Below are 55,175 nucleotides of genomic sequence, written 5' to 3' on the forward strand. Positions count from 1 at the left end.
AGACGCTGCGGCGCCTCGTCCACAACATCCTCACCCACCACGCGGGACGCCTGGACGACGACGCCACCGTCCTGCTCCTCGAATGGCACGGATGGCCCGGGATGCGGGACATCAGGCAGGCCGTGCGGTGAACGCGAGCGCCGGACGCCCCGCCGCGGGCGTCCGGCGCTCGTCCGGGCGTGTTCAGGTGCCCGGCATCGCCTGGGGCCCGGGCCCCTGGACGTAGCGGACGGCCCACCGCACCAGCCGGCGTGCGAAACCGAAAAGGATCAGCGCCACACCGGCCAGCGGCAGGACGAGCAGGACGATCTGGAGCCCGGAGGTGACCAGTTCGAGCGGGCCGCCCCCCTGGGAGGCGGTGAAGGCGAGCCGGCGCACCATCCACCAGTCCTTCGCGACCAGGTTCGGGATCTGCGACACGATGAGTCCGATCTGGAACACCAGCAGGGGGACCACGGTCAGCACCCAGAGCGTGACGAGGATCTGCGGCCGGCGCTTGAGGTCCCGGAGCCGTGCGTCGGCGGGGCGCCGCAGCAGCGTCCGGCGCAGGATGGGGCCGATGTACTTGAACAGGTCGGGCACGCCGATCAGGTCCGACATGATGTAGTACCCGTCGAACCGCAGCGTCGGCAGCAGTTGCTGGACCATCTCGACGTTGACGTACAGCACGGCGACGAGCAGCGGCTCGAACCCCGTCGCCAGGTACAGCAGCGTGAGCCCGACGATGAAGATGCCGTTGAAGTAGACGCCCGCGAGGTCGGTGCGGAGCCGGCCCGCCCGGCCGAGCCGGTACGACTCGGTGACATCGGTGTAGAAGGCGGGCCACACGAGATAGATGCCGCATCCCATCACTCCCGGCCGGGCACCGCCGTAGCGGCAGGCGGCGGCGTGACCGATCTCGTGGAAGGCGCACGACAGCACCCCCAGCCCCATGATCATCAGGATGCTGACCGGGACGAGGAAGGTCTGCTGGAGCGCGTCGGCGATCGACCGGGCGGTCAGCAGCCACACCTCGCTCACGATGACGGCGGTGACCGCGGCGGCGACGACGATCGGCCGGAACAGCCAGCCGAACAACCCGGCGAGGAACCAGGTGACCGGCTCGGGGATCACGGCGACCTTGAACTTCAGCCCGAGGAACGGATCGGCCTTGACCCGGGCCGGCGGCGTGCCGTCGCTGTAGGTGGTGACGCCGAGTGGCGCGAGCTTGCGGTCGACCAGGTAGACGAGCTGCTCTGCGCTCAGCCGTGCCCCCGCCTTCTGGCTGACCGACGCCGCCACCGTGTCGAGCGCCGCGGGCACGTCCCGCGTCTCCGCCAGGTCGCGGTGTTCGTGCAGCGCCTCGGCGACGAGGAACAGCAGCGGCGGCAGCCGGACGATCCGGCGGCCGGGCAGGTACACCAGTTGGGGTGGTTCGCGGTAGCCGGAGTTCTTGAACTCGCCGACGAGTTCGGCGCCCTCGGCGAGGGCGGGAAGGGTGAGCGGCGCCGGAGCGCCGGCGTCTCCGGTGGCCTGGTTCGCCGGGGCGTTCATGAGCCGGGGCGGACCACGACGGGGAAGCACGTGGCCGTCGTTTGCTCGGGCTCCGCGAGCAGGCCGGTGCCGAGCAGCCCGGTCGTCCCGGCGGAGTGGGTGTACTGGCACGCGTACACCGCATCGATGGAGCCTCCGTGACCGGGGGCCGACAGCAGCAGCCGCCCGGGCAGCACCTCGCCCGACAGCCGGTCGAGGTCCGCGTAGGTGAGCGTGTGAGAGTTCGTCTGGCCCATCTGTTCGCTTTCGCGTCGTTCGGAAAGAAGGGGGAAGGGCTGGCGGCAGAGCGCCAGCCCTTCCGGTGCGGGCATGAGCCCGCGGTCGTGCGCGCCTGGATCAGCCGCCGGCGGCCACCGTGGCGCCGCTGCAGGCGACGGTCGTGGTGTTCGGCCCGGCGAGCAGCAGCTGGCCGAGGCTGCCGCTCTGGTTGACCACGTTGGTCGCGCAGTTCGGCACGACGATCGCGCCGCCGCCGTCGCCGCCGCCGGCGAGAAGGGTGGACAGGACGGCCCGCTCCGGCAGGACCTCGCCGGCCAGCTGGTCCAGCTCGGTGTAGCTGTAGGACTTCATGTGTTTCCTTCTCTTCCTTGTCACACCCGGATCCCAAGGCGGAGACCGGGTGTTGCCTTCCGCACCCCAGAATCGGAGTGCGGTAGCTCTACGTATAGCAGACGTCACAGACTGTGGCCAACTCTGGCGTGGTCGGCCGTGTCGTCGCGTCATCTCGCGTGTTCTCACGTGCCGAAGCCGCGCCGGGGGGCGCTGACCGTGTCTTGACGATTCGGCACCACCGGACGGGTGTGCGAGCCGGCATGGAATATGGCGACCTGCCCGACCATGCGCTACCGCCCGGCCGTGGTGGTGCAGGGGGCCGCGGCGCAGACCGTCCGGTGCGGGGTTCACCCACCTCTCCTTCTGTCAATCCGGTCCTGATCGCCAGAAGGACTTCCGCGCCTGGGTCGGATCCGACCTTCTCCCGGTCCTCCGCGAACGCTTCGGCTGGCCCGGACCTCTATCGGACACTCGAAACGCCATTTTGTGAATGCCCGGGTAAGGGGGAATGCATGATCTTTCGGATCGGCCATTGACTGTCCGGCGGACTTTGCTTATTTTCTCTGTAGAACGCGTTCTACTTGGAGTGCTGGAACCTGTGGGCGACGAAGCACGACGGTTCCCCGCTCCCGGTCCTCGATTCACGGCGCCCGCGCCGCCCGGCCGGCATGGCGGAGCGGCCCATGGATCACGGACCTCCACCCCCATCCCTTCGGGTGCAGGCGCGACGCCCACCGTTCGAAATGAGGACTCCCTTGTCCCGCACCACGAAGCTGGCCACGATCGCCTCGGCCTCCGCCGCGGCCGCCCTCGCCCTCGCCGTGACGGCCACCCCCGCCCTGGCCTGGACGGCCGGCAACTTCACGGCGACCCTGAACGGGACCATGACCATCGACGCCGGAGTCTCCGCCTCCTGCACCAGCTCCACACTGAAGGGCGCCATCGCCTCCGACGGCACGCTGTCCATCACCTCCGCCACCGTCGACGGCTGCGGGGTCACGGTCACGCCCAAGGCCCTGCCCTGGAGCGGCAAGCTCGACAACGGCGTCGCCACCATCAACGGCTTCGCGATGGACGCCATCGGCTGCACCTACGGCGGAAACCTGACCGGTGGCTTCACCGGCACGGACCTCCCGGTCACCGCCACCTTCGCGAACCAGACCGTCAACAGGACCAGCGGCTTGTTCTGCCCCGCATCCGCCACCATCACCGCCAAGTACGACTTCGCCGCCTCCTGACCCCGGGGACCGGCCGGCCCGACGTCAGCCGAACCGGTCCCCACGCCGTGACCCCGGCACCCCCACCGGGGTCACGGCGTCCCAGGTGGGAAAGGCCGCCGAGCCCGCCGCTCGGCGGCCTCTTCCGGTCGCTGACCGTCTGATACCGATCGACTACATGCGGAGCGGGCTGGGAAGGGTTCTTCGCGTCCTTCTTCCAGGTGCGCGGAGGCGATGCCGCCATGAGTGAGATCTCGACGCTGCCGGCCACGGTCGTCCGGGCCGGGGACAAGCGGTATCCGGCGCTCAGCCGGGGGTTCAACCAGCGGTGGATCGCCGAGCCGGAGTACGTGCGGCTGGTGCGGACGCCCGAGGAGGTCCGGGCGGCGCTCGGCGAGGCGGTGCGCGAGGTGCCGGAGGACCCGGCGCGGACGCGGATCACGGTGCGGGCCGGCGGGCACTGCTACGAGGACTTCGTGTGCGGCGAGGACGTGCGGGTGATCCTGGACGTGAGCCCGATGTGCGGGGTGTCCTACGACGGCTCGATGAAGGCGTACTGCGTCGAGGCCGGGGCGACCAACCGGCATGTCTACGGCCACCTGTATCCCGTCAGCGGGAAGGCGCTGCCGGGCGGGTCGTGCTACTCGGTGGGGCTGGGCGGCCATGTTCCGGCGGGCGGGTTCGGGCTGTTGTCGCGGCAGTACGGGCTGACCGTCGATTACCTCTACGCGGTGGAAGCGGCGGTGGTGGACGAGGACAAGAACGTCAGGCTGGTGGTGGCCAGGCGTGATGACGAGGACCCGAGGCTGCGTGAGTTGTGGTGGGCGCACACCGGGGGCGGCGGGGGGAACTTCGGGGTCGTCACCCGATTCTGGTTCCGGGGGCTTCCGCAGCCGCCCGAACAGGTTCTGCTGACGGCCCTGGCCTGGGACTGGAAGGAATTCACCAAGGACGAGTTCGCCACGCTGGTGACGGCGTTCGGCGAGTACTTCCGCGACCACCAGGATCCGTCGGCGGCGGCCGGGAAACTGTTCGCGATGCTCAAGCTCACCCATGTCAGCAACGGCCAGATCGGGCTTCTGGCGCAGGTGGACGTGGACGACCCGGACGGCCACCGGGCGATGGCCGGCTTCATCGCCGCCCTCGACGGGCGGATCGGGCCGTCCGCCACGAAGATCCGGTCGGTGATGGGGGAGCACTTCGTCCACATGGACGTTCCACGCGTGATGCCGTGGCTGACGGCCACGCAGGTGCTGAACTCCAGGGGCGAGAACCGCTGCGGCAAGCACAAGTCGGCCTATCTGCGCAAACCCTTCACCGAGCGGCAGATCACCGCGATGTGGACCTATCTCGGCAAGGAGAGGTACACCGAGTATGCGAACAAGCAGGCGCTCATCCAGGTCGACTCGTACGGCGGCGCCGTCAACAGGCCGCCGTACCGGACGGCGGCACGGCAGCGCGACTCCATCCTGAAAGTCCAGTACCAGGTCTACTGGCCGAAGCACGACCCCCGCGAGGACACGCACATCGCCTGGATACGCGACATCTACCGGGCGACGTTCGAGGCGACCGGCGGCGTGCCCGTCGCGGACGGCGAGATCACGGACGGCTGCTACATCGGGTATCCCGACGTCGATCTGAACGATCCGCGCTGGAACACGTCGGGCCAGTCGTGGGAGACGCTCTACTACAAGGACGGCTACGCGAAACTTCAGGAGGTCAAACGGTACTGGGATCCGTGCAACGTGTTCCGGCACGCCCAGTCGATACGTCCGGGCACTGGGCGGTGACCGGTGCGGTGACCGGGGTCACAGAGGGGATTCCGCCGCTCCGGCCCCGCGCACTGTCTCACCTTTATTGCATTTTTTGCCAATACTTGCGGGTGTGACGCCGGGGACAGTAGTTTCTCCGGACGAGCAGAGCGTCGGGCCGGGGGCGGCTGGGGAGTTCATGAAGAAGCGTACCGACCGGAAGATCGCCATCGCGGGCACCGCGGCGGCGGCCGTGCTGCTGCCCGCCGTCATGGTCGGCCTCGCGCAGGCGGGTATCGGCGTGCCGAGGAGCGAGTCGGAGGCGTCGGGCAATTCCCAGCCGATCCCGTCGTTCGGCCCCGCGACGCAGCCGTCCGCGCCCAAGGCGGCCGCGTCCCCCGGCAAGCCGGCCAAGACGCCGAAGCTGCCGAGCATGCCGCTGAACAGCAACCCGTTCGGGACGGGCGGCGACTCGCCCGCCCCCACCGACCCCGACACCAACCGCGGCAGCCACGGCGAGAAGCCGCACATGCCGCCCGGTGCCGCGTCCGGCAAGTACGCCAAGGCCCCCGACGGCGCCGCGATCACCGCCGTGCAGAAGATCAACTCGCGGCAGTTCGACGTCACGATCGCCTCGCCGGCGCTCGGCGCGGCCGTGAAGACCCGGGTGATGGTCCCCAGCGGCTGGAAGTCCAAGACCACCAGGACGTGGCCGGTCGTGTACGCCTACCACGGCGGCAACAACAACTACACGTCCTGGACGAAGGACTCCAACATCGAGCAGATCATCGGCCCGTACAACGCGATGGTCGTGATGCCCGAGGGCGGCTGGAACGGCTCGTACACCAACTGGTGGAACGGCGGCAGGGGCGGCATCCCCAAGTGGGAGACCTTCCACATCGAGGAGGTCATCCCGCTGATGGAGCGCAACTTCCACGCCGGGGCGGTGCGCGCCGCGATCGGCCTGTCGTCCGGCGGGCAGGGCGCCATCACCTACGCCGAGCGCCACCGCGGCCTGTTCAGGTACGCCGCGGCCTACAGCGGCGCGCTCAACATCACCGCGCCCGGCATGCCGATCATCCTGACGTCCATGAACCGGGAGGCGGGCACCGCCATCTGGGGCGACCCGATCACCGAGCGGGCGAACTGGCAGGCGCACGACGCGACCGTCAACGTGGCCAAGCTGAAGGGCATCGGCGTCTACGTCTCATCCGGCAACGGCCGGCCCGGTCCCTACGACAAGCCCGACACCTCGCCGCTGAACGGGGGACGCATCGGTGAGCAGCTCGCCGGCACGATGAACGAGAACTTCGTCGCGGCGGCGAAGAAGGCGGGCGTCCCGGTGACGTCCAACCTGTACGGGCCCGGCATGCACAACTGGAAGTACTGGAAGCGCGAGCTGGCCAAGAGCTGGCCGGCCATCGCCGCCGCCATCGGCGCCCGCAAGTCCTGACCCACCGGAATCACCGAAACACGAGCGGTGACGGCCGGCCCCTGTGACGATAGGGGCATGAGGGGAAGTGACGGAGCGGCCCTCGCCGGCGATCTCCCCGTCTCGTCGCCGGCGGACGGATCGGCGTGGCTCGCCGAGGCACGCGCCAAGCTGACGTATCCCGTGGTGCGCTGGTGCGGCACGACGTACGGGGTGATGGAACGGGTTCCCGGCGGCTGGATGATGTCCGGGATGGAACGGACGTCCCCGCAGGACGCCCGCGACTCCCTCGGCTGGTGGTTCCGCGGCATGGCCCGCGACCACGCCGCCCTCCGCGCGGAGTATCTGCGCGGCGCCGCCCGGCTGGACCGTGCACGGCCGGACGAGCTGACGGTCGCCGGGCGCGTGTTCCGGGTCGTGCGCGCCGACCGGTTCTGCCGGCTCGGCCGGGACGGTCCGGAACCGCCCCGTCCCGGCGATCCGGACGCGCTCCCCGAACCCCGCACGCGGCGCGACGCCCGCCGGTTCGACCACGGCCTGCTACCCGCCGCGCGGGTACCGGGGTCCACGGCGCTGCTGGGGGAGCGGTGGGAGCACATCCCGGCGGGGCCGGAGATCGCGCCCGAGGTGACCCGCGACGCCTGCCGCGCCCTCACCACCCATCCCGGGATCGCGCGGCTGCGGACCCGGTTCGCCGTCGCCGAGCGGGCCGGCGGGGCATGGCCGGCGCAGGGCCCTTTCCTGCACAGCCCCGCCGCCGTCCGCGACCATCTGGCCGCGTACTTCGACCTGGTCGTACCGCTGATGCCGGGATCGTCGCCCGCCGCGCTCACCGCCTACCGGAGGGCCGCCAACCTGCTGCGCAACGGGATTCCCTGCGCCGAGATCAGCGTCCTCGGACGCCTCTTCCGGGTGATCCGCGTCGAGTACGTCGTGCGCTGCGGCCCGGACGGGCCCGAACCGCCCAGACCGTCCGAGCAGGACGTCGAGGAACCCGTCACCGGGGAGATCGACGACGACCGCTGAGCGGCACGCCGCGCGCTTCGCCCGTTTCGTCCGGGTGCTCCGGACGGTCGGGAATGCGGTCGGCCGCTTTGCGCGCTCTTTGGCGATATCCCACAGCGCAGATTGCGAGCGCCTCCCTAGCGTGGTGGCATGCGAGCTGTCAGGGGCAGGCCATGCCCGAGGTGACGTCCTTCGCTCCGGGCTTCCCCGCCTGGGTGGAACTGGCCAGCCCGGACCCGGAGCGGTCGAAGGAGTTCTACCGCGATCTGTTCGGCTGGTACTCCTACACCCTGACCGTCGGCATAGCCGAGTACGAGATCTTCACCCTCGGGGGCATCCAGGGACCGGCGGTCGGGGGGATGCAGGCGCTCGCGGACGACTCCCAGCCCTCCTCATGGACGTGCTACTTCCGCACCGACGACATCCCCGCCACGCTCGACACCGTCCGCGCCGAGGGCGGCATGGTGCTGGCCGAGCAGACCGACGTCGTCGGCCTCGGGCAGATGGCCCTGTGCTGCGACCTGGAGGGCGCCGACTTCGCCCTCTGGCGCCCCTACCGCCCGCAGGGCGCGGGCGTCGTGGACGAGCCGGCCGCAATGTGCTGGGTCGAGCTGGCCTGCCGCGACATCCGCGGCGCCCGCCGCTTCTACGGCGGCGTCTTCGGCTGGAAGGCGGTGGAGCGCCACTACTACCACGCCCGCTACACGGAATGGAAGATCGGCGACAGGCCGGTGGCGGGCATGGTGCCGATAGACGAGCACTGGCCGCCCGGCTACCCTCCCCACTGGATTCCGTACTTCTGGGTGGCCGACTGCGACGAGTCCGCCGCGAAGGCCGTCGAGCTGGGCGGACGCGTCCAGATCCCGCCGAGCGACGTCAAGCCGGGCCGGTTCTGCGTCCTCACCGACCCGGACGGTGCCCGCGTGGCCCTGGTGACCCCCGCCGTCCCCGACCGCATCGCCCTCCGGATCCACCCCTGACCGCCGCCCACCGGTGCGCACGGCGCCGTCCGGCCGGCTCCGCCGTCCCGCGTGATGGCCACCGAGCCGGCTGCCGCTGGACGGCGTCAGCTCCAGAGCGTCACGTAGACCGGCGGATGGAAACGGGACGGCGGGACGCCCGCGCCGGGAGAGCGCATGATGTGCAGGGCCTCGGCCGTGGCGAGGAAGCGGCGGAACGCGCCCGCCAGCGGCGGGCGCCGGTCGGGCGCGATGGTGGTGGCGTGCCAGCGGATCTCCGCCGGTGTCGCCGGTGTGGCGATGACGCGCAGTTCACCGCGCTGCACGCGCGGCGCCACCAGGTGCGCGATCGCGATCGCGAGACCGTCGCCGTCGGCGGCGGCCGCCCACGCGGCCGTCTGGTTCGGGTAGACGCGGACCCGGTCCTCGGGGACCTTCAGCCGCCGCAGCAGCCGGGACGTCTCGCTGGACGGGTCCGTCCCGGACGGGTCCACAAGCCACCGCGGGCGCGGGGCGGGTCCGGTACCGACGGCGATGAGCCGGGCCCGGAAGACGGGCTCGCTGACCAGGCCCTGATCGTCGGCGAGGTGCGGGCCGAGTGCGAGGTCGGCCAGGCGGTTGTGCAGCAGGACCGCCATCTCCGGTCCGGCCACGACGCCCGCGCCGGCCTCGACCTCGCGCGGGGACCGGGTGGTGAACGCGTCCAGCAGCGGGGTCGCGACGAACTCGGCGACGGCCGGGGCGGCGGCGACCCGCAGCGCCTCGGGCGCGCCCCGGGCCGCCCGCACCGCGCCCTCGGCCTCCGCGCCCAGCACCACCATCTGCGACGCGATCGGCAGCAGCCGCGCACCGCCCTCGGTCAGCGTCATCCCGCCGGGCCCGCGGACGAGCAGCGGATCGCCGAGATGCCGGCGCAGCGCGGTCAGCGCCTGCGACACCGCGGGCTCGCTCACGTTCAGCGCCCGCGCGGCCTCCTTCACCGACCCGAGCCGGGCGGTGAGGACGAACGCGCCGAGCTGCGTCAGCGTCATGCCACCAGTGTGGACCCCCGCGCGGCACTCGTTAACCCTTCGCTTATTCCGGCGTTGTTCCTGCGCACGGGCGTGGTGAGACTTGAGTCACAGCCGACTCCGAGGGGGCGCCGTGCAGGTTCCCGCGAATTTCGAGTACGCGAAGGCGACGACCGTCGAGGAGGCGCTCGCGCTGCTGGCGCGGCACGGCGACGAGGCGAGGGTGGTGGCCGGCGGGCACAGCCTCATCCCGATGATGAAGCTGCGGCTGGCCCAGCCCGAGGCGCTGATCGACATCAACGACGTGACGGAGCTGTCCCACATCCGGATCGACGGCGGCGAGCTGTGCGTGGGCGCGCTCGTCCGGCACGCCGAACTGCTGGACTCCGCCGTCGTAGGCGAGCACTTCCCGATCCTGCACGACGCCGAACGGGTGATCGCCGACCCGGTCGTGCGCAACCGGGGGACGGTCGGCGGCTCGCTCTGCCAGGCCGACCCGTCCGAGGACCTGTCGGCGGCGTTCGGCGCGCTGCGGGCGTCCGCGGTGATCCGCGGGCCGTACGGGGAGCGGACGGTCCCGCTCCGCGAGTTCCACACCGGCCCCTACGAGACGGTCGTCGAGCCCGGCGAGCTGCTGACCGAGCTGCGCATCCCGATCCGGCCGGGCGGGTCGAGCGCCTACGTGAAGGTCGAGCGGCGCGTCGGGGACTGGCCGCTCGCCGCCGCCGGGGCCGCGCTCCGGCTGGCCGGCGGCCGCATCGCCGAGGCCGGGATCGGGCTCACGGCGGTGCGCGCCGAGCACTTCGTCGCCGCCGAGGCGGAGGAGGTGCTGCGCGGCGCCGTCCCGTCCGAGGAGGTGTTCGCCGAGGCCGGGCGGGTCGCCGCGCGGCACTGCGATCCCGGCTCCGACCAGCGGGGACCCGCCGACTACAAGCGCCACCTCGCCGGTGAGCTGACCACCCGCGCGCTGCGCCGCGCCTACGAGAGGTGCCCGACGTGAACATCACCGTGACGGTCAACGGGCAGACCTATACCCGCGACATCGAGCCGCGCCTGCTGCTCGTCCACTTCCTGCGGGACGAACTGGACCTCACCGGGACGCACTGGGGCTGCGACACGTCCAACTGCGGCGCCTGCGTCGTCTGGCTGGACGAAGTGCCGGTGAAGTCGTGCACGGTCCTGGCGGTGATGGCCGCCGGCAAGGAGGTCCGCACCGTGGAGGGCCTGGAACGGGACGGGGAACTCGACCCCGTGCAGCGGGGCTTCACCGAATGCCACGGCCTGCAGTGCGGGTTCTGCACGCCGGGGATGCTGATGACGTCGCGGTGGCTGCTCGACCACAACCCCGACCCGTCCGAGGCGGAGATCCGCGAGGCGGTATCGGGGCAGATCTGCCGGTGCACCGGCTACGAGAACATCGTCCGGTCCGTCCGGTGGGCGGCCGAGCACTCCGCGCGGGACACCGAGGAAGTGGCGCGATGAGCGAGAACGGGCATCGCGGGTTCGGCCGGGTGCAGCGCAAGGAGGACGCCCGGTTCATCCGCGGCAAGGGCAACTACGTCGACGACATCAAGCTGCCGGGGATGCTGTACGGGGCGGTGCTGCGCAGCCCGCACGCGCACGCCCGGCTCGTGTCCGTCGACACCACCGCGGCCGAGGCGCACCCGCAGGTACGGGCCGTGATCACGGGCGAGACGCTCGCGGGGCTGAACCTCGCGTGGATGCCGACGCTCTCCGGCGACGTCCAGGCGGTCCTGGCGACCGACAAGGTGCGCTTCCAGGGGCAGGAGGTCGCGTTCGTCGTCGCCGAATCGCACTACGCGGCGCGGGACGCGCTCGAACTCATCGACGTCGACTACGAGGCGCTGCCGCCGGTGATCGACGCCCGCCGCGCGCTGGACGACGACGCGCCGGTCATCCGCGACGACCTGGAGGGACGCACCGACAACCACATCTTCGACTGGGAGGCCGGCGACGCGTCCGCCACCGACCGGCTCTTCGACGACGCCGAGGTGGTGCTCGCCCAGGACATGCTGTACCCGCGGGTCCACCCGGCGCCGCTGGAGACGTGCGGGATGGTCGCCGACATGGACAAGGTGACCGGGAAGCTCACCGTGTACACCACCACCCAGGCCCCGCACGCGCACCGCACCCTGTACGCGCTGGTCGCCGGGCTGCCCGAGCACAAGATCCGGGTCGTGTCGCCGGACATCGGCGGCGGCTTCGGCAACAAGGTCGGCATCTACCCCGGTTATGTCTGCGCGATCGTCGGGTCGATCGTGACGGGACGTCCGGTCAAGTGGGTGGAGGACCGGTCGGAGAACCTGATGACGACCTCGTTCGCCCGCGACTACCACATGCGCGGCGAGATCGCCGCGACCCGGGACGGCCGCGTCCGCGGGCTGCGGGTGAAGGTGCTCGCCGACCACGGCGCGTTCAACGGCACCGCGCAGCCGACGAAGTTCCCCGCCGGGTTCTTCCACGTGTTCACCGGCTCGTACGACATCGAGGCGGCGCACTGCGAGGTCACCGGCGTCTACACCAACAAGGCGCCCGGCGGGGTCGCCTACGCCTGCTCTTTCCGCATCACCGAGGCCGTCTACCTGGTCGAACGCATGATGGACATCCTCGCGGACGAACTCGGCATCGACCCCGCCGAACTGCGGCTCCGTAACCTGCTGCGCGCCGAGCAGTTCCCCTACTCGACCGCCACCGGCTGGGAGTACGACTCCGGCGACTACCCGCGCACCCTCCGCAAGGCCATGGAGATCGCCGGATACGACGAACTGCGCGCCGAGCAGGCCGAGCGGCGTGCGCGCGGCGACGGCTCGCTCATGGGCATCGGGGTCAGCTTCTTCACCGAGGCCGTCGGCGCCGGGCCGCGCAAGCACATGGACATCCTCGGGCTCGGCATGGCGGACGGCGCCGAACTCCGCGTCCACCCGACCGGGAAGGCCGTGCTGCGCATCTCCGTCCAGACGCAGGGGCAGGGCCACGAGACGACGTTCGCGCAGATCGTCGCGCACGAGCTCGGGATACCGGTGGACGACGTGGAGGTCGTCCACGGCGACACCGACCAGACACCGTTCGGGCTCGGCACCTACGGGTCGCGGTCCACGCCGGTGTCGGGCGCGGCGACCGCGGTCGTGGCGCGCAAGGTGCGCGAGCGGGCCCGGATCGTCGCGGGCGCGATGCTGGAGGCGGCGCCGGAGGACCTGGAGTGGACGCCGGGACGCTGGGCCGTGCGCGGTGATCCGTCGTCCGGCGCGACCATGCAGGAGATCGCGATGGCCGCGCACGGCACCCTCGAACTGCCCGCGGGCGTGGAGGGCCAGCTCGACGCGACGACCGTCTACAACCCGCCCAACCTGACCTACCCGTTCGGTGCCTACATCGCGGTCGTGGACGTCGATCCGGGGACGGGCAAGGTCGCCGTCCGGCGGTTCGTCGCGGTCGACGACTGCGGTGTACGGATCAACCCGATGATCGTCGAGGGGCAGGTGCACGGCGGGCTCGCCGACGGGGTCGGGATGGCGCTCATGCAGGTCATGGCGTTCGACGAGGACGGCAACCATCTCGGCGCCTCGTTCATGGACTACCTGCTGCCGACCGCGATGGAATGCCCGTCGTGGGAACTGGGGGAGACCGTCACCCCGTCCCCGCACCATCCGCTCGGCGCGAAGGGCGTCGGCGAGTCCGCGACGGTCGGCTCGCCCGCCGCGATCGTCAACGCGGTCGTGGACGCGCTCTCGCCGTACGGCGTCCGGCACGCCGACATGCCGCTCACCCCGGCCAACGTCTGGCGCGTCATCCAGGGCCGGCCGTTCCGCACGGATCTGGCGATCCCATGATGGACCGGGCGGAGCGGCTGCGCGGCGAGCGGACGCCGTACGTGCTGGCGACGGTCGTGCGGGTGGAGCGTCCGACCAGCGCGAAGACGGGCGACCGGGCACTCGTCCTGCCGGACGGGACGATGGAGGGGTTCGTCGGCGGCCACTGCGCCGAGGCGACGGTGCGCGACCAGGCGCTCCGGCTGCTCGACTCGGGCGAGTCGACGCTGCTGCGGATCACACCGGGTGCGGAAAGCCCGCCCGCCGGCCGCGCGGGCGGCCGTCCCCCAGCGACGAGCACGGAGGGGCTGGTCACGGTGCACAACCCGTGCCTGTCGGGCGGGACGCTGGAGGTGTTCCTCGAAACGGTGATCCCGCCCGCGCTGCTCCACGTGTACGGGGACGGGCCGGTCGCGCGGTCGCTCGCCGACGTCGGCCGCGCGGCCGGCTTCGACGTCCGGCCCACCGGCGCGGCGGACCCGCCCGGCCCGGACGCGGCGGCGGTCGTCGTCGCCACCCACGGCTGGGACGAGGAGCCGATCCTCAAGGCCGCGCTGGACGCCGGCGTCCCCTACATCGGGCTGATCGCCAGCCGGAAGCGGGGCGCGGCGGTGGCCGCGGCGCTCGACCGCGGTGACCGTGTTCACACCCCGGCGGGCCTGGACATCGGCGCCCGTACCGCCCCCGAGATCGCCGTCTCGGTGCTGGCGGAGATCCTGTCGCTGCGTCCCGCGCGGCCGGTCCACCCGCCGGCCGGGGCCGAGCCCGAAGCGCACCATCACTGCTGCGAATGAGAAGGGCGGCCGTACCGCCGGACGCGGAGCCGCCGCCCGCACTAGTCTGCGGGGGTCGGGACATCCGGTCCCGGCCCGTCCGTGAGGGAGTGTCCGCCGGTGTTCGAGTCCGTGCTCGTGGCGAACCGCGGGGAGATCGCCGGCCGGATCCTGCGCACCGCCCGCGCGATGGGCCTCAAGGTCATCGCCGTGTACTCCGAGGCCGACGCCGACCTTCCGTTCGTCGCGGAGGCGGACGAGGCCGTCCTGATCGGCCCCGCCGACCCGGCCCGCAGCTACCTCAACGCCGCCGCGATCCTGGAGGCCGCGCACCGCACCAACGCGCGTGCCGTCCACCCCGGCTCCGGGTTCCTCGCCGAGAGCGCCGTGTTCGCCCGGCAGGTCGCGGACCGCGGCCTGGTCTGGGTCGGCCCGCCGCCGCTCACCATCGCGCGGATGGGTGACAAGATCAACGCCCGGAACCTGATGAAGGAGGCGGGCGTCCCCGTCGCGCCCGGCGTGTGGGAGCCCGTCCCCGACACCGGCACGGCGATCGAGGAGGCCGAGCGCATCGGCTACCCCGTCATGGTGAAGCCCGCCGCGGGCGCCGGCGGCATCGGCATGGCCGCCGCGCACCACGAGCCGTCCCTCCGCGAGGCGTACGCGACGGCCCGCACCCACGCCGAACGCGTCTTCGGCCAGGGCGATGTCCTCCTGGAGCGGTACGTGGAGGGCGCCCGGCACGTCGGGGTGCAGATCCTCGGCCTCGCCGACGGCACGGTCGTCGCGCTCGGCGACCGGGACTGCTCCGTCCAGCGCCGCCACCAGGAGGTCGCCGTGGAGACGCCGTCCCCCGGCGTCCCGCCGGCGCTGCGCGAGCGGATGCTGGCCGCCGCCGTCCACGCGGGCGAGGCCGTCGGCTACCGGGGCGCCGGCACCGTCGAGTACCTCGTCGACCCCGCCGCGCAGGACTTCTTCTTCCTGGAGATGACCACCCGCCTGCAGGCCGAGCACCCCGTCACCGAGATGGCCGGCGGCATCGACCTCGTCGAGCAGCAGTTCCGCATCGCCGCCGGTGAGCCCGTCTCGTTCACCGGCGTGGCCCCCCGCGGCCACGCCGTCGAGTTCCGCGTCCTCGCCGAGGACCCGCGGCACTTCCTCCCCGGCACCGGCGAGATCAAGGTGTGGGAGGAGCCCGTCGGCGACGGAATCCGCATCGACGCCGGCTACGCCGAGGGCACCACCGTCACGACCCACTACGGCCCGCTGCTCGCCAAGCTGTGCGTCCACGGCGATGACCGTGACCACGCGCTGGCCAGGGCCAGAGCCGCCGTGGACGCGTTCCGCATCGAGGGGCCGCCGACGAACCTGCCCTTCCTGCGCGAACTGCTCGACCGTCCCGAGTTCGCGGCCGGTGCCTACGACACCGGGCTCGTCGGCCGCATGCGCGCCCGCCGCTGAACGCCGGCCGTCGTAGAGTGTGGCCGTGTACTGCGACCGCTGCGGCGAGCCCGCCGCCGAGGGCGACCACGCCGCCTGCCGCGCCGCCCGCGAGATGGAACCGCCCCGCTACTGCGCGCGCTGCCGCCGCCGCATGGTCGTCCAGGTGACGCCGTTCGGCTGGACGGCCCGCTGCTCCGAGCACGGCGCCCCGCAGAGCACGTCCTAGAGCGGAAGGGCGTAGGTCAGCAGATCCACCCCCGGGACGGGAGCCCAGTCCCGCTCGGGGGTGCGGACGAACCCCATCCGCTCGTACATCCGCTGCGCGGCGTCCATGTTGCGCTGCGTCGAAAGCCGCAACCCGCTGAGCCCGGCGGCCCGCGCCCGCTCGGCACACGCCCGCACCATGGCCCGCCCCGCCCCCATCCCGCGGGCCTTCTCCCGGACGGCGAGCATCCGGATCTCGGCCTCGTCCGGCCCGGCCAGCTCCGCGTAGGGGCTGCCAGGCGGACAGTACGCGACCGCCCCGGCGACCTCACCCCGCACCTCCGCGACGAGAAGCTCGGCCTTGGCGGCCCGGTCGCCCGCATCCCGCAACGTCTTCACATACGGCGACTCCGGCGACACGAGACCACCGTGTACATAGACCTCAACGGTCAACTCCCCGACGAGTTCGCACTCGTCGGCCCGAGCCTCCCGGACGAACACGGGCTCAGACATCGGCGGCCACGTCACAGCCGTGCAGCGTACGCATCGAGCAACTCTCCAGATCACCATGATCGGCGGACCGTGCCGAACCAGGCTATAGACGCCCACCGGCAGAACCGGCCGTGCCGCCGTGTGTCAGGCCAGGTCCCGGCAGGACGATTCGCCGGGCAGAAGGGGGCGAAGCCTGACGAAGTAGTTTCTGCCCTTGCTGCGCCAGGTGACGCCGGGGCCCGTGGCGGGGATCTTCCGGGACGGGGCCGGCGTGCAGATGCTCCCGGCCACCGGCACTCCGTCCCCGAGCGGCGCCAGCGGCCACGTCTTGGCGGGGCCGCCGCCGGGCGCCTGGTTCGCGAGGACGGCCGTCCTCTCCGGCGCGTACGGCTCGGGCTTCGCCGACTGGTCGGATGCGGGCCAACCCGCCGGGTTCAACCTCTTTCTGAGGAACCCGGTCTCCGGGCCGGGCGGCGACCCGGGTTCGAAGATGCGGGTCGCGGTGTCGCCCATGGTGACCACGGTGATGATCGCGTCGGTGAACTGCGCGGAGCCGACCGTGTGCGAGCGGTCGAGACCGGCCGCGCGGGCCTCGCCCAGGAGCCGCTGCAACGCGTCCGGTTTCAGGTGGTACTCGGTCAGCCCGCCACCCTGCGACACGGCCACCGCGCGTCCGCTGGAGTAGAGGGAGAAGTCGGGGACGCCGCCGGGGCCGCCGAGACCGGCGATGCCTCCGGTCCTGCGCCAGCGCAGGACGAGGTTCTCGCCGGCGGGGGTTTCCCCGGCGGGGGACGAGGTCGCAGGCGTGGAGGGTGCGGGGGCGGACGTGGAGGGTGCGGGGGACGAGGGCGAGGATCCGGTGGTGCCGGAGCCGTCGCCGCACGCGGTCAGCGCCGCGCAGGCCGTCAAGGCCGCGCAGGCGAGCGCCGGCACCCGGTGGGAGCGTGTGTACGGACCGGGCATGGACCTTGGACGCGCCGCCGCGCCGCCGGGTTCCGCCCGCTACAAAAACGCCCCTCGAATGCTGTGGGGTCCGGCGGGCGCCCGCGTCACAGGCCCGCGCTAGTGTGCCGCTTTGTGAGTGTGCTCGTGATTACCGGGACCTGTACGGGCGTGGGCAAGACGGTCGTCACCGCGGCGCTGGCCGCGGTCGCCGCCGCCCGCGGCGCGTCGGTCGCCGTCGTCAAGCCCGGCCAGACCGGGGTCGGCGACGGGCAGCCCGGTGACCTCGACGAGGTGCGCCGGCTCGCCGGCCTGGACGACGTGCACGAGTTCGCGCGCTTCCCCGACCCGCTGTCCCCGGCTGCCGCCGCCCGCCACGCCGGGCTCCCGCCCGTCCGGCTGCCGGAGGTCGCCGAGCGCGTCCAGGAACTGGCGGGCAGCCGCCGGCTGGTGCTGGTCGAGGGCGCGGGCGGGCTCCTCGTCCGCTACGACGAGGAGGGCGGCACGATCGCCGACCTGGCGCGCTGGCTCGGCGCCGCCGTCGTCGTCGTGGCCCGGCCCGACCTCGGCACGCTCAACCACACCGCGCTGACGCTGGAGGCGATGGCGCACCGCGGCGTGCAGCTCGCCGGCGTCGTGATCGGCGAGTGGCCGGACGATCCGGACCTCGCGATGCGCAGCAACATCCGCGACCTGGAGACCATCGCGGCCCGCCCGCTGGCGGGCGCGCTGCCCGCGGGAGCGGGCGCGCTGGACCCGGCGGAGTTCCTGCCGGCCGCGCACCGCGGCCTGGCCCCCTCGCTCGGCGGCGGTTTCGATGCCGCCGCCTTCCGTGACAGCTACGGCCTGGACAAGGAGAGCACGTGACGGACATCCTCGACATCGCCCGCCGGCAGGTACTGGACGAGGGCAGGGGCCTGTCAGAGCAGCAGGTGCTGGAGGTCCTGAACCTGCCGGACGACCGGCTGGAGGACCTGCTCGCGCTGGCCCACGAGGTCCGGATGCGCTGGTGCGGGCCGGAGGTCGAGGTCGAGGGGATCGTGTCGCTGAAGACCGGCGGCTGCCCCGAGGACTGCCACTTCTGCTCGCAGTCCGGCAAGTTCGAGTCGCCCGTCCGGTCGGTGTGGCTGAACATCCCGGAGCTGGTCGAGGCGGCGAAGGAGACCGCGCGGACCGGCGCGACCGAGTTCTGCATCGTCGCCGCCGTCCGCGGCCCGGACGAGCGGCTGATGTCGCAGGTCCGCGAGGGCGTCAAGGCCATCAACGACGCCGTCGAGATCAACATCGCGTGCTCGCTCGGCATGCTCACCCAGGAGCAGGTGGACGAGCTGGCCGCGATGGGCGTCCACCGCTACAACCACAACCTGGAGACGGCCCGCTCCCACTTTCCGAACGTGGTCACCACCCACACGTGGGAGGAACGCCGGGACACCCTCCGCATGGTGAAGGCCGCCGGCATGGAGGTGTGCTGCGGCGGCATCGTCGGCATGGGCGAGACCATCGAGCAGCGCGCCGAGTTCGCCGCGCAGCTCGCCGAACTGGAACCCGACGAGGTCCCGCTGAACTTCATCGCGCCCCGCCCCGGCACCCCGTTCGCCGATCTGCCGCTGGTCGAGGGCACCGACGCGCTCCGCACCATCGCCGCGTTCCGCCTCGCCCTGCCCCGCACCATCCTCCGCTACGCGGGCGGCCGCGAACTCACCCTCGGCGACCTCGGCACCCGCGAAGGCATGCTCGGCGGCATCAACGCCATCATCGTCGGCAACTACCTGACCACCCTCGGGCGCCCCGCCGAAAAGGACCTGGAACTCCTCACCGACCTGAAAATGCCCATCAAGGCCCTCAGCCAGACCCTGTGACCGCGAGGCGAGCGCGCGGCTCGCCGGCCGCGCGCTCACACGCTTCTGATCATCCGCTCTCGAATGATCTGCCGGATGTGGTCGAGTACGACCTTGCCATCGACGTCCTCGGCCCATGAGATGCCGACTTCGGTGAGAGTCCCCTCGTCCTGGTGATCGAGGACTTTGATCGATGCTTCTTCCGGCAGGAGAAGATGTCTCCGGATCTCCTCGCCGGTCATGTCCCGGGGATCTTCGGGGTAGGTCACGCCGTGGATCACGATCCCGGTCCGCTGATCGACGGTCGTCGCCATTGGGGGAATCGTGGCCGCGGGTTCGTTCCCTACTTCCATGGCCGCCAGCGGCTGGTCTCGATCTCGACGTTGAACGGCTCCGGCAACTGGATCGTCTCCCCGAACTCCCACGACTCCCCGTGCAGGTAGGCGCCCGTGGACCGGTCGGGAATGGAGTAGAGGGTCGTCTTGGCCTCCTTCGGCGATCGATCGACGAGGAGGTAGTAGGGAATCTCGACCTCGGCGTAGCCGGACCACTTGTTCGGGTTCGCCAGCCGCCTCCCACCCGTTGGCGGTCGGTCCTGCTCGGAGTTGCTCCGAGAAGTGACCTCTACCACCATCTCGATCTCGTCCGGCAGCAATCCGAAGGTGTCGGCTTCGCCGGCCGCGTCGAGTACATCCCTCTCCAGGACGAGGAGATCGGGAATGCAAGAGGGAGGCGCTGACCTCCGGTAGAGGTTGACGACCTGTGTGGACGTCCACGGGAAGTCGGGGTCCGTCATCGAGGCCGCCGTCAGCGCCTGACTGATGGCGCTGAGTATGCAGGCATGCGCCACGGTGGGTGCCGGTGACACGACGATATGACCCCCGATGATCTCGACCCGTAGTCCCTCGTACGGAAGATCGAGAAGGTCCTCCACCTCACCGCGCGTCCACATGTCGTACAGCGTGTCCTCGGACACGTCATCGAGACTGGAAACTGCGGTTTTTGTCACGTTCTGCGACCTTTCCCTCACGATCTGCTCCAGTCATCGTAGAGAAGGGGTGCACCCAGCGTAGCCAAAACCTTCGAACTTGTGGTCGAAGGTCGAGAAGTCGCCGGTCAGAGCCCGATCGGACGGGGAAGGTCAGCGGCTGAGGCGGGTGATGAACTTGTAGCGGTCGCCTCGGTAGAGGGACTGGGCCCACTCCACCGGCTGGCCCGTCGCGTCGAAGGCGTGGCGGGACAGCAGGAGCATCGGGAGGCCCACGTCCACGCCGAGGACCTGGGCGTCATGCGGGGTGGCGAGGACGGTCTCGATCGTTTCCTCGGCCTCGGTCAGGTGGACGTCGTAGGCGGTGGCGAGCGTCTCGTAGAGGGAGTGGTGGCGGGAGAGCTCGCGGCGCAGGCCGGGGAAGCGGCGGGCCGGGAGGTGGGAGGTGTCGATGGACATGGGCTCGCCGTCGGCGAGGCGGAGCCGGTGGACGCGCAGGACACGCCCGCCGGGCCGGATGCAGAGCAGGGCCGCGAGGCTCTCGTCGGCGCTGACGTAGCCGGCCTCCAGGATGCGGGTCTCGGGGCGCAGCCCGTGGTGCCGCATGTCCTCGGTGTAGCTGACGAGCTGGAGTTCCTGCGCGACCTTCGGCTTGGCGACGAAGGTGCCCTTGCCCTGGATGCGCTGGAGGCGGCCCTCGACGACGAGTTCGGCGAGTGCCTGCCGGACGGTGGTCCGGGACGTCTCGTACTTCTCGGCGAGGGTCCGTTCGGGCGGCAGCGGGCTGCCGGCGGGCAGCGACTGGATCAGCTCGACCAGCAGCTCTTTCAGCTTGTAGTACTTCGGGATCCGGGGCGCCTGGTTCGGGTGGCGCTTACCGATGCCGCCCAGCGAGACCCGGTCGAATCCGTGCTCGAACCCTCCCCCGTGCCGGGGCCCGCCCCTGACCTCCGTCACGGCATCTCCTCACGTTCATCATCGGTTTTCCCCGATGTTATGCGGGAGACTACGGCCGGTAGAACACCCTACCTCCGCCAGGGCCGCCCGCAGTCGGGTGAGGTCGCGCTCCTCCAGCGTGGCGCGGGCGGTGAGGCGCAGGCACGCGCGCCCCTTCGGAACCGACGGCGGGCGGAAGCAGCCGACACGGAGCCCATGCTCAGCGCAGATCTCGGCGGCCCGGAGCGCGGTGTGCGGCTCGCCGAGGAAGACGGGGACGACGGCGGCGGCGGGGTCGGCGGTCTCCAGGCCGGAACCGGCCGTGAGGTTTGCGATCAGCCTGGCCCGCCCACGCGCGCGCGTGGGCAGGCCCGGGTCGGATTCCAGGACGTCGAGGGCGGCGAGCGCGGCGCCGGCGGCGGGCGGGTTCAGGCCGGTGTCGAAGATGAACGACCGCCCGGTGTCGATCAGCGTCTCGATCACCTCGGGGGCGCCGAGCACCGCGCCGCCCTGGGACCCGAGCGATTTCGACAGCGTGAGCGTGAGGATCACGTCGGGTTCGCCGGCGAGGCCCGCGGCATGTGCGGCGCCCCGGCCCCCGTCGCCGACGACGCCGAGCGCGTGCGCCTCGTCGATCACCAGCAGTGCGCCGTGGGCCCGGACGGCCGCGTGCAGCGCGCTCAGCGGCGCGAGGTCGCCGTCCACCGAGAACACGGCGTCGGTGACCACGAGGGCGTTGTCCTCCTCGCGCTCGGCGAGGGCCCGCTCGACGGTGGCGGTGTCCCGGTGCGGGACGATCACGACCCGGGACCGCGACAGCCGGCACGCGTCCACGATCGAGGCATGGTTGACCTGGTCGGACAGCACGAGCGTGCCGGGCCCGGCGAGGGCGGTGATCACGCCGAGATTGGCGAGGAAGCCGGAGGAGAACACCAGGCCGGCGGCGCTGCCGGTGAACGCGGCGAGCCGCCGGTCCAGTTCGGCGTGCAGCTCGGTCGTCCCGGTGACCAGGCGCGACCCCGTCGAGCCGGTGCCCCACGCGCGGGCGGCGGCGATGGCGCCCGCGGCGAGCCGGGGGTCGCCGGCGAGCCCGAGGTAGTCGTTGGACGCCAGGTCGGTGAGCCCGTCGGGACGGGGCCGCAGCGTCCGGTGCAGCCCGTCCGCGGCGCGCCGCGCGGCCGCGTCCCGGAGCCTGGCCAGGGGATCTCGTCCTGCGGTCATGCCGGGAATCCTGCCAGGTCGCCCGCGGCCGGGGGACCGGCGCGGGTACCAAGGCCGATCGGCGATGATGGTCGTGTGCCTACCTTGACCGATCTGGTCCGTGATCACACCGATCTCACCGAGGCCGACCTGGAATGGCTGCACGCGCTGGTGTCCGACTGGCAACTGCTGGCCGACCTGTCGTTCGCGGACCTGCTGCTCTGGGTGCCGCTGCGGTCGGCGGACGCGCTGCCCGCCGAGCCGTCGTCCCGCGGCGGGCGCGTCCAGCGGGGCATGCTGGACACCGGCGCCACCGTCCCCGGCTGGGTGGCGATCGCGCAGATACGCCCGACCACCGGCCCCACCGCCTACCCCGAGGACCTCGTCGGCAAGGTCGTCCGGACGGGACGGCGCAAGCTGATCGACGTGGCGTGGCGGGAGCGCCGGATCGTCCGCGAGGGCGACCCGGAGTGGGGCAGCGGCATCCCCGTCCGGGAGGAGTCGATCCCGGTCCGGCGCGGCGCCAAGATCCTCGGCGTGATCCAGCGGAGCACGAACCTCAGCTCGGCGCGCACCCCGTCCCGGCTGGAGCTGACCTACCTGCAGAGCGCCAGCGACCTCGCCACGATGATCTCCGAGGGCCGGTTCCCGGTGCCGGGCGAGGAGCCGAACATGGTCCGCTCGCCGCGCGTCGGCGACGGGCTGATGCGGCTGGACCGTTCCGGCAAGGTCACCTACGCGAGCCCGAACGCGCAGTCGGCGTACCGGCGGCTCGGCTACCCGGCGGACCTGGTCGGCGAGGTGCTCGGCCGGATCACCGCGGACCTGTGCGACACCGGCGAGCCGATGGAGGAGGCGCTCAGCGTCGTGCTGTCCGGGCGGGCGCCGCGCGAGGTGGAGGTCGAGTCACGCGGGTCGATCCTGCAACTGCGGACGATCCCGCTGGTCGTCGGCGGGACGCGGATCGGCGCGGTCGTCCTGTGCCGGGACGTCACCGAGCTGCGGTGGCGGGACCGGGAGCTGATGACCAAGGACGCCACCATCCGGGAGATCCACCACCGGGTGAAGAACAACCTGCAGACGGTCGCGGCGCTGCTGCGGCTGCAGGCCCGGCGGCTGCAGATCCCGGAGGGACGGGCCGCGCTGGACGAGGCGGTCCGCCGCGTCGGATCCATAGCGATCGTGCACGAGACGCTGTCGCACACGCCGGACGAGCTGATCGACTTCGACGACATCGCGGACCGCGTGATCACGATGGCGGGGGAGGTGTCGACACCGGAGACCAAGGTCGCGCCCAAGCGGACCGGCAGCTTCGGCGTCCTGCCCGCGGAGATCGCGACGCCGCTGGCGATGGCGCTCACCGAGCTGCTGCAGAACGCGCTGGAGCACGGTCTCGCCGGCCGGTTCGGGACGCTGGAGGTCATCACGCACCGCTACGGGGAGGGGGAGGAGCCCCGCAAGCCGGGCGGCGTGCCGGTGTGGGGCGAATGGCCGGCGGCGGGCGCGCACGCGCCCCGTGCCCCGCACGAGGAGGCGGCGTCGCAGGAGCCGGGGGCGCAGGAGGCCCCGTCCGGCCGCCGGCTGGTGACGATCGTCGCGGACGACGGTGCCGGCCTTCCCGCGGACTTCGACGTGGAGAGCAGCGACAGCCTCGGCCTGCAGATCGTCCGCACCCTCATCATGGGCGAGCTGGGCGGCCGGCTGGACTTTCGGCCCCGGCCCGGCGGCGGCACCGAAGTGGTGGTCGACATCCCGCTGGACCACACCCACCGGCGGTACTGACGCGACGGCGCCACGCGCTCTCCTGCCGGGGGCTGGGAGGCGGTGGCGCCGTGAGGGCGGAGGGTCAGAGGCCGGCGTTCGCGCGGGCCCGGGCGCGGGAGGCGCGGCGCTTGAGCGCGCGGCGCTCGTCCTCGCCCATGCCGCCCCAGACGCCCGAGTCCTGGCCGGACTCCAGCGCCCAGCGCAGGCAGGCGTCGCTGACGTCGCAGCGCCGGCACACCTGCTTGGCCTCCTCGATCTGCAGGATCGCGGGCCCGGTGTTGCCGATCGGGAAGAACAGCTCGGGGTCCACGTCACGGCAGGCTGCGCGGTGGCGCCAGTCCATGCGGTCCACTCCTTCGTCAGGTGGTGGAGAAACTCCACTTTCGTGAACAATTTCACATGTTGCGAACGCCCAGGGTGGCGGGGGCCAGGTCCGGGGGTGAATGTTCGGCGGCGCCGCGGGGGGACCGGCGGCGTTGGGGTCCCTGGTCGGCGCACTTTGAGCGTGTCAGGGGCGTACGGGGGACGCAAGACCTTTGAGAAAGGATTCTCAAAGTATGGGTGTCGCATGTGTCACACCCGTGGGTCGGGCGTGTTACTTGGCTCTCACCTGGCTACCCGGGCGCGCTCAAATAACGATGCGTATCGCCTTCGGAACGGACCGGAACGTCACGCTGCGTTGTTCGCCGAGGTAGTCGCCGTCCAGTTGAAAGGCCATGGGACGCTCCGACCGCAGGGTGACCTCCGCCGCGTCGTGCACGTTCACGATGTGCCGTCCCTGCAGGGGACGCGTGCGCGCCGTCAGCATCTGGACCACCGCGCCGACCGTCGGGCCGATCTCCAGCGAACGCATCCCGAACACGTCCAGGCCGCGTCCGAAGTTCGCCTTCGGGCTCGGGTTCACCGGCAGCCGGCCCATGAAAGTCCACGGCGAGGTATTGGAGATGACCGCGAGGAACAGCCCCGATTTCGGCGGGCGTCCCGGCTGTTCCAAAGTGAGCGCGGGATGCCGCCGGTCGGTGCCGGAGAAGAAATGCCGGACGGCCGTCCGCACATACAGCGACGGGTCCGCGCGGGACCCCGCGTGGCGCCGCCGCTCCACCTCCCGGACGACCTCGGCGTCCAGCCCGACACCCGCGCAGAACGTGAAATACCGCTCCGTGCCGCCCGGATGGCAGGCCGTGCCGAGCCCGACCGTCCGGTACCGTCCCGCACGCAGCGCCTCCAGCACCACCGTCGTCGCGCCGATCGGGTCGCCGGGCAGACCGAGCGCGCGGGCGAAGACGTTCGCGCTCCCGGACGGCAGCACCGCCAGCGCCGGCAGGTCGGCGGACGGCCCGTCCGCGAGCAGCCCGTTGACCGCCTCGTTCACCGTGCCGTCCCCGCCGAGCGCGATCACCACGTCGTAGCCGTCCACGGCCGCCTGCCGGGCCAGTTCGGTCGCATGTCCGCGGTGGCCGGTCTCGGCGAGGACGAGGTCGAGGTCGCCGGTGAAGGCCCGCATGAGGATGTCGCGGGCTCGCCGGGAGGTGGAGGTCGCCTTGGGGTTGGCGATGAGCATGGCGCGCACGGCGCCCAGGGTATGGGACGCGCACGTGAACGGGACGAGTAGGGTTCGGGGTGTGAGCAAGCGCCCCATCACCGTGCAGGCCGCCGCCGCCCTGGAGGCCGTGGAGGGCCTCGTCGCCGTCGGGTTCGGCGGCTACACCGGCGTGGAGACGGCCCTCGGCGCCGCCGTCGACCCCGCCAGCGCGATCGGGGTCACCGTGCTCTCCCTCGCCGGCGGTCTCGGCATGCTCGGCTGCGCGCGCGGGCTGCTGCGCGCCGACCAGTGGAGCCGCGCCCCCACGGTGCTCACCCAGTTGTTCGCGCTGCCGATCGCCTGGTCGCTGTGGCAGAGCGAACGTCCCGCCATCGCGATCCCGATGGGCGTGATCGCCGTCCTCGCGCTGATCGCCGTCCTCAGCCCGCCGACCACCGCGTGGCTGATGGAGGAGCACGACGAGGACGAGCGGGACGAGGAGAGGCCGCGGGAGGCCGCCGAACCCGTGAAGGCGGCGGCCACGGAACCGCGCTCGCTGGGGCGGCGCCTCAGGGACCGCCTCGGGGAACAGCCCGCGAAGGACTGAACGAACGCCGAAGGGCCCCGGGATCCGATCCCGGGGCCCCTGTGAACGGCCTCATTCGTCCGCCGTCAGGCCCTCGCGGAGCTGTGCCAGCGTGCGGGCGAGCAGCCGGGACACGTGCATCTGGGAGATGCCGAGCTCGGCGGCGATCTGCGACTGCGTCATGTTCCCGAAGAACCGCAGCAGCAGGATCTTCTTCTCGCGTGCGGGGAGCTTCTCCAGCAGCGGCTTGAGGGACTCCCGGTACTCGACGCCCTCCAGCGACTCGTCCACCATGCCGAGCGAGTCGGCCACGGCGGGAGCGTCCTCGTCACCGGAGTCGGGGGCGTCCAGGGACACGGTGGAGTAGGCGTTGGCGGACTCCAGGCCCTCCAGCACCTCCTCCTCGCTCATCTGCAGGTGCGCGGCCAGTTCGCTGACCGTCGGCGCCCGGCCTTCCCGCTGCGCGAGATCGCTGATCGCCTTGGTCAGCGACAGCTTCAGCTCCTGCAGCCGGCGCGGGACGCGCACCGCCCAGCCCTTGTCGCGGAAGTGCCGCTTGATCTCGCCGACGATCGTGGGCGTGGCGTACGTGGAGAACTCCACGCCGCGCTCCAGATCGAACCGGTCGATCGACTTGATCAGGCCGATGGTGGCGACCTGGATCAGGTCGTCCAGCCACTCGCCGCGGTTGCGGAAGCGGCGGGCGAGATACTCCACCAGCGGCAGGTGCAGCTCCACGAGCTGATCGCGGATGCGCTGGCGCTCCGGGTCGCCCTCGGGAAGCTCGGCGAGGCGCTCGAACAGTGCGCGGGCCCGCGCCCGGTCGGGCACCGCGGACTCCGATCGCTCGCTGCTCACACCGGCGATCGTCGTCTCCTCCGTCGTCGTCTTCTCCGTCACGGGGCCCCCGCCGCACCGCGCCGCTTCTGCAGCGTCACGGTGACCCGGTCGTCGGAGCCCACCGCGGCGTCCACCTCGCCCGCCAGGGACGACAGGACCGTCCAGGCGAAGGTGTCGCGGCTGGGCTCCTCACCGTCCACGGTCAGCACCGACACGGAGATCCGCATGGCGTCCCCGGTCAGCTCGAACTCACAGGTCAGGTCGGTCCCGGGCAGGGCCTGGGCGAGCAGCATCGCGCACGCCTCGTCCACGGCGATGCGCAGGTCCTCTATTTCGTCCAGCGTGAAGTCCAGCCTGGCCGCAAGGCCCGCGGTCGCTGTCCGCAGCACGGACAGGTAGGCGCTCGCGGCGGGCAGCTTCACCGTCACCACGTCGCGGACGGACAACTTCGTACTGGCCGGCATTGCAGCGGTTTCCTCGGTCACGTCACTCCCTCGCAGGATGGTCCCGCTGCTTTGAAACTACCGCCTGCGACGCGTGCCGCGAGACTTCGGCGCGCGTGGTTTTCTCACCAATGTCCGCGACGAGCGGAAAGAAGGTGCTCCGAATCACCCCGGGGGGAGGGCGCCGGGGGCGATGACCCGCGCCGCTCGAATAGCCTTCGCCTGTGATTCGGTATGCGACCCCGGACGACGTCCCGGACATCCTGCGGCTGATCCGCGAACTGGCGGAGTACGAGCGCGCCCCGCACGAGGTGAAGGCCACTGAGGACCAGGTGCGCGAGAGCCTCTTCGGCACCGACCCGAAGGTCTTCGCGCACGTTGCCGAGCACGACGGCCGCGTCGTCGGGTTCGCCGTGTGGTTCATCACCTACTCCACGTGGAACGGCACCCACGGCATCTACCTGGAAGACCTGTTCGTCGAACCGGAGTACCGCGGCCACGGCCACGGCAAGGCCCTCCTCACCGAGCTGACCCGCGTAGCGGACGACCGCGGCTACGAACGCGTCGAATGGTCCGTCCTGACCTGGAACCGCCCGGCGATCGGGTTCTACGAGGCCCTGGGCGCCCACCCCAAGGACGGGTGGACGGTCTACCGCATGACCGGCGACGCCCTCACCAGGACCGCCCGCTCCTGACGCGCCGCGGGGGCCGTCCGCGCACCGGACGGCCCCCGCGATCGCAGAGCAGGTCAGCCCTGCTTGGTCTCCCAGAAGATCTTGTCGATCTCGCTGATCTTGCCCAGCAGGTCCTCGGCGGCCTTGACGTCCATGGTGCCCTTGGTGCCGGCGGCGCCGGCGAGCTTGGTCGCCTCGTTGAACAGCTGGTGGAGCTGCGGGTACTTCTCGAAGTGCGGCGGCTTGAAGTAGTCGGTCCAGAGCACCCACAGGTGCTCCTTGACCAGCTGGGAGCGCTGCTCCTTGATCAGGATCGCCCGAGCGCGGAACTCCGGGTCCTCGTTGGCCGCGTACTTCTCGCAGATCGCCTTGACCGACTCGGCCTCGATCCGGGCCTGCGCCGGGTCGTAGACGCCACACGGCAGGTCGCAGTGCGCGGAGACCATGGTCTTCGGGCGCAGAAGCTTGAGCAACACCTGCGGTTCCCTTCCCTCGTTGCGGATCATGCTCAGGTCACCGACATTACCCTTGTGGCCCAGGGCCCGTCCGGCCAGGGCACTCGGTATTTCGGCCTAAGACCCGGGCCGCGAGCGGCCCGGAACCCTTCCAGCAGTGTTGTGACCGGCGTCCGCCGATGTATGCGGACGGACGATGTACAGGTGGACGGACAGGGAGAGTCATGCGCGTTCGCAGAGCGGCGCTTTGGGGGGCGGCCGGTGCCGCGGTGCTCGCGCTGGCCGGCGTGCGGCGGCTGCGGACGGTCGAGGTCTCCGGCGAGTCGATGCTGCCCGCGCTGCGGCCCGGGGACTGGCTGATCGTGCGGGACGGGACACCGCCGGCCCCCGGCGCGCTCGTCGTCGCCGAGCACCCCGAGCGGCCGGGGCTCCTCATCGTCAAACGCGCGGGTCATCGCACACGGGGCGGCTGGTGGCTGGAGAGCGACAACCAGCGCGCCCCGGGCCGCCGGGACAGCTGGGATTTCGGTGCCGTCCCGGACGCCCTCGTCGTCGGCAGGGTCGTCGGCCGCTACCGGCCCCTCTCCCGGGCGGGCCTCCTGCACGCCGCGAGACGTGGATGAGCGCCGGAGGCACACCGGGCAGGCGTGCCTCCGGGCGCCGGCGGGTCAGATGCGGTTGACGCCCTCGCGGCGGGCCTGGTCGGCGACCGCGGCGGTGACGGCCGGGGCGACCCGGTCGTCGAACGGGTTCGGGATGATGTAGTCGGCGCTCAGGTCGTCGCCGACGATGCCGGCCAGGGCGTTCGCCGCCGCCAGCTTCATGCCCTCGGTGATCGAGTGCGCCCGGACGTCCAGCGCGCCGCGGAAGATGCCCGGGAACGCCAGCACGTTGTTGATCTGGTTCGGGAAGTCGCTGCGGCCGGTCGCGACGACCTTGGCGTGCCGCCGCGCCACCTCCGGATGCACCTCGGGGGTCGGGTTGGACAGCGCGAACACGATCGCGTTGTCCGACATGGTGGCGACGCACGACTCGTGGACGGTGCTGCCGGACAGGCCGATGAACACGTCCGCGCCGCGCAGCGCCTCCTCGGTGGAGCCCTTCAGGTGCGACCGGTTGGTGAGCGCGGCGATGCGCTCCTTGACCGGGTTCAGGCCGTCTCGGCCCTCGTGGATGAGGCCCTTGCTGTCGGACAGCGCGATGTCGCCGATGCCGCCCTCGATCAGCATCCGCGAGACCGCGATACCGGACGCGCCCGCGCCGGCGACGACCGCGCGAAGCTCCGACAGCGGCTTGCCGACGTGGCGGGCCGCGTTCTTCAGCGCGGCGAGCGCGACGATCGCGGTGCCGTGCTGGTCGTCGTGGAAGACGGGGATGTCGAGCGCGGCACGGAGCCGGTCCTCGATCTCGAAGCAGCGGGGGGCGCTGATGTCCTCCAGGTTGATGCCGCCGAAGCTCGGCGCCATCCGGATCACGGTGTCGACGATCTCGTCCACGCCCGTGCAGTTCAGCGCGATCGGCACCGAGTCGACGTCCGCGAACTCCTTGAACAGCAGCGACTTGCCCTCCATGACCGGCATGGAGGCGGCGGGGCCGATGTCGCCGAGGCCGAGCACGGCGGTGCCGTCGGTCACGACGGCGACGACCCTGGACGTCCACGTGTAGTCGTAGGCGAGTTCGGGGTTGTCGGCGATCGCGGTGCACACGCGGGCGACGCCCGGCGTGTAGGCCAGCGAAAGATCGTCCTTGTTGCGGACCGGGATGGTCGACCGCATCTCCAGCTTGCCGCCGCGGTGCAGCGGGAAGGCCGGATCGTCGTCCAGTGAGAGCGGTTCGGTGGTAATGGGCTCAGCAGCCACAGCGACCCCTGTCAGTGAAAGTTGGCTTTCTTGCGATGCCGCCGCGGTGGTGGTGGCGTGGTGGCCTGGCACCTGGTGGTCATCTCGCGACGTACGGGGGTCACCCGTTGTCCGATTGTGCCACACGCGATGACGCGCCTCCGCTGGCCGGGGTGGGTGTTGACCATCACGTGACGGTGGCCACACGTATCCGGTCCGTAGCGGAAAACGGAGGTCGGTGGAACGTTCCGGAGCTTCCTCGTTGCGTGATTGTTTTGGAGACTTTATCCAGATCAGGGATGTTATACGTCAAACTGTGCATCTGACCTTCGGATCTTTGGATCCGACGAAACGATCTGGAGGGGGACCTGTGACCACCGGTTCTCTGCGCCGTCGCGTTGCCGCGGCGGGCGCGCTCGTGCTGACAGGTGCCCTCGCCCTGTCCGCGTGCGGCGACAGCAACGACTCTGGCGACTCCGGCGGCACCGCCGCCTCGAACACGAGCGTGGACAGCAAGCTCGCGGCCATGGTCCCGGACGCGATCAAGAGCGATGGCAAGATCTCGGTCGGCTCGGACGCGTCGTATCCGCCCAACGAATCCGTCGACCCGGCGACCCAGAAGATCGTCGGATGGGACGTCGACCTGTTCAACGCCGTCGCGGCCAAGCTCGGCCTGAAGACCGAGTACCACAACGCGGGCTTCGACACGATCATCCCGGGCGTCCAGTCCGGCAAGTACGAGATCGGCGTCTCCTCCTTCACCGACAACAAGGAGCGGGAGAAGGTCGTCGACTTCGTCAGCTACTACAGCGCGGGGATCGCCTGGGGCGTGCTCAAGGGCAACCCCAAGGGCGTCAACCCCGACGACGCCTGCGGCAAGAGCATCGGCGTCCAGCAGGGCACCGTGGAGGTCGAGGACCTCACGGCGCGCAGCAAGAAGTGCACCGACGCGGGCAAGCCGCCGATCAAGCAGGTCGTCCGCAAGCAGCAGACCGAGGTCAACAACGACCTGGTCGCCGGCAAGGTCGACGCGATGGCGGCCGACTCGCCGATCGTCGGCGGCGCGGCCAAGAAGACCGGCAAGCTGGAGATCATCGGCCAGGTCTACGACACCGCCCCCTACGGCTACGCGATCGGCAAGGACTCCGGCCAGTTCAAGGAAGCCGTGCTCGGTGCGCTGAAGGCACTGATAGCGGACGGCACCTACAAGAAGATCCTGGTAGAGAACGGGGTGGAGAGCGGCGCGATCACCGACCCGGCGATCAACGCGGCGCAGAGCTGATCCATGGCCGTCGACAACGACGTCGAAAGGGGACGGCCGGAAGCGATCAAGGCCGTCCCCGTCCGGCACCCGGGACGCTGGCTCGGCGGAGCCGTCGTCCTCGTGCTGGTCGCAATGTTCCTGCACTTCCTGCTGACCAGCAAGGCGCTCGACTGGTCCGAGCAGTGGAAGTACCTGTTCTCCAATGCGGTGCTCAAGGGCGTCCTCAACACCGTGTGGCTCACGCTGGCCGCGATGGTCGGCGGTGTGGTGCTCGGCATCATCCTCGCGCTGATGCGGCTGTCGGCCAACCCCCTGCTGAGCGGTGCTGCGTGGGTCTACCTGTGGTTCTTCCGCGGGACCCCGCTCTACACCCAGCTGCTCATCTGGGGCGCGATCGGCACGCTGTTCCCCACGGTCGGGATCGGCATCCCGTTCGGGCCCGAGTTCGAGACGTGGAAGACGCAGGAGCTGGTCAACGCCGCGCTGGCCGCGGCGCTGGGGCTGATCCTCAACGAGGCCGCCTACATGGCCGAGATCGTCCGGGCCGGCATCCTGTCGGTGGACGAGGGGCAGCAGGAGGCCGCGAGCGCGCTCGGCATGTCCCGGATGCAGACCATGCGCCGGATCGTGCTGCCGCAGGCGATGCGCGTGATCGTCCCGCCGACCGGCAACGAGGCGATCTCGATGCTGAAGAACACCTCGCTGGTCGCGGCCATCCCGTACTCGGAGCTGACGTTCACGGCGCAGACCATCTACGCCAACACCTACAAGATCATCCCGATGCTGGTGATGGCCTGCCTGTGGTACCTGCTGATCTCCTCGGTCATGATGGTCGGGCAGCACTATCTGGAACGGCACTACAGCAAGGGCACCAGCAGGGGAGGCGCGGCCAGACAGCGGCTCCGCTTCCGCGGCGGGGGCGGCGGCCAGTGAACGAGGTGAGGACATGACGAGCGATCTCCTCCCCAAGGGGCCCGCGCCCGAGAGCGGCGGCCTGATGGTCAAGGCCGAGGCGGTGCACAAGTCGTTCGGGCGGCTGGAGGTGCTGAAAGGCATCGACCTGGAGGTGAAGCCCGGCGAGGTGATGTGCGTCGTCGGGCCGTCCGGGTCCGGCAAGTCGACGTTCCTGCGCTGCATCAACCACCTGGAGAAGATCAACGCGGGACGGCTGTGGGTGAACGGCCACCTGGTCGGCTACCGCGAGCACGGCGGCAAGCTCTACGAGCTGCGCGACAGGGAGGTCGCCGCGCAGCGCCGCGAGATCGGCATGGTGTTCCAGCGGTTCAACCTGTTCCCGCACATGACGGCGCTGGAGAACGTCATGGAGGCGCCCTGCCGGGTCAAGAAGCAGCCGAAGGCGCAGGTCAGGGAGCGCGCCATCGCGCTGCTGACCCGCGTCGGGCTGGGCGACAAGGTGGAGAACTACCCGGCGCAGCTGTCCGGCGGGCAGCAGCAGCGGGTGGCCATCGCGCGGGCGCTCGCCATGGAGCCGGCGCTGATGCTGTTCGACGAGCCGACGTCCGCGCTCGACCCGGAACTGGTCGGCGAGGTCCTGGAGACCATGAAGCAGCTCGCCCTCGACGGCATGACCATGGTCGTGGTCACCCACGAGATGGGCTTCGCCCGCGAGGTCGGCGACTCCCTGGTCTTCATGGACGGGGGCGTCGTGGTCGAAGAGGGAACCCCCCGCGACGTCCTGACCAACCCCCAGCACCGGCGCACCCAGGACTTCCTCTCCAAGGTCCTGTGACGCTCGCCCGGCAGCCGGCCCGTCCTCTCGCCCGGGGGGCGGGCCGTTCGCCGTGCCGGCCGGACGGTTAGTGTCGGTTCATGTTCGCTGTCACGGCCACGCAGATCGACGCAGACAATCCGCTGAACGGGCTGACGCTGGGGGAGCGGCCCGAACCCGAGGCACCGGACGGGTGGACGACCGTCACGGTGCGGGCCGCCGCGCTCAACCACCACGACCTGTGGTCGCTGAAGGGGGTGGGGCTGCCCGCCGAGAGGCTCCCGATGATCCTCGGCTGTGACGCGGCCGGGGTGGACGAGGACGGCAACGAGGTCATCGTCCACTCGGTCATCGGCGACCCCGACCGGGGCGGCGGCGATGAGACCCTCGACCCGAAGCGGTCGCTGCTGTCGGAGGTCCACCAGGGGACGCTGGCGGAGAAGGTCGCGGTGCCGCGGCGCAACCTCGTCCCCAAGCCCGCCGAGCTGTCGTTCGAGGAGGCCGCCTGCCTGCCGACGGCGTGGCTCACCGCCTACCGGATGCTGTTCGACAAGGCGGGGTTGCAGCCCGGGGCGTCCGTGCTCGTGCAGGGGGCGGGGGGCGGGGTCGCGACGGCCGCCATCGCGCTGGCCTCGGCCGCGGGGCACCGCGTCTACGCGACCAGCCGGAGCGAGGCCAAGCGCAAGCGCGCCGGGGAGCTCGGGGCGGACGCCGCGTTCGAGCCGGGGGCGCGGCTGCCGGAGCGGGTCGACGCCGTCATCGAGACCGTCGGGCAGGCGACCTGGTCGCACTCGCTGAAGTCGCTGCGGCCCGGCGGGCGGATCGTGGTGGCCGGCGCCACCAGCGGCCAGGCGCCGCCCGCGGAGCTGAACCGGGTGTTCTTCCTGCAGCTGTCGGTGGTCGGGTCCACCATGGGGACGCGGGCGCAGCTGGAGCGGCTCGCGCGGTTCCTGGCCAAGACGGGCACCAGGCCGCTGATCGACCGGACGCTGCCGCTGAGCCGGGCCCGCGAGGGGTTCGCCGCCATGGCGGAGGGTGACCTCTTCGGGAAGATCGTCTTCACACCGTGAGACCGGGGGCCGTGGCCCTGCCGGTCACGGCCCTTCTTTGCGGAAGATCTCGTTCTTCAGGCGCTCTCGGGCCTCGTCCAGGATCGCCTGTGCGGCGGTGAGGGCGTCGTCGTCGAGGCGGGCCTTCTTCGCCGACTTGCGGACGTCCTCGACGAACTTGCGGAGCAGGCGCTCCAGCTTGAGACGGGCGACGTCCTCGGGGGTGCCGGTCGCCGTCTTCCAGGCGTCGTCCCAGTTCTGCCGCCACTCCTCCTTCCACGCCTGCTTCTGCTCGCGCCAGTACTCCTTCTGCCGCCGCCACTCCTCCTTCTGCCGCTCGGTGGTCTCCTTCCACGCGTCCTTGGACGTGGTCTTGCCCTGTCCGCGCATCGTCCGCGCGGCCTCGGTCAGTTCCTCGCGCAGCGTCCGGACGGTCTGCCGGACGTCCTCCTGCACGCCGCGTGCGAACTCCTGCGCCGAGGCGGCGATCTCCTCCTCCAGTTCGGCCAGCTCGTCCATCCGGCGTTCCAGCTCCTCGCGGCCCTTGTCGGTCAGCGAGTACACCTTCTTGCCCTTGATCACCTCGTGCGTGACGAGGCCCTCGGACTCCAGCCGGGCCAGCCGCGGGTAGATCGTGCCGGGGGAGGGCGAGTAGACCCCGAGGAACCGGTCCTGCAGCAGCCGGATCACCTCGTAGCCGTGCCGCGGGCTCTCCTCCAGCAGCTTCAGCAGGTACAGCCGCAGGCGACCGTGGCCGAAGACGGGGCTCACGTCGTCACTTCTCCATTCGGGGGGTGGTGATCTCGGGGGTGTCGTCGTCGCGGCCGAGGAGGGTGATCGAGCCGGACACCGTGTTGACGGTCAGCCGTGCGGTGCCGTCCCCGATCTTGCCGGTGACGCTCTGCGCGATGGTCCGGTCCCGCCGGCCGAGCTCGGGGAAGGACGTCTCGATCCGCCCGGCGGCCGAGTTCAGCGTGACCTGCGCGCCGGCCGCCTCGGGGACGCGCAGCGCCACCTCGCCGGACACCGTGTTGGCCTCCACCCTGGCGTCGCCGGACAGGGCGATGTCGGCGGCGATGCGCCCGCTGACCGTGCGGGCGGCGAGAGTGCCGATGGACGCGCCGGCCAGCGACAGGTCGCCGGCGACGGACGTGAACGAGACCGTCCCGTCCAGGCCCTGCGCCTCGATCGCGCCGGACACGGTGCCCGCGTCGATGGTGCCCGCCACCCCGTCCAGCGTCACGTCGCCGGACGCGCTCTTGATGGACGTGCGGGTCGTCATGCCGGTCACCACCGCGTCCGCCGACACGAGGTTCAGCGAGACCGGGCAGTCGTGCGGGACGGTCACCGTGATCGTGGCCCGGCACTTGTGGGTGCGCAGCCAGCTCAGCACGCCCTCCCACAGCTTCTCGTGGGTGACGGTCAGCATGCCGGCCTCGTGCGTGACCATCAGCGGCGGGCCCTCGACATCGCCGATCATGATGGACGGGCGCTCGTCGGAGGCCAGTACCGAGACGCTGCCCGCGATCAGCGTGACGCGCAGCGCGACCACGCCGTCGAAGTCCAGGGTGGTGGGTTCCTCGATCGTCCAGCGCGACATCGCGACGCCCTTCGTCCGGCTCCTTGATCCAGTGAACACGATATGTCGCGTTCCCGGAAAGTCAAGACATGTCGTGTTTATGATCGAGTCAGTCGTCCTCGTCGTCGTCCAGCCGGGCAAGCCAGGTGGCCAGGCGGTCGACGGGTGTCTCGAACTCGGGGTTCAGATCGACGAACTCGCGCAGCCGCTCCGCCAGCCACGTCAGGCTGACCTCCTCCGCGCCGCGCCGCTCCGTCAGTTCCTCGATGCCCCGATCGGTGAAGTACATGAGCCGATGTCTTCTTTCTGCGATCCTGCCCTCGGGACACCGAGGGCCCCGGCGCGACGCACCGGAGCCCTCGGGTCTGGGTGATTCCTTGTCGTGTCCGGCTACTTCTGCTCGAACAGTCTCGCCAGCAGAGCCTCCTGCTCCGCCTGGTGCAGCTTCGCCGACCCCACCGCGGGCGACGAGGACGCCGGGCGCGACACCCGCGACATCTTCAGGCCCTCGATGTGATGCGGCAGCTTCAGCGCCATGAACGGCCAGGCGCCCATGTTGGCGGGCTCGTCCTGCACCCACACGACCTCGGCGTCCGCCGGGTACTTGGCCAGCTCCGCCTTGATCTCATCCACCGGCGGCGGGTACAGCCGCTCGACCCGGACGACCGCGGTGTCGTAAGCGCCGGCCTCCTGCCGGGCCTTCACCACCTCGTAGTAGATCTTGCCGGTGGTGAGCAGCACCCGCCTCACACCCGCCGGGTCGACCGCCGGGTCGCTCTCCGGGATGACCGGCTGGAACGCACCGCCGGTGACCTGCCCGACCGGGGACGTGGCCGCCTTCAGCCGCAGCAGCGACTTCGGCGTGAACACGACCAGCGGCTTCTTCCGGCCCGACAGCACCTGCCAGCGCAGCAGGTGGAAGTAGTTCGCCGGCGTGGTCGGGTAGACGACCGTCATGTTGTCCTGCGCGCACAGTTGCAGGTACCGCTCGATCCGCGCGGACGAGTGGTCGGGGCCCTGCCCCTCGTAGCCGTGCGGCAGCAGCAGCACGACGCTGGAGTGCTGGCCCCACTTCTGCTCACCGGACGAGATGTACTCGTCCATCACCGACTGGGCGCCGTTGGCGAAGTCGCCGAACTGGGCCTCCCAGCAGACCAGCGCGTCCGGGCGGGTCATCGAGTAGCCGTACTCGAAGCCCATCGCCGCGTACTCGCTGAGCAGCGAGTCGTGCGCGTAGAACTTCGACACGCCCTGCCCGAACTGCTTCAGCGGCGTGTACTCCTCGCCCGTCCTGCGGTCGACGAGCACCGCGTGCCGCTGGCCGAACGTGCCGCGCCGGGTGTCCTGCCCGACGAGCCGCACCGGGTGGCCGTCGATCAGCAGCGAGCCCATCGCCAGCAGTTCGCCGGTCGCCCAGTCGATCGCGTCGTCCTCGATCATCTGGGCGCGGCGCTGCAGGATCGGCTGGAGCCGCGGGTGCGGGGTGAAGCCCTCCGGCAGCGCGACCTGGGTTTCGATGATCCGCTTGACGGTCTCCGGCGGGATCGCCGTCCCGGTCTTGCCGTGGTCGATCGGGATGCTCTCCTCGACGTCCGGCTTTACGACCGAACCCGGTTCGAGCGGCTTCTTCACCGCCTCGCGGGTCTCGGTGAAGGCCCGCTCCAACTGCTCCTGGTAGTCGCGGAGCGCCTGCTCGGCCTCCTCCACCGTGATGTCGCCGCGGCCGATCAGCGCCTCGGTGTACAGCTTGCGCACCGAACGCTTCGCGTCGATCAGGTCGTACATCAGCGGCTGGGTGAACGACGGGTTCTCACCCTCGTTGTGGCCCCGGCGCCGGTAGCAGACCATGTCGATGACGACGTCCTTCTTGAACGTCTGCCGGTACTCGAACGCCAGCCGCGCCACCCGCGCGCACGCCTCCGGGTCGTCGCCGTTCACGTGGAAGATCGGCGCCTGGATCATCCGGGCCACGTCCGTCGCGTAGACGGTGGACCGCGAGTACTCGGGGGCGGTGGTGAAGCCCACCTGGTTGTTGATGATGACGTGGACGGTGCCGCCGGTGCGGTAGCCGCGCAGCTGCGACAGGTTCAGCGTCTCGGCCACCACGCCCTGCCCGGCGAACGCGGCGTCGCCGTGGAGCAGGATCGGCAGCACGGTGAACCCGGCCTCGCCGACGTCCAGCACGTCCTGCTTGGCGCGGACGACGCCCTCCAGCACCGGGTCGACCGTCTCCAGGTGGGACGGGTTCGCGACCAGCTCGCAGTGGATCTTGGAGCCGTCGCTCGCGACGAAGTCGCCGGACGCGCCGAGGTGGTACTTCACGTCACCGGAGCCCTGCGCGCTGCGCGGGTCCAGGTTGCCCTCGAACTCGCCGAAGATCTGCCCGTAGGACTTGCCGACGATGTTCGCGAGGACGTTCAGCCGGCCGCGGTGCGCCATCCCGATGACGACCTCGTCCAGGCTCGCCTTCGCCGCCGCCGAGATCACCGAGTCCAGCAGCGGGATGACCGACTCGCCGCCCTCCAGCGAGAACCGCTTCTGCCCGACGAACTTCGTCTGCAGGAACGTCTCGAACGCCTCGGCGCTGTTCAGCCGGCGCAGCACGTGCAGCTGCTCCTCGCGCGACGGCTTGTCGTGCGGGACCTCCACGCGCTCCTGGATCCAGGCGCGCTCCTCCGGGTCCTGGATGTGCATGTACTCGATGCCGACCGTCCGGCAGTACGCCATCCGCAGCACGCCGAGGATTTCGCGCAGCTTCATCGTCGGCTTGCCGCCGAACCCGCCGGTCGCGAACTCGCGCTCCAGGTCCCACAGGGTGAGGCCGTGCTTGAGGATGTCGAGGTCGGGGTGGCGGCGCTGCTTGTACTCCAGCGGGTCGGTGTCGGCCATCAGGTGGCCGCGGACCCGGTAGGCGTGGATCAGCTCGTGGACACGGGCGACCTTCGCGACATCGTCCTCATGCGAGGCCGAGATGTCCTTGACCCAGCGCACCGGCTCGTACGGGATGCGCAGCGCCTCGAAGATCTCGTCGTAGAAGCCGTCCTCACCGAGGAGCAGCTCGTGGATGCGGCGCAGGAAGTCGCCCGACTGCGCGCCCTGGATGATCCGGTGGTCGTAGGTGGAGGTCAGCGTCATGACCTTGCTGATCCCCATGCGGGACAGGGTGTCGCTGGACGCGCCCGCGAACTCGGCCGGGTACTCCATGGCGCCCACGCCGATGATCGTCCCCTGGCCGGGCATCAGCCGCGGCACCGAGTGGACGGTCCCGATCGTGCCCGGGTTCGTCAGGCTGATCGTGGTGCCCTGGAAGTCGTCAAGGGTGAGCTTGCCGCCCCGCGCCTTGCGGACGATCTCCTCGTAGGCGGCCCAGAACTGGCGGAAGTCCAGTGTCTCGGCGGCCTTGATGCTCGGCACCACGAGCTGCCGCGAGCCGTCGCTCTTCTGCAGGTCGATCGCCAGCCCGAAGTTGACGTGCTCCGGCCGGACCAGCACCGGCTTGCCGTCCACCTCGGTGAACGCGGCGTTCATCTCCGGCATCGCCGTGAGCGCCTTGACGATCGCGTACCCGATCAGGTGCGTGAACGAGACCTTGCCGCCGCGCCCGCGCTTGAGGTGGTTGTTGATGACGATGCGGTTGTCGATCAGCAGCTTCGCCGAGACGGCCCGCACGCTCGTCGCCGTCGGCACGCCGAGGCTGGCCTCCATGTTGGTGACCGTCCGGGCGGCGACACCGCGCAGCCGGACCTCCTCGGCGCCCGCCGGCACCGGCGGCGGAGCCGGCTTCGGCTCCGCCTTCGGCGCGGGCGCCTTCGACGGTGTCACCGGGCGCTGCGCTGTCGGCGGAGCGGCCGCGGTGCCGTTCGCGGCCACCGTGGCCGCGCTCTCGGTGGACGCCTGGGGGGACGCCGGGGTCACCGGCGACGGCCGGCTGTCCGGCCGGTAGTCCGCGAAGAAGTTCCACCAGGCTTCGTCAACGGAGTTCGGGTCTTCGAGGTACTTCTGGTACAACTCGTCGACCAGCCACTCGTTGGCGCCGAAATCTGGGATCTGTGGGTCGGCACTTGTTTGCGACGACTCTGTCGACACGGCGGAGATCGCCCTCTTCCGCTGCTCGCAGGTGAGTTCTGAGACGCGTCCCAGGCTACCGTGTTTATTGCTTCGCTCTCGGCGTCATGCGCTAGCGCGCACTCCTTCCACGAGCGAAGCGGCGATCGCTGGCATCGCTCCGGCTCGCCTTGCGGCTCGCTGCGCGATCAGGTTCTCGCAGGCTCGAACCTGCCTTCGGACGCGATCGCAACGCGGCGGGTTGTTGCGGGGCCGGGGTTAGAGACAGCGTGCCTTTCGGTCGTCGCGTGGCTTGGGGGCGGCGGCTGGGGTGGTCAGTGGGTGTGGGGGGCTACGGTGGGGCCTTCGCTGGCCTGGACTAGGACGAAGCCCTGGCCCTGGTAGGCGAGCTGCATGGCCTCGCCGCTGCCGCGGCCGATGAGGGCGGAGGCCTTGAAGGTGCGGTTGACGCCGACCTGGAGGCTGGTGCTCCATGCGACGGCGGACTGGCCGTCCGCGAAGGTGGGGGCGCGGCCGCAGTCGAGCATGACGGGCGTGCCGTGCGTGGTGAGGGCGACCCAGCCGGTGCCCTGCAGGGTGGTGTTGAACAGGCCGCCCGCGGCGATGCCCGCGCCCTGGACGCGCTGGATGTCGGACTGCAGGTGCGAGTCGTAGGCGAGGATGTTCCTGCCGTTGACCGTGATGCCCTCGTTCTCCAGGTAGAACAGGTGGATGTCGTCGGCGTCGTTGGCGACGAACAGCAGGCCCTGGCCCTTGACGCGCATGAGCGGGACGCCCTCGCCGGTCAGCGCCTTCTTCATGAACTTGCCGAGACCGCCCGCGCCCTCGTAGTCGAACTCCATCTGGCCCTGGAAGGCGACCATGGAGCCCTGCCGGGCCAGCACGTCTCCGTTCAGGTGGATACGGAGCATCTTGGAGTTCTGGAGGGCGAAGTGGCCGGGGAGTTGCTGGCCCTGGTCGAGGTTGCCGAAGAACTGGCTGCGCATGGGTCGGGTCATGCCTTTCGTGCGGATTACTGGGAGATCCGCCAGCATAACGAGCCGGGCGGGGTCAGCGGTCTCGATCGTGTGGAGCGGTCCAGTCCAGGAGCGGGCCCTTGGGGACGACGCCGGACGGGTTGATGTTGCGCTGCGTCACGTAGTAGTGGCGCTTGATGTGGTCGAAGTTCGTCGTCTCGCCGAACGCCGGGATCGAGTACAGGTCGCGTGCGTAGGCCCAGAGGTTCGGGTAGTCGGTGAGGCGCCGCAGGTTGCACTTGAAGTGCGAGTAGTAGACGGCGTCGAAGCGGGCCAGCGTGGGGTAGAGGCGGACGTCGGCCTCGGTGAGGTCGTCGCCGAACAGGTAGCGGCCGGTGGAGAGGCGCTCTTCGAGCCGGTCGAAGGTGGCGAAGAGAGCGTCGAACGCCTCCTCGTAGGCGTCCTGGGCGGTGGCGAACCCGGCCTTGTAGACCCCGTTGTTGACGGTCGTGTAGACGAGGTCGTTCAGCTCGTCGATCTCGGGGCGGAGCGCCTCCGGGTACAGGTCGGGCGCGTCCTCGCGATGGTGGGCGGTGAACTCCGTCTCGAACATCGTGGTGATGTTCGGGAAGTCGTTGGTGACCAGGCGCTCGGTCTCGGTGTCCCAGATGCACGGGACGGTGTAGCGGCCCCGGAACGAGGGGTCGGTGGACAGGTACAGCTCGGACAGGAAGACCGCGCCGGTGACAGGGTCGCGGTCGGGGAACCGCCAGCCCCGCTCGTCCCGGATGGGATCGACGACGCCGACGCCGATCGCGTCCTCCAGGCCGAGGAGCCGCCGGACGATCAGGGTCCGGTGCGCCCACGGGCAGGCGTAGGAGACGAACAGCCGGTACCGGCCGGGCTCGGCGGGGTACCCGGAGGAGCCGTCCGCCGTGATCCGCGCGGTGAACCGGTTCGCCTGCCGGACGAACCGGCCCTCCTCGACCTCCTGAACGCTCATGGGTGCCTCCTTCGGGGGATCTTCCGGGAACCTCGCGGCTACGATGACCGTCTGTAGCTAGTGTCGGCGGCCGATGTCGAACGGCTGCGACGCGGTCCCCGTCGGGGGTGGGACGCTCCCCGCCACCCGGCGAAATCCGAGACGGCAACGAGATGGCAGGTCCATGCTCGAACAATTCAGCGCCCTGGTCAACGGGCTGCCACCCGCGATGATCTACCTCGTCATCGCGGCGCTGGTGTTCGCCGAGGCCGCGCTGTTCGTCGGATTCGTGTTCCCCGGCGAGACCGCGATCGTCGTCGGCGGCGTCCTCGCCAGCCAGCATGTGCTGTCACTGCCGCTGCTGCTGGTCATCGCGGTGGTCGCGGCGGTCGTCGGCGACTCCGTCGGCTACGAGATCGGCCGCAAGTACGGGCCGCGGCTGCTGGACGTCAAGGTGATGCGAAAACACCGGGCCAAGGTCGCCGGCGCGCAGGACCTCATCCGCCGGCGGGGCGCGTTCGCGGTGTTCATCGGCCGGTTCACCGCGCTGCTGCGGGCGCTCATGCCGGCGCTGGCGGGCAGTTCGCGGCTGCCGTACCCGAAGTTCCTGCTGTTCAACTTCATCGGCGGCGTGACGTGGGTGGTGACGTTCACACTCGGCGGCTACTTCGCGGGTGCCGCGTTCGAGCACGCGGCGAAGCTGGCCGGCCGGGGCCTGGCGATCGGGCTCGCGGCGGCGGCCGTCGTCGCGCTGGCGGTGTGGAGCATCCGCAGGCACCGCAGGGAGGCCCGCGAGGAGACGGAGGCCGAGGCGCGGGCCGAGGCGCGGGCCGAGGAGGACGACGGGGAACCCGCTCCCGCGCGGCCCCTCCGATAGCGGTCAGACCTGCATGCGGCCGCTGATCACCGGCAGGTCCAGGTACGTCCGGATGCCGGGGTCGGCGGCGCACACGGCGGGGACGGAGTTCAGCGCGTGCGCCGCCGCCGCGGAGATCGCGTCGCAGATCAGCTCCTCGCCCGCCGTCATCGTGAGCGGGGGGCGGCCGTCGACGCGAAGCGAGTACCCGGGGCGCCCCCACTCGTCCGACATCCGCGCGGCGTTGGCCTTGTGCACGATCTCGACCGTGATCACGGGACGCCCGGCGGCCAGCCCGCTGAACGTCCAGCGGGCCGCCGCGACCGTGCCCCGCGGGATCGGCCCGGCGGCGGTGGTGAGGTCGGCGCCGGCGAGCCGGTAGTCGACGTCCACGTCGATCTCGTCCAGGTCGACGCCGAGGCCGGCCGCGACCAGGTGCAGGCTCTCGGCGAACATCGCCCGCATCGCGGCGCGGTTGGGCCGCAGCGCGCGCTGGTACGCCTCCTCGGTCTTGCCGAAGCCGAGCATCTCGTGGACCATCCGCCAGGACGGGTGCCTGGCGAAGTCGGAGCACTCCCGGGCGTACACGTGGGTGATCCGCCGGGACAGCCGGGTCAGGACGAGCGGCATGACGTCCGCCATGAAACCGCCGCTGACCCCGGTGCCGTGCACGGACGTCCCGCCCCGCTTGCAGGCCTGTTCGAGTTCGCCGGCGAACTGCGGGCCCTGCGCCCGCGGGTAGACGAGCCCGCTGAGGGAGATCAGGTTCTTGCCGGACGCCAGCAGTGCGCAGATCGTGCCGAGTTCGGCGAACCGGTCGTGGACGGGGCTCGGGGCGTAGATCACGCAGTCGGCGTCCAGGGCGAGGATCTCGCCGATGTCGCGGGTCGCGTGGACACCGATCGGGGCCCGTCCGGCGAGGGCCCCGGCGTCGGCGCCCTCCTTGGCGGGGGTGTGCACCCAGACGCCGGCGAGCTCCATGTCATCGCGGTCGAGGACGCCCCTGATCACGCTGCGTCCGATCGCGCCCGTCGCCCACTGCACGACGCGGTGGCGGCGGCCGGTGGCCGGCGCGTCGGCGCGGATCATCGGACGGGACCTCCGTTGCTCCTCACGGCTTCGAAGGAGACTACGCGGCAGCTCCGGTGGAACGCGGCATTTGCCGCTACTTCCTCGTCATCCATGGTACGCGGGGGACCCCGGTGCGCCGCGGCCGAGCGTGATTCGGTTTAGTGGTACCACTTGGCGACCCCGGATGATTACCTGGGGGCAGGCCCCACGATGTGAGGAGAAGCGAATGTCGGAACTGCGCTACGACGGCCGGGTCGCGGTCGTGACGGGGGCCGGCCACGGCCTCGGCCGGCAGCACGCCCTGGAGCTCGCCGCGCGCGGTGCGAAGGTCGTCGTCAACGACCTCGGCGGAGACCGGTCCGGTGCCGGCGCCTCCGCCGGTCCCGCCGAGGAGGTCGTGGCCGAGATCAAGAAGAACGGCGGCGAGGCCGTCGCGAACCCCGACAACGTCGCGACCCCCGAGGGCGCGCAGGCCGTCATCAAGACCGCACTGGACGCGTTCGGCAAGATCGACATCATCATCAACAACGCGGGCATCCTGCGCGACAGGTCGTTCAAGAACATGACCGTGGAGGAGTTCGACGCGGTCATCGCCGTCCACCTGCGCGGCTCGTTCCTGGTGAGCAGTGCCGCGTGGGCGCACCTGCGCGAGCAGGGCTACGGCCGGATCGTGAACACCTCGTCCCCGGCGGGCCTGTTCGGCAACTTCGGCCAGGCCAACTACTCCACGGCGAAGATGGGCCTCGTCGGGTTCACCAAGACCCTCGCCCAGGAGGGCGCGAAGTACAACATCAAGGCCAACGCGATCGCGCCGGTCGCCTGGACCCGGATGACCGAGGACCTGCTGCCCGCCGACTTCGCCGCCAAGCTCGGCGTCGACCAGGTCACGCCGCTGGTCGCCTGGCTCGTCCACGAGTCCAACGAGGACTCCGGCGAGGTCTACACCGTCGGCGGCGGCCGGATCGCGAAGATCTTCGTGGCGGAGGGCCCCGGCTACGGGCAGCGGGAGACGCTCTCGGTCGAGGACGTCCGGGACAACTGGGCGGCCATCAGCGCGAACGAGCCGCTGACGGTGTTCGGGAGCGTGGGCGAGCAGATGGGCCCGCTGATCCAGCAGCTCACCTCCTGAGCCGTTGGCCGGGATCAAGCTCGACCGGCGGGACGGGGTGCTCACCATCACCCTGTCCCGGCCGGAGCGCCTGAACGCCGTCGACGGCGCCCTGACCGAGGAGATGCTCGACGTCCTGGGCGAACTGGCGCGCGACCCGTCCACCCAGGTGGTCGTGCTCACCGGCGAGGGCCGCGGGTTCTGCTCCGGGATGGACATCCAGGGCGGCGATCCGGGCGGGGAGAGCACCGAGGGCCGCGTCCAGCGGCTCTACCGGAGCATCGCCCGCGGCGGCGAGGTCACCGCGCGGCTGCGGGAGATCCCGCAGCCGGTGATCGCGGCGCTGCACGGCCCGGTCGCGGGCATGGGCGTGTCCTGGGCGCTGGCCTGCGACCTGCGGGTCGCCGACCCGACCACCCGCTTCGTCGTGCCGTTCCCCGATCTCGGCCTGTCGGCCGGCGACTGCGGCCTGTCCTGGCTGCTGCCCCGGCTCGTCGGCCCGGCCCGCGCCGCCGAGATCTTCTACCGCGCCCAGCGGCTGGACGTGACCCGCGCCGACGCGCTCGGTCTCATCACCGAGATCACCGCCGAGGGCGCGGACCTGGCGGGCGCCCAGGCCCTCGCCGACGAACTGCTCGCCAAGTCCCCCTACGGCCTGCGCCGCACGAAGGAACTGCTCAACGCGTCCCTGGACGCCCCCGGCCTGCGCCGCCAGCTCGCCGCGGAGACCGCCGTCCAGACCCTGGCCTTCTTCAGCGAGGACCTGACCGAGGGCATGACCGCGGCACTGGAGAAGCGCCGCCCGGAATTCAAGAACCGCTGAGCCGGCCCAGGGGGGCGACCCCCTGGAACCCTCGTTGCGGGTCGGGCGGCCTCCGGGCGCAGCGCGCCCTCCGGCCGCCCGACCCGTGTACCTCGGCTGAGGCTCAAGCCGGTGGGTCAGTCGGCCAGGGCGGTGGAGAGTGCCTCGACGTAGCGGAGGGCGGCTAGGCGGGCCAGGGCCGGGTGAGCGCCGAGCGGAGCGGAGTGGGCGCAGCCCACGGAGGCGGCGGCGCGGGCGACCAGGGCCGCCTCCGGCTCGGGGCCGATCAGGTGCGGGGCGACCGCGATGGACGTGGCACCGGCGATGCGCAGCTGCTCGGCGGCGGCCTTGACGGACGCCTCGTCGTTCAGCGAGGCGGTGAAGACCGGGGCCGCGAGGCGGGAGGCGAGGAGCACGCCGGTGACCTCGGCCTGCCGGACGGCGGTCGCGTCCCCCGGTGTCGCGACGATGACGCCGGACGCGGCGGTCACCATCGTCATCAGCCGGATCCGGTCGGCGCGGGCGAGGCCCGCGTCGGCGAGCCGGTCGTGCAGCGCCTCGGCGATGAGCGGGTGCGGGCCGAGCGGCTCGGCGGCGACGGCGTGCACCGGCGCGCCCGCCACCGCGGCGTGGACGGCATGGTCCAGCGCCGGGTCGGGACCGGTCGACAGCGGCACCACGACCGCCGCGAGCTCGTCCCGCTCCGGCCGGAGCCCGGCGAGGACGGCGTGCAGGTTCGCCTCGTCCCCGGCCAGGTGCCCGATGTGGGCGGGCTGGCCGGTGTGCTCGATCTCGACGAGCCGGGCGATCTCGGTGGCGATCTCGGTGCCGATCTGCCGGGCGTGGCCGGAGACGGCCAGGACCAGCGCGGGGGATCCGGGGGGGAGCAGGAAGGACTCGTCGCCGCGGTGCCGGCCGCCGCGGGGGGTGCGGCGCCGTCGCGACGGCAGTGCCTCGGGTGCCTGGCTTTCGGGACTCACGGCGGGCATCGTAACGTCCTCCGGCCTGGGAGTCGGCCTCCCGTCCCGGCCGGGCGTGCCCCGCGGCCCGGTGGGGATGCCCCCGTCCCGGCCTCCGTCGTTGCCTGTATAGATCGCGGATCTCCTTCCGGTGCCGGCGCGACGCGAGCGGTGTGAAGAAGCAGAGTATGGTGCAAAGCTCCGGAGCAACAGGGGGAAATGAAGTAAATTGTCCGGATTTGCCGCTATCCCCTCCGGGTACCTCCCACAAGATCACCCAAGCCGCGGGCATCGCCGCAGGTGACACGGAATGGTGCCAATGCGTCCGAAAGGCGCCAAAGGGGTTGCGGTCCCGTCGCAGACCGCCTTTATGATCCAGGGACCCTCCGCGCCGTAACGTTCGAGGTCACATGAAATCCCCCCGTACGCGCTCGATCCGCTCGAAGGTGACCGCGCTGCTGCTCGTGCCGCTTCTCTCCCTCGTCGCGCTGTGGGGGTACGCCGCGAGCGTCACCGGCCGCGAAGCCCTCGCCCAGCGCAACTACCACACGCTCGACCGCACGTTCGCGCCGACCGGCCAGGGCGTCCTGGTGGAGCTGGGCAAGGAGCGCCGGCTGTCCGCCGTGTTCCTCAGCACGCCGCGCGCCACGGCGCCCTCCGCGCCCGCCCAGCTCACGCTGCAGCGCGGACGCGTGGACGAGGCCGTGGCCCGCTTCCGCCGCGCCGCCACCTCGGACGCCGCCCGCGGCGTCACCACCGACGAGATGAAGAGCCGCGTCTTCGAGGTGCTCGACGCGCTCGGCGGGCTCGGCGGGCTCCGGTCCGCGGTCGACGACCGGACCATCGACCGGCTGTCGGCGATCAGGATGTACGGCGGGATGGTCGACGGCATGCACCGGCTGTACGACTCCCTCGTGGTCATCAACGACTCCGCCCTCTACAACTGGACGCTGTCCACCCGGCACGCCGGACGGGCCATGGAGCTGCTGCAGCGTGAGGACGCGCTGGTCGCCGCCGCCTTCATCACGAGGGGCCGGATGACGGCGGCCGAGCACCAGCTGTTCGTCGGGATGGTGAGCGAGCAGGAGTGGCAGTGGATCAAGCAGCGGTCGCTGCTCGACCCGGCCGTCTACCGGACCGGGACCGCCCAGGTCTTCGCATCCCCGCTGTACCAGCACTTCAAGTCGGTGGAGGGCATCGTCGCCGACGCCGATCCGCGCCGGCGGCTGCCCGTCGAGCAGGCCGACTGGCAGCAGACGGTGGAGCCGCTGGTCGCCGCGGTCAACAAGATGGTGCTCAGCAACTCCAAGCGCGCCGGTGAGCACGCGGACCGGCTCGGCATCGACGCCTACATCCGGGTCGGCATCGTCGGCGGCCTCGGCCTTGTCGCGATCATCATCTCGGTGCTGCTGTCGCTGCGGTTCGCGCGCGGGTTCGTCCGCGAGCTGGTCGGGCTGCGCGGCTCGGCCGAGGAGCTGGCCGACCGGCGGCTGCCCGGCGTCGTCGACCGGCTGAAGCGCAACGAGAGCGTGGACGTCGCCGCGGAGGCGCCGCCCCTGCACGCGGGCAGCACCACCGAGATCGCCCGGCTCGCCGACTCGTTCGCCAAGGTGCAGCGGACCGCCGTGGACGCCGCCGTCGGCCAGGCCGAGCTGCGCGCCGGCGTCAGCCGCATCTTCCTCAACATCGCCCGCCGCAACCAGTCGCTGCTGCACCGCCAGCTCACGATGCTGGACGGGCTGGAGAGCCGCGCCGAGGCCGACGACCTGGAGGACCTCTTCCGGCTCGACCACCTCACCACCCGCATGCGGCGGCACGCGGAGAGCCTGATCATCCTGTCCGGCGCCACGCCCGGACGCGGCTGGCGGCAGCCGGTGCGGTTCGCCGACGTGCTGCGCGCCGCCGTCTCGGAGATCGAGGACTACACGCGCGCGACCGTGCTCACCGACTCCGAGGACGGCCTGATCGGCTCCGCCGTCACCGACGTCATCCACCTGCTCGCCGAGCTGATCGAGAACGCGGCGACGTTCTCCCCGCCCAACACCGAGGTCCGGGTGATGGGCGAGCGGGTCGGCACCGGCTTCGTCGTCGAGATCGAGGACCGCGGCCTCGGCGTCAAGCCCGAACTGCTCGCCGAGGCCAACCGGCGGCTCGCCGAGCCGCCCGAGTACGACCTGGTCGACACCGACCAGCTGGGACTGTTCGTCGTCGCGCGGCTGGCCGCCCGGCACGACATCACCGTGACGCTGCAGCGGTCCCCGTACGGCGGCGTGACGGCGGTCGTCCTGATCTCGCACGATCTGGTCGTCCCGGCGGAGCACATGGCCGCGGGCATGCTGCCCCCGGCGCCGGCACCCGGCAGGGACGAGGACGGCGCATCCCCCCTCGACACCGTCGCCGACGGCGAGCGGGAGGGCACGATCCTGATGCCCGCGCCGCGTTCGGAGGCCGTCGTCCCACTGCGCGAGACCCCGCAGCCGGACGCGAACGGGCGGTTCACCACCCTGCCCGGCGACGAGTCGTACCGGCGCAGGCGCCGTGCGGACGAGGCCGCCGGCTCCGAGGACGCCGGCTCCGAGGCCGCCGACGGGGAGGCCGGCGGCGCGGCGGCGCAGGCGCCGCCCGAGCCGGCCGGACCCGCGGGCCCGTGGGGCGCCCCCGAGGAGCCCGCGTCCGCCGTCCCGCCGCGTCCCGCCCCGAACCCGTGGTCGGACGACGCCGTCCCGCGGGCCGCGGATGCGCGGCCCGCGGCCCCGATCGTGATCGTCGCGAGTGCCGCCGAGGACGATGAGGACGACGAGGAATGGCAGCCGGCGGGGACCCACGCGGGACTGCCCCGCCGGGTCAGGCAGAAGAACCTGGCACCGCAGCTGCGCAAGAGTCCCCCGCCGGCACCGCCGCAGGCGGGCGGGGGAGCCTCCGGGAGCATCGCACGCTCGCCCGAGGAAGCACGCTCGCTGATGGCATCGGTACAGCAGGGATGGCGGCGCGGCCGCGCGTCCGAGGTGGGGGATGAGGGGACACGATGATGCACAACACCGCGACCGGTGAACTGAACTGGTTGCTCAACGACTTCGCCGAGCGGGTGACGACGGTGCGGCAGGCGGTGATCCTGTCCCGGGACGGCCTGGCCGTGGCCGCCTCCAACGAGCTGGCCCGCGAGGACGCCGAGCACCTGTCCGCGCTGGCGTCCGGCGTGCAGAGCCTCGCGCGCGGCGCCGGGCGGCACTTCGCCGGGGGGAACGTCCGGCAGACCATCATCGAGATGGACGCGCTGCTGCTGTTCGTGACGGCCGCGGGCGACGGCACCTGCCTCGCCGTGCTCGCCGAGGCGGAGGCCGACGCCGGCCTCGTCGCCTACGAGATGGCGGTGCTCGTCAAGCGGGTGGGCCAGCACCTGCAGGCGAGCCCGAGGTTCGGGACCGAGGCGGACGGCCGGGACTTCGGAGGCGCCGGGGGGTCCGCGCCGCGGGGCTTTTGACCGATGGCCCCCTCGGCAGAGCGGTGGCTGGACCGGGATGCCGGTCCGGTCGTGCGTCCGTACGCGATGACCCGGGGCCGGACCCGTCCGGACGGCGCCGGCTTCGAGCTCATCGCGGTCGTGGCCGCCACCGGCGTCCCGCCCGGTGACCGGCTGCGCTACAGCCCCGACCACGCGCGGGTGCTGCGCGGCTGCGCGCAGCCCGTGCCCGTCGTCGACCTCGCGGCCGACCTCGGCCTGCCCATCGGCGTCGTCCGCGTGCTGCTCGGCGACCTGCGGGACGAGGGCCTCATCGCGGTGATCGCCGACCAGCGGTCCGCCGCGGGCCGGCGGCCCCCGAACGGCGTGCTGAGGGAGGTGCTCAATGGTCTCCGGGCACTATGACCGGGCACCCGCGGGGCGCCATGGCCTCGATGCCCGCCCGCTGATCACCACCAAGATCCTCATCGCGGGCGGGTTCGGCGCCGGCAAGACCACCATGGTCGGCTCGATCAGCGAGATCAGGCCGCTGCACACCGAGGAGCCGATGACCGACCGCAGTGTCGGGGTGGACGACGTGTCCGGCGTCGGCGCCAAGTCGACCACGACCGTCGCCATGGACTTCGGCCGCATCACGCTGTCGGACCAGCTGCTGCTCTACCTGTTCGGCACGCCCGGCCAGGAGCGGTTCTGGTTCATGTGGGACGAGCTGGCGGCCGGCGCGATCGGCGCCGTCGTGATCGCCGACACGCGCCGGCTGAAGGGCAGCTTCCCCGCGATCGACTACTTCGAGCGCCGCGGCGTTCCGTTCGTCGTCGCGGTGAACTGCTTCGGCGGGGAGCGCACACACCGGCCCGAGGACATCGCGATCGCGCTCGACCTGGACCCGGGCGTCCCGGTGGTGCTGTGCGACGTGCGCCGCCGCGAGTCGTCCAAGAAGGTGCTGGTGGCGCTGATGGAGCACGTCCTGAGCTGGCCGGACGCCGAGGAGGTGACGGACGGTGACCGGAACCCCGATCACCGTGAACCTGCGACGTAGTAGGCTCCCGCAGACCTCCATACTCCACGCATCGGGAGGTTTCCCCCGCATGTCCCGCCCCCCAATGCCGAAGGACGAGCCAGTGAGCAGGGTCCGCCAGCCGTGATGGCCCGCGGTTTCTCCTCCATCCGGGCGAGGATCACGCTGCTGGTCCTCGTGCCGCTGCTGGCGCTCGCCTCGCTGTGGGTGTTCCTCACCGGCATCACCTACGGCGAGGCGGACGAGTTGCTGCAGAGCCGGGAGTTCCAGAACAGGACGGTGCTGCCGACGCAGCGGCTCATCGACGCGCTGCAGAAGGAGCGGCGCCTGTCGATGGCCGAGCTCGGCGGCTCCCCCGGGGACCCGGGTGTGATGCGGACGCAGCGGCAGGCGACCGACGAGGCGGGCGCGCAGGTCCGGGCGGGCGCCCGTGACAGGGGACTGCGGGGCGCGCTCCTGCCCGAGGTCGCGGACCGGCTGGACGCGTTCGTCGACAGGATCGGCTCGCTGAAGGCCGTCCGCCGCAGCGTGGACGAGCGGGTCGCCGACCGCGCCCGCGTGCAGCGCGAGTACAACGAGCTCATCGACGCGGGCTTCGCCATCTACAACGCGACCACGCCGGGGGAGGGGTCGATCACCGCGAGCGCCCGCACGCTCACCTCGTTCGGCATGGCCCGCGAGTTCATGTCGCGCGAGGACGCCCTGCTGACCGGGGCCCTCGCCGCCGGGCGCATCACCGCCGCCGAACGCGCCGAGTTCGCCAAGCTCGTCGGGGCGCACCACACGATGCACGAAGTCAGCGCCCGCGACCTGTCCGACGCCGACCGGGCCGACTACGAGCGGCTCACCGGCACCCAGCAGTTCGTCCAGATGATGAAGCTGGAGGAACAGGTCATCCGCGGCGCCGAACCGCCGCAGGCCGCCCGCCGGACCCGCACGCCCGGCACGGCGGGAACGGGCAGCGGGACCGATGGCACGTCCACGGCGACGCCGGCGGGTCAGGGCCGTCAGCCGTCCGCGCGCACCGCGCGCGGCCCGCTCGTCATCGAACCCGCCGTCTGGCGGTCCGTCGCCGATACCGTCAACGGCCAGTTCTTCAACCTGGAGAACCGGATCCTCGCCGGGGTCACCGACCGCGGCGAGCACATCGCGATGGGCGCGTTCACCCGGCTCGGCCTCGCCGGCGGTCTCGGACTCGTCGCGATCGTGCTGTCGTCCCTCATCGCGGTCCGCGTGTCCCGGCGGCTGGTGCGCGAATGCCGCACGCTCGCCGGCGGCGTCGTGGACTTCACGCAGAAGCGGCTGCCGAGGCTCGCCGAGCAGATCCGCGCCGGAGCTCCGGCCGAACCCGAACCGGCCCCCGAGGTCGACTACCGCATCACCGAGATCCGGCAGATCGCCGAGTCGTTCGAGCGCGCCCGCGAGGCCGTGCTGCTGGCCGCCGAGGGCGAGGTCGCGGCGCGGCGCGGCATCAGCGAGGTGTTCGTCAACCTCGCCCGCCGCAACCAGGCGCTGCTGCACCGCCAGCTCAGCCTGCTCGACACCATGGAGCGGCGCACCGAGGACCCGTCCGAGCTGTCGGACCTGTTCCGCCTCGACCATCTCGCGACCCGCATGCGCCGGCACGCCGAGGGCCTGGTCATCCTCGCCGGCAAGACCGCCGGCCGGGGCTGGCGCCGTCCCGTCCCGCTGGTGGACGTGGTCCGCGGCGCGGTCGCCGAGGTCGAGGACTATCCCCGCGTCCGGGTGCAGCCGCTGCCGCGCGTCGCGCTGCTCGGCTCCGCCGTCGCCGACGTCATCCACCTGCTCGCCGAGGTGGTGGAGAACGCCACCACGTTCTCGCCGCCGCAGTCGCCGGTGCGGGTCGGCGGGCAGGCGGTCGCCAGCGGCTTCGCGATCGAGGTCGAGGACCGCGGCCTCGGGATGACCGAGGAGGCGCTGCGCGCCGCCAACGAGCGGCTCGCGAACCCGCCCGAGTTCGACCCGTCCGACAGCGCTCAGCTCGGATTGTTCGTCGTGGCGCGGCTGGCCCAGCGGCACGGCATCACGGTCACGCTGCGCCCGTCCCCGTACGGGGGGACGACGGCGATCGCGCTGATCCCCGGCTCGCTCATCGTGGAGAACGCCGACCAGGAACCGGCCGCACGGCGCCCCACCGGGCCGATGCGGGCGCTGCCGGACCAGGCCGCGGCGCTGTCGGCGTCCGGGAGCCAGGCGGCCGGGCAGGGCGGCGTGGTCCGGCTGGTCGGCGAGCCCGCCGCGTCGCGGCCGCCCCGTCCCGCCCCGCAGCCGCCCCGTCCCGCGCCGCAGCCGCCCGCACCGCCGGCCGCACCGGCCGCGCCGCCCGCCGGGACGCCGGCGGAGGCCGCGCCGCCGAAGGAGGGTGAACTGCCGAAGCGCCGGCGGCAGACCCACCTGGCGCCCCAGCTCAAGGAACGCGTGGACGCGCGCCTCGCCGCCCGGGGCCAGGCCCCGCCCGCGCCGGCGGCGGAACCGGCGGGTCCGCGGCCCGCGCCCGAACCGGCCGGGACGCCGCTCGGCGCGCCCGTTCCCATGGACGCCGAGCCTCCGGCCGGGACCGTTCCCATGGGCGGGACACCGGACGACGCCGCGGCCCGCTCGCCCGAGACGATGCGATCGATGCTGTCGGCGATGCAGTCCGGCTGGCAGCGTGGCAGGCAGGACGCGGCCGACGCGGAGGCCGCGCGGAACCCAGGCGACCAGGAGGACGACACCCCATGACATATGCCCAGCACTCCGCCGCGGAGGTCCCGGGCGGAGCCGGAGGCGACCTGAACTGGCTGCTGGACAGTCTCGTCCAGCGGGTCGCGGCGGTGCAGAACGCGGCCGTGCTGTCCAGTGACGGGCTGCGGATCGCCGCGTCCAGCGGGCTGGCGCGTGAGGAGTCCGACCACCTGTCCGCGGTGGCCGCCAGCTTCCAGAGCCTCGCGCGCGGGGCGGGGGAGTCGTTCGGCGGCGGGCCCGTCCGGCAGACGATCGTGGAGATGGAGTCGGCGTTCCTGTTCGTCACCGCCGCCGGCCGCGGCGCCTGCCTGGCGGTGCTGGCCGACGCCGACGCCGACCTCGGGGTCATCGCCTACGAGATGGCGATGCTGGTCACACGGGTGGGGCGGCACCTGTCCGCCGACCCGCGGGTCGCGGTGGCCGAGCCGGGTGGCGCGTGAGATGGGCGGCACGGCCTGGTACGACGACGCGGCGGGGCCCGTGGTTCGCCCCTACGCGCTCACCGGGGGCCGGACGCACTACGACGGCGACGAGTTCGACCTCGTCGCGCTGATCACCACCGCGGCCCCGCCGGAGCCCGCGGACGACGTTCTCCCGGCCGCCCCGTGGGCACCGGAGCCCGAACATGACATGATCTTGGAGCTTTGCCGTACCCCGTTGTCGGTCGCCGAGATAGCGTCGGATCTGGAACTCCCCCTCGGGGTTGTCCGAGTCCTGCTCGGTGACCTTCTCGACCACTCGCTGATACAGGTCCGGCGTCCCGCGCCGGTGGCGCAGTTCCCCAGCGAGCGCGTACTCAAGGAAGTGATCGATGGAATCCGTGCGCTCTGACGCGACCGCCCATCCGGGCGAGTCCGCGCTGACGGTGAAGATTCTCGTGGCCGGTGGTTTCGGCGTCGGCAAGACCACCCTGGTGAGCGCGGTCAGCGAGATCCGTCCGCTGCGCACCGAGGAGGCGCTGACCGAGAAGAGCATCGGGATCGACGACACCACTGCCGTCGCGTCCAAGACGACGACGACCGTGGCGATGGACTTCGGGCGCATCACGCTGCCCAACGGCCTCGTCCTGTTCGTCTTCGGCACCCCCGGCCAGGACCGCTTCTGGTTCATGTGGGACGAACTGGCCAAGGGCGCTCTCGGCGCCGTCGTCCTGGTCGACACCCGGCGCCTCGCCGACTGCTTCGCCTCGGTCGACTACTTCGAACGGCGCGGCCTCCCGTTCATCGTCGGGGTCAACCGCTTCGACGGTGCCGGCCACCACTCCGCCGACCAGGTCCGCGGTGCCCTGGACCTGGCTCCCGACAT

General features: G+C 71.5%; 57 protein-coding genes (2 of these 57 only partly in view). 33 read left to right on the forward strand and 24 right to left on the reverse strand.

The features are described from left to right. Positions 1-131, forward strand: partial view of a PP2C family protein-serine/threonine phosphatase gene (locus ACQP1N_RS09330; protein WP_067794260.1) — the end only. Its footprint begins 1,081 nt before the window's first position; the window shows 131 of its 1,212 coding nt (coding positions 1,082-1,212); the start codon falls outside the window, past its left edge; the stop codon is at positions 129-131. A gap of 52 nt (positions 132-183) precedes the next feature. Here the strand turns inward: ACQP1N_RS09330 and ACQP1N_RS09335 are convergent, their stop codons facing one another. The 3 genes from ACQP1N_RS09335 to ACQP1N_RS09345 all read right to left on the reverse strand — a co-directional run bounded on the left by ACQP1N_RS09335 (position 184) and on the right by ACQP1N_RS09345 (position 2,103). Then, on the reverse strand, positions 184-1,533 hold the full coding sequence (locus tag ACQP1N_RS09335; RefSeq protein ID WP_067794259.1) for a hypothetical protein: 1,350 nt from the start codon (positions 1,531-1,533) through the stop codon (positions 184-186). Further along, entirely contained in the window at positions 1,530-1,769 is a 240-nt protein-coding gene (locus ACQP1N_RS09340; protein ID WP_067794258.1) for a hypothetical protein, read from the reverse strand. The genes ACQP1N_RS09335 and ACQP1N_RS09340 overlap by 4 nt, the downstream gene beginning before the upstream one ends. Positions 1,770-1,869: 100 nt before the next feature. Next, on the reverse strand, positions 1,870-2,103 hold the full coding sequence (locus tag ACQP1N_RS09345) for a hypothetical protein (RefSeq protein ID WP_067794257.1): 234 nt from the start codon (positions 2,101-2,103) through the stop codon (positions 1,870-1,872). Between the two features lie 737 nt (positions 2,104-2,840). Between ACQP1N_RS09345 and ACQP1N_RS09350 the strand changes: the two genes are divergently transcribed. The 5 genes from ACQP1N_RS09350 (at position 2,841) to ACQP1N_RS09370 (ending at position 8,470) form a co-directional block, all read left to right on the forward strand. Then, the gene (locus tag ACQP1N_RS09350) at positions 2,841-3,323 is read left to right on the forward strand and encodes a hypothetical protein (RefSeq protein WP_433230465.1); all 483 of its coding nucleotides are present in this window, start codon (positions 2,841-2,843) and stop codon (positions 3,321-3,323) included. Between the two features lie 221 nt (positions 3,324-3,544). After that, positions 3,545-5,092, forward strand: a complete 1,548-nt coding sequence (locus ACQP1N_RS09355; protein ID WP_433230467.1) for an FAD-dependent oxidoreductase — start codon at positions 3,545-3,547, stop codon at positions 5,090-5,092. Positions 5,093-5,252: 160 nt separating this feature from the next. Beyond that, a complete protein-coding gene (locus ACQP1N_RS09360; RefSeq protein ID WP_433230470.1) occupies positions 5,253-6,506 on the forward strand; it encodes an alpha/beta hydrolase-fold protein in 1,254 nt (417 codons plus the stop codon). 57 nt (positions 6,507-6,563) lie between these two features. Continuing rightward, positions 6,564-7,511, forward strand: a complete 948-nt coding sequence (locus ACQP1N_RS09365; protein WP_067794253.1) for a DUF5954 family protein — start codon at positions 6,564-6,566, stop codon at positions 7,509-7,511. Between the two features lie 152 nt (positions 7,512-7,663). After that, positions 7,664-8,470, forward strand: a complete 807-nt coding sequence (locus ACQP1N_RS09370; protein WP_433230475.1) for a VOC family protein — start codon at positions 7,664-7,666, stop codon at positions 8,468-8,470. A gap of 86 nt (positions 8,471-8,556) precedes the next feature. Here the strand turns inward: ACQP1N_RS09370 and ACQP1N_RS09375 are convergent, their stop codons facing one another. Beyond that, complete coding sequence (locus ACQP1N_RS09375; RefSeq protein ID WP_433230478.1) at positions 8,557-9,480, reverse strand: LysR family transcriptional regulator; 924 nt, start codon at positions 9,478-9,480, stop codon at positions 8,557-8,559. 112 nt (positions 9,481-9,592) lie between these two features. On the opposite strand from ACQP1N_RS09375, the gene ACQP1N_RS09380 reads away from it, so the two are divergent. From ACQP1N_RS09380 to ACQP1N_RS09405, 6 genes are all read left to right on the forward strand, one after another. Continuing rightward, positions 9,593-10,459 (forward strand): FAD binding domain-containing protein, encoded by an 867-nt coding sequence (locus ACQP1N_RS09380; protein WP_067794250.1) that lies wholly within the window; start codon positions 9,593-9,595, stop codon positions 10,457-10,459. After that, positions 10,456-10,941, forward strand: coding sequence for a (2Fe-2S)-binding protein (locus ACQP1N_RS09385; RefSeq protein WP_433230482.1), 486 nt, complete (start codon positions 10,456-10,458; stop codon positions 10,939-10,941). Before ACQP1N_RS09380 ends, ACQP1N_RS09385 begins: the two co-directional genes overlap by 4 nt. Then, entirely contained in the window at positions 10,938-13,310 is a 2,373-nt protein-coding gene (locus ACQP1N_RS09390; RefSeq protein ID WP_433230485.1) for an aerobic carbon-monoxide dehydrogenase large subunit, read from the forward strand. Before ACQP1N_RS09385 ends, ACQP1N_RS09390 begins: the two co-directional genes overlap by 4 nt. Continuing rightward, positions 13,307-14,083, forward strand: a complete 777-nt coding sequence (locus ACQP1N_RS09395) for an XdhC family protein (protein ID WP_433230487.1) — start codon at positions 13,307-13,309, stop codon at positions 14,081-14,083. Before ACQP1N_RS09390 ends, ACQP1N_RS09395 begins: the two co-directional genes overlap by 4 nt. Positions 14,084-14,182: 99 nt before the next feature. Further along, on the forward strand, positions 14,183-15,523 hold the full coding sequence (locus ACQP1N_RS09400) for an acetyl-CoA carboxylase biotin carboxylase subunit (RefSeq protein WP_433230490.1): 1,341 nt from the start codon (positions 14,183-14,185) through the stop codon (positions 15,521-15,523). A gap of 25 nt (positions 15,524-15,548) precedes the next feature. Then, complete coding sequence (locus ACQP1N_RS09405; protein WP_067794283.1) at positions 15,549-15,731, forward strand: hypothetical protein; 183 nt, start codon at positions 15,549-15,551, stop codon at positions 15,729-15,731. On the opposite strand, the gene ACQP1N_RS09410 is transcribed toward ACQP1N_RS09405, so the two are convergent. Next, complete coding sequence (locus ACQP1N_RS09410) at positions 15,728-16,222, reverse strand: GNAT family N-acetyltransferase (RefSeq protein WP_067794282.1); 495 nt, start codon at positions 16,220-16,222, stop codon at positions 15,728-15,730. The genes ACQP1N_RS09405 and ACQP1N_RS09410 overlap by 4 nt on opposite strands. A gap of 123 nt (positions 16,223-16,345) precedes the next feature. Beyond that, a complete protein-coding gene (locus tag ACQP1N_RS09415; RefSeq protein ID WP_131732524.1) occupies positions 16,346-17,134 on the reverse strand; it encodes a hypothetical protein in 789 nt (262 codons plus the stop codon). A gap of 144 nt (positions 17,135-17,278) precedes the next feature. Here ACQP1N_RS09415 and bioD point away from each other — a divergent pair, with 144 nt between their 5' ends. After that, positions 17,279-18,010: a dethiobiotin synthase gene (gene bioD, locus ACQP1N_RS09420; RefSeq protein WP_067794245.1), complete on the forward strand. Its 732-nt coding sequence runs from the start codon at positions 17,279-17,281 to the stop codon at positions 18,008-18,010. Next, positions 18,007-19,002: a biotin synthase BioB gene (gene bioB / locus ACQP1N_RS09425; protein WP_067794244.1), complete on the forward strand. Its 996-nt coding sequence runs from the start codon at positions 18,007-18,009 to the stop codon at positions 19,000-19,002. The genes bioD and bioB overlap by 4 nt, the downstream gene beginning before the upstream one ends. A 35-nt stretch (positions 19,003-19,037) precedes the next feature. Here the strand turns inward: bioB and ACQP1N_RS09430 are convergent, their stop codons facing one another. The 4 genes from ACQP1N_RS09430 to ACQP1N_RS09445 form a co-directional block, all read right to left on the reverse strand. Next, entirely contained in the window at positions 19,038-19,295 is a 258-nt protein-coding gene (locus ACQP1N_RS09430) for a hypothetical protein (RefSeq protein WP_067794243.1), read from the reverse strand. Between the two features lie 29 nt (positions 19,296-19,324). Then, positions 19,325-20,011 carry a Uma2 family endonuclease gene (locus ACQP1N_RS09435; RefSeq protein ID WP_433230495.1) on the reverse strand — a complete coding sequence of 229 codons (687 nt, stop codon included), beginning with the start codon at positions 20,009-20,011 and terminating at the stop codon, positions 19,325-19,327. A 111-nt stretch (positions 20,012-20,122) separates the two neighbouring features. Continuing rightward, the gene (locus ACQP1N_RS09440; RefSeq protein ID WP_067794281.1) at positions 20,123-20,851 is read right to left on the reverse strand and encodes a GntR family transcriptional regulator; all 729 of its coding nucleotides are present in this window, start codon (positions 20,849-20,851) and stop codon (positions 20,123-20,125) included. A gap of 93 nt (positions 20,852-20,944) precedes the next feature. Beyond that, on the reverse strand, positions 20,945-22,126 hold the full coding sequence (locus ACQP1N_RS09445; RefSeq protein ID WP_433230497.1) for an 8-amino-7-oxononanoate synthase: 1,182 nt from the start codon (positions 22,124-22,126) through the stop codon (positions 20,945-20,947). A 75-nt stretch (positions 22,127-22,201) separates the two neighbouring features. Between ACQP1N_RS09445 and ACQP1N_RS09450 the strand changes: the two genes are divergently transcribed. Further along, on the forward strand, positions 22,202-23,887 hold the full coding sequence (locus ACQP1N_RS09450) for a sensor histidine kinase (protein WP_067794240.1): 1,686 nt from the start codon (positions 22,202-22,204) through the stop codon (positions 23,885-23,887). Between the two features lie 64 nt (positions 23,888-23,951). On the opposite strand, the gene ACQP1N_RS09455 is transcribed toward ACQP1N_RS09450, so the two are convergent. After that, positions 23,952-24,212, reverse strand: a complete 261-nt coding sequence (locus ACQP1N_RS09455; RefSeq protein ID WP_067794239.1) for a WhiB family transcriptional regulator — start codon at positions 24,210-24,212, stop codon at positions 23,952-23,954. A 285-nt stretch (positions 24,213-24,497) separates the two neighbouring features. Next, positions 24,498-25,439, reverse strand: coding sequence for a diacylglycerol/lipid kinase family protein (locus tag ACQP1N_RS09460; RefSeq protein ID WP_433230500.1), 942 nt, complete (start codon positions 25,437-25,439; stop codon positions 24,498-24,500). A 52-nt stretch (positions 25,440-25,491) separates the two neighbouring features. On the opposite strand from ACQP1N_RS09460, the gene ACQP1N_RS09465 reads away from it, so the two are divergent. Continuing rightward, a complete protein-coding gene (locus tag ACQP1N_RS09465) occupies positions 25,492-25,998 on the forward strand; it encodes a hypothetical protein (RefSeq protein WP_174548829.1) in 507 nt (168 codons plus the stop codon). A 51-nt stretch (positions 25,999-26,049) separates the two neighbouring features. Here ACQP1N_RS09465 and ACQP1N_RS09470 read toward each other — a convergent pair whose 3' ends face one another. Continuing rightward, positions 26,050-26,808: an RNA polymerase sigma factor SigF gene (locus ACQP1N_RS09470; protein ID WP_026401215.1), complete on the reverse strand. Its 759-nt coding sequence runs from the start codon at positions 26,806-26,808 to the stop codon at positions 26,050-26,052. 65 nt (positions 26,809-26,873) lie between these two features. Further along, positions 26,874-27,302, reverse strand: a complete 429-nt coding sequence (locus ACQP1N_RS09475) for an anti-sigma factor (RefSeq protein ID WP_067794237.1) — start codon at positions 27,300-27,302, stop codon at positions 26,874-26,876. 182 nt (positions 27,303-27,484) lie between these two features. On the opposite strand from ACQP1N_RS09475, the gene ACQP1N_RS09480 reads away from it, so the two are divergent. Next, positions 27,485-27,955, forward strand: a complete 471-nt coding sequence (locus ACQP1N_RS09480; RefSeq protein ID WP_067794236.1) for a GNAT family N-acetyltransferase — start codon at positions 27,485-27,487, stop codon at positions 27,953-27,955. Positions 27,956-28,008: 53 nt separating this feature from the next. Here ACQP1N_RS09480 and sodN read toward each other — a convergent pair whose 3' ends face one another. Next, complete coding sequence (gene sodN / locus ACQP1N_RS09485) at positions 28,009-28,410, reverse strand: superoxide dismutase, Ni (protein ID WP_207393998.1); 402 nt, start codon at positions 28,408-28,410, stop codon at positions 28,009-28,011. Positions 28,411-28,613: 203 nt separating this feature from the next. Between sodN and sodX the strand changes: the two genes are divergently transcribed. Beyond that, positions 28,614-29,012: a nickel-type superoxide dismutase maturation protease gene (gene sodX, locus ACQP1N_RS09490; protein ID WP_433230505.1), complete on the forward strand. Its 399-nt coding sequence runs from the start codon at positions 28,614-28,616 to the stop codon at positions 29,010-29,012. A 45-nt stretch (positions 29,013-29,057) separates the two neighbouring features. Here the strand turns inward: sodX and ACQP1N_RS09495 are convergent, their stop codons facing one another. After that, positions 29,058-30,248 (reverse strand): NAD(P)-dependent malic enzyme, encoded by a 1,191-nt coding sequence (locus ACQP1N_RS09495; RefSeq protein ID WP_067794234.1) that lies wholly within the window; start codon positions 30,246-30,248, stop codon positions 29,058-29,060. A 349-nt stretch (positions 30,249-30,597) separates the two neighbouring features. Between ACQP1N_RS09495 and ACQP1N_RS09500 the strand changes: the two genes are divergently transcribed. The 4 genes from ACQP1N_RS09500 to ACQP1N_RS09515 all read left to right on the forward strand — a co-directional run bounded on the left by ACQP1N_RS09500 (position 30,598) and on the right by ACQP1N_RS09515 (position 34,290). Next, positions 30,598-31,509 carry an ABC transporter substrate-binding protein gene (locus ACQP1N_RS09500; RefSeq protein WP_067794233.1) on the forward strand — a complete coding sequence of 304 codons (912 nt, stop codon included), beginning with the start codon at positions 30,598-30,600 and terminating at the stop codon, positions 31,507-31,509. A 3-nt stretch (positions 31,510-31,512) separates the two neighbouring features. Continuing rightward, positions 31,513-32,424 (forward strand): amino acid ABC transporter permease, encoded by a 912-nt coding sequence (locus ACQP1N_RS09505; RefSeq protein WP_067794232.1) that lies wholly within the window; start codon positions 31,513-31,515, stop codon positions 32,422-32,424. A 13-nt stretch (positions 32,425-32,437) separates the two neighbouring features. Next, positions 32,438-33,241 carry an amino acid ABC transporter ATP-binding protein gene (locus ACQP1N_RS09510; protein ID WP_067794231.1) on the forward strand — a complete coding sequence of 268 codons (804 nt, stop codon included), beginning with the start codon at positions 32,438-32,440 and terminating at the stop codon, positions 33,239-33,241. Between the two features lie 80 nt (positions 33,242-33,321). Further along, positions 33,322-34,290, forward strand: coding sequence for a zinc-binding dehydrogenase (locus tag ACQP1N_RS09515; RefSeq protein ID WP_433230511.1), 969 nt, complete (start codon positions 33,322-33,324; stop codon positions 34,288-34,290). Positions 34,291-34,314: 24 nt separating this feature from the next. Here the strand turns inward: ACQP1N_RS09515 and ACQP1N_RS09520 are convergent, their stop codons facing one another. The 6 genes from ACQP1N_RS09520 to ACQP1N_RS09545 form a co-directional block, all read right to left on the reverse strand. After that, positions 34,315-35,040 (reverse strand): PadR family transcriptional regulator, encoded by a 726-nt coding sequence (locus ACQP1N_RS09520; protein WP_067794229.1) that lies wholly within the window; start codon positions 35,038-35,040, stop codon positions 34,315-34,317. A 4-nt stretch (positions 35,041-35,044) separates the two neighbouring features. Then, positions 35,045-35,869, reverse strand: coding sequence for a DUF4097 family beta strand repeat-containing protein (locus ACQP1N_RS09525; RefSeq protein ID WP_067794228.1), 825 nt, complete (start codon positions 35,867-35,869; stop codon positions 35,045-35,047). A gap of 88 nt (positions 35,870-35,957) precedes the next feature. Beyond that, positions 35,958-36,137 carry a DUF6104 family protein gene (locus ACQP1N_RS09530; protein ID WP_067794227.1) on the reverse strand — a complete coding sequence of 60 codons (180 nt, stop codon included), beginning with the start codon at positions 36,135-36,137 and terminating at the stop codon, positions 35,958-35,960. A 101-nt stretch (positions 36,138-36,238) separates the two neighbouring features. Continuing rightward, entirely contained in the window at positions 36,239-39,934 is a 3,696-nt protein-coding gene (locus tag ACQP1N_RS09535) for a multifunctional oxoglutarate decarboxylase/oxoglutarate dehydrogenase thiamine pyrophosphate-binding subunit/dihydrolipoyllysine-residue succinyltransferase subunit (protein WP_067794226.1), read from the reverse strand. 293 nt (positions 39,935-40,227) lie between these two features. Then, positions 40,228-40,899, reverse strand: coding sequence for an AIM24 family protein (locus ACQP1N_RS09540; RefSeq protein WP_067807065.1), 672 nt, complete (start codon positions 40,897-40,899; stop codon positions 40,228-40,230). Positions 40,900-40,963: 64 nt separating this feature from the next. Beyond that, on the reverse strand, positions 40,964-41,872 hold the full coding sequence (locus tag ACQP1N_RS09545) for a glutathione S-transferase family protein (protein WP_067807062.1): 909 nt from the start codon (positions 41,870-41,872) through the stop codon (positions 40,964-40,966). Positions 41,873-42,035: 163 nt separating this feature from the next. Here ACQP1N_RS09545 and ACQP1N_RS09550 point away from each other — a divergent pair, with 163 nt between their 5' ends. Then, a complete protein-coding gene (locus tag ACQP1N_RS09550; RefSeq protein ID WP_433230518.1) occupies positions 42,036-42,728 on the forward strand; it encodes a DedA family protein in 693 nt (230 codons plus the stop codon). Positions 42,729-42,731: 3 nt separating this feature from the next. Here ACQP1N_RS09550 and ACQP1N_RS09555 read toward each other — a convergent pair whose 3' ends face one another. Then, entirely contained in the window at positions 42,732-43,796 is a 1,065-nt protein-coding gene (locus ACQP1N_RS09555; protein WP_067807055.1) for an NAD(P)H-dependent amine dehydrogenase family protein, read from the reverse strand. Positions 43,797-44,004: 208 nt separating this feature from the next. Here ACQP1N_RS09555 and ACQP1N_RS09560 point away from each other — a divergent pair, with 208 nt between their 5' ends. Next, entirely contained in the window at positions 44,005-44,907 is a 903-nt protein-coding gene (locus tag ACQP1N_RS09560; RefSeq protein WP_433230522.1) for an SDR family oxidoreductase, read from the forward strand. 4 nt (positions 44,908-44,911) lie between these two features. Continuing rightward, complete coding sequence (locus ACQP1N_RS09565; protein ID WP_433230525.1) at positions 44,912-45,709, forward strand: enoyl-CoA hydratase/isomerase family protein; 798 nt, start codon at positions 44,912-44,914, stop codon at positions 45,707-45,709. A gap of 116 nt (positions 45,710-45,825) precedes the next feature. Here the strand turns inward: ACQP1N_RS09565 and ACQP1N_RS09570 are convergent, their stop codons facing one another. After that, on the reverse strand, positions 45,826-46,668 hold the full coding sequence (locus ACQP1N_RS09570) for a sirohydrochlorin chelatase (protein WP_067807069.1): 843 nt from the start codon (positions 46,666-46,668) through the stop codon (positions 45,826-45,828). A 389-nt stretch (positions 46,669-47,057) separates the two neighbouring features. Between ACQP1N_RS09570 and ACQP1N_RS09575 the strand changes: the two genes are divergently transcribed. From ACQP1N_RS09575 to ACQP1N_RS09610, 8 genes are all read left to right on the forward strand, one after another. Continuing rightward, positions 47,058-49,676, forward strand: coding sequence for a sensor histidine kinase (locus tag ACQP1N_RS09575; RefSeq protein WP_433230528.1), 2,619 nt, complete (start codon positions 47,058-47,060; stop codon positions 49,674-49,676). Beyond that, positions 49,676-50,128 (forward strand): roadblock/LC7 domain-containing protein, encoded by a 453-nt coding sequence (locus tag ACQP1N_RS09580; RefSeq protein WP_131732527.1) that lies wholly within the window; start codon positions 49,676-49,678, stop codon positions 50,126-50,128. Before ACQP1N_RS09575 ends, ACQP1N_RS09580 begins: the two co-directional genes overlap by 1 nt. A 3-nt stretch (positions 50,129-50,131) precedes the next feature. Continuing rightward, entirely contained in the window at positions 50,132-50,512 is a 381-nt protein-coding gene (locus ACQP1N_RS09585; RefSeq protein WP_067808005.1) for a DUF742 domain-containing protein, read from the forward strand. Next, positions 50,493-51,146 carry a GTP-binding protein gene (locus tag ACQP1N_RS09590; RefSeq protein WP_067808003.1) on the forward strand — a complete coding sequence of 218 codons (654 nt, stop codon included), beginning with the start codon at positions 50,493-50,495 and terminating at the stop codon, positions 51,144-51,146. The genes ACQP1N_RS09585 and ACQP1N_RS09590 overlap by 20 nt, the downstream gene beginning before the upstream one ends. Positions 51,147-51,251: 105 nt before the next feature. Then, positions 51,252-53,867, forward strand: a complete 2,616-nt coding sequence (locus ACQP1N_RS09595) for a sensor histidine kinase (RefSeq protein WP_433232642.1) — start codon at positions 51,252-51,254, stop codon at positions 53,865-53,867. Beyond that, entirely contained in the window at positions 53,864-54,310 is a 447-nt protein-coding gene (locus ACQP1N_RS09600; protein WP_433230533.1) for a roadblock/LC7 domain-containing protein, read from the forward strand. Before ACQP1N_RS09595 ends, ACQP1N_RS09600 begins: the two co-directional genes overlap by 4 nt. Before the next feature lies 1 nt (position 54,311). Next, positions 54,312-54,701 (forward strand): DUF742 domain-containing protein, encoded by a 390-nt coding sequence (locus ACQP1N_RS09605; RefSeq protein WP_433232645.1) that lies wholly within the window; start codon positions 54,312-54,314, stop codon positions 54,699-54,701. Continuing rightward, on the forward strand, positions 54,682-55,175 hold the 5' portion of the coding sequence (locus tag ACQP1N_RS09610; protein WP_433230536.1) for a GTP-binding protein. 112 nt of this gene lie beyond the right edge of the window; only the first 494 of its 606 coding nucleotides appear in the window; its start codon is at positions 54,682-54,684; the stop codon falls past the right edge of the window. The genes ACQP1N_RS09605 and ACQP1N_RS09610 overlap by 20 nt, the downstream gene beginning before the upstream one ends.

The sequence above is a fragment of the Actinomadura formosensis genome, from assembly GCF_050948385.1.
In the GTDB taxonomy this organism is placed as follows: domain Bacteria; phylum Actinomycetota; class Actinomycetes; order Streptosporangiales; family Streptosporangiaceae; genus Spirillospora; species Spirillospora formosensis.

What these genes read in the sequence shown, in the direction of transcription:
- ACQP1N_RS09335 (WP_067794259.1), bottom strand. Translation starts at nt 1,533, where the DNA reads ATGAACGCCCCGGCGAACCAGGCCACCGGAGACGCCGGCGCTCCGGCG.
- ACQP1N_RS09340 (WP_067794258.1), bottom strand. Translation starts at nt 1,769, where the DNA reads ATGGGCCAGACGAACTCTCACACGCTCACCTACGCGGACCTCGACCGG.
- ACQP1N_RS09345 (WP_067794257.1), bottom strand. Translation starts at nt 2,103, where the DNA reads ATGAAGTCCTACAGCTACACCGAGCTGGACCAGCTGGCCGGCGAGGTC.
- ACQP1N_RS09355 (WP_433230467.1), top strand. Translation starts at nt 3,545, where the DNA reads ATGAGTGAGATCTCGACGCTGCCGGCCACGGTCGTCCGGGCCGGGGAC.
- ACQP1N_RS09360 (WP_433230470.1), top strand. Translation starts at nt 5,253, where the DNA reads ATGAAGAAGCGTACCGACCGGAAGATCGCCATCGCGGGCACCGCGGCG.
- ACQP1N_RS09365 (WP_067794253.1), top strand. Translation starts at nt 6,564, where the DNA reads ATGAGGGGAAGTGACGGAGCGGCCCTCGCCGGCGATCTCCCCGTCTCG.
- ACQP1N_RS09370 (WP_433230475.1), top strand. Translation starts at nt 7,664, where the DNA reads ATGCCCGAGGTGACGTCCTTCGCTCCGGGCTTCCCCGCCTGGGTGGAA.
- ACQP1N_RS09375 (WP_433230478.1), bottom strand. Translation starts at nt 9,480, where the DNA reads ATGACGCTGACGCAGCTCGGCGCGTTCGTCCTCACCGCCCGGCTCGGG.
- ACQP1N_RS09390 (WP_433230485.1), top strand. Translation starts at nt 10,938, where the DNA reads ATGAGCGAGAACGGGCATCGCGGGTTCGGCCGGGTGCAGCGCAAGGAG.
- ACQP1N_RS09395 (WP_433230487.1), top strand. Translation starts at nt 13,307, where the DNA reads ATGATGGACCGGGCGGAGCGGCTGCGCGGCGAGCGGACGCCGTACGTG.
- ACQP1N_RS09410 (WP_067794282.1), bottom strand. Translation starts at nt 16,222, where the DNA reads ATGTCTGAGCCCGTGTTCGTCCGGGAGGCTCGGGCCGACGAGTGCGAA.
- ACQP1N_RS09430 (WP_067794243.1), bottom strand. Translation starts at nt 19,295, where the DNA reads ATGGCGACGACCGTCGATCAGCGGACCGGGATCGTGATCCACGGCGTG.
- ACQP1N_RS09445 (WP_433230497.1), bottom strand. Translation starts at nt 22,126, where the DNA reads ATGACCGCAGGACGAGATCCCCTGGCCAGGCTCCGGGACGCGGCCGCG.
- ACQP1N_RS09455 (WP_067794239.1), bottom strand. Translation starts at nt 24,212, where the DNA reads ATGGACTGGCGCCACCGCGCAGCCTGCCGTGACGTGGACCCCGAGCTG.
- sodX (WP_433230505.1), top strand. Translation starts at nt 28,614, where the DNA reads ATGCGCGTTCGCAGAGCGGCGCTTTGGGGGGCGGCCGGTGCCGCGGTG.
- ACQP1N_RS09505 (WP_067794232.1), top strand. Translation starts at nt 31,513, where the DNA reads ATGGCCGTCGACAACGACGTCGAAAGGGGACGGCCGGAAGCGATCAAG.
- ACQP1N_RS09510 (WP_067794231.1), top strand. Translation starts at nt 32,438, where the DNA reads ATGACGAGCGATCTCCTCCCCAAGGGGCCCGCGCCCGAGAGCGGCGGC.
- ACQP1N_RS09515 (WP_433230511.1), top strand. Translation starts at nt 33,322, where the DNA reads ATGTTCGCTGTCACGGCCACGCAGATCGACGCAGACAATCCGCTGAAC.
- ACQP1N_RS09525 (WP_067794228.1), bottom strand. Translation starts at nt 35,869, where the DNA reads ATGTCGCGCTGGACGATCGAGGAACCCACCACCCTGGACTTCGACGGC.
- ACQP1N_RS09530 (WP_067794227.1), bottom strand. Translation starts at nt 36,137, where the DNA reads ATGTACTTCACCGATCGGGGCATCGAGGAACTGACGGAGCGGCGCGGC.
- ACQP1N_RS09540 (WP_067807065.1), bottom strand. Translation starts at nt 40,899, where the DNA reads ATGCGCAGCCAGTTCTTCGGCAACCTCGACCAGGGCCAGCAACTCCCC.
- ACQP1N_RS09545 (WP_067807062.1), bottom strand. Translation starts at nt 41,872, where the DNA reads ATGAGCGTTCAGGAGGTCGAGGAGGGCCGGTTCGTCCGGCAGGCGAAC.
- ACQP1N_RS09550 (WP_433230518.1), top strand. Translation starts at nt 42,036, where the DNA reads ATGCTCGAACAATTCAGCGCCCTGGTCAACGGGCTGCCACCCGCGATG.
- ACQP1N_RS09555 (WP_067807055.1), bottom strand. Translation starts at nt 43,796, where the DNA reads ATGATCCGCGCCGACGCGCCGGCCACCGGCCGCCGCCACCGCGTCGTG.
- ACQP1N_RS09560 (WP_433230522.1), top strand. Translation starts at nt 44,005, where the DNA reads ATGTCGGAACTGCGCTACGACGGCCGGGTCGCGGTCGTGACGGGGGCC.
- ACQP1N_RS09575 (WP_433230528.1), top strand. Translation starts at nt 47,058, where the DNA reads ATGAAATCCCCCCGTACGCGCTCGATCCGCTCGAAGGTGACCGCGCTG.
- ACQP1N_RS09580 (WP_131732527.1), top strand. Translation starts at nt 49,676, where the DNA reads ATGCACAACACCGCGACCGGTGAACTGAACTGGTTGCTCAACGACTTC.
- ACQP1N_RS09585 (WP_067808005.1), top strand. Translation starts at nt 50,132, where the DNA reads ATGGCCCCCTCGGCAGAGCGGTGGCTGGACCGGGATGCCGGTCCGGTC.
- ACQP1N_RS09590 (WP_067808003.1), top strand. Translation starts at nt 50,493, where the DNA reads ATGGTCTCCGGGCACTATGACCGGGCACCCGCGGGGCGCCATGGCCTC.
- ACQP1N_RS09595 (WP_433232642.1), top strand. Translation starts at nt 51,252, where the DNA reads ATGGCCCGCGGTTTCTCCTCCATCCGGGCGAGGATCACGCTGCTGGTC.
- ACQP1N_RS09600 (WP_433230533.1), top strand. Translation starts at nt 53,864, where the DNA reads ATGACATATGCCCAGCACTCCGCCGCGGAGGTCCCGGGCGGAGCCGGA.
- ACQP1N_RS09605 (WP_433232645.1), top strand. Translation starts at nt 54,312, where the DNA reads ATGGGCGGCACGGCCTGGTACGACGACGCGGCGGGGCCCGTGGTTCGC.